At 67.6% G+C, this 57,671-nt stretch carries 49 protein-coding genes, 1 tRNA gene and 1 pseudogene (2 of these 51 cut by a window edge); 30 read left to right on the top strand and 21 right to left on the bottom strand.

What is annotated here, in order from left to right; genetic code table 11:
* Together ACWETB_RS12520 and ACWETB_RS12525 are read left to right on the top strand one after the other, a co-directional pair.
* Positions 1–187, top strand: partial view of a glycosyltransferase family 2 protein gene (locus ACWETB_RS12520; protein WP_348808508.1) — the 3' portion only. It extends 725 nt beyond the left edge of the window; only the last 187 of its 912 coding nucleotides appear in the window; the start codon falls outside the window, past its left edge; its stop codon occupies positions 185–187.
* A gap of 56 nt (positions 188–243) precedes the next feature.
* A complete protein-coding gene (locus ACWETB_RS12525; RefSeq protein ID WP_449745001.1) occupies positions 244–1,314 on the top strand; it encodes a sugar phosphate nucleotidyltransferase in 1,071 nt (356 codons plus the stop codon).
* A 47-nt stretch (positions 1,315–1,361) separates the two neighbouring features.
* On the opposite strand, the gene ACWETB_RS12530 is transcribed toward ACWETB_RS12525, so the two are convergent.
* A complete protein-coding gene (locus ACWETB_RS12530) occupies positions 1,362–2,012 on the bottom strand; it encodes an O-methyltransferase (RefSeq protein WP_452211408.1) in 651 nt (216 codons plus the stop codon).
* 269 nt (positions 2,013–2,281) lie between these two features.
* Here ACWETB_RS12530 and sigE point away from each other — a divergent pair, with 269 nt between their 5' ends.
* The 4 genes from sigE (at position 2,282) to tatB (ending at position 5,908) form a co-directional block, all read left to right on the top strand.
* Positions 2,282–2,971 (top strand): RNA polymerase sigma factor SigE, encoded by a 690-nt coding sequence (gene sigE, locus ACWETB_RS12535; RefSeq protein ID WP_348808506.1) that lies wholly within the window; start codon positions 2,282–2,284, stop codon positions 2,969–2,971.
* 149 nt (positions 2,972–3,120) lie between these two features.
* A complete protein-coding gene (locus tag ACWETB_RS12540) occupies positions 3,121–3,729 on the top strand; it encodes a zf-HC2 domain-containing protein (protein ID WP_449744994.1) in 609 nt (202 codons plus the stop codon).
* A gap of 3 nt (positions 3,730–3,732) precedes the next feature.
* Positions 3,733–5,403, top strand: coding sequence for a trypsin-like peptidase domain-containing protein (locus tag ACWETB_RS12545; RefSeq protein WP_449744995.1), 1,671 nt, complete (start codon positions 3,733–3,735; stop codon positions 5,401–5,403).
* Positions 5,404–5,428: 25 nt separating this feature from the next.
* Positions 5,429–5,908 carry a Sec-independent protein translocase protein TatB gene (gene tatB / locus ACWETB_RS12550; RefSeq protein WP_449744996.1) on the top strand — a complete coding sequence of 160 codons (480 nt, stop codon included), beginning with the start codon at positions 5,429–5,431 and terminating at the stop codon, positions 5,906–5,908.
* 34 nt (positions 5,909–5,942) lie between these two features.
* Here the strand turns inward: tatB and ACWETB_RS12555 are convergent, their stop codons facing one another.
* From ACWETB_RS12555 to ACWETB_RS12570, 4 genes are all read right to left on the bottom strand, one after another.
* Positions 5,943–7,088, bottom strand: coding sequence for an Mrp/NBP35 family ATP-binding protein (locus ACWETB_RS12555; RefSeq protein WP_449744997.1), 1,146 nt, complete (start codon positions 7,086–7,088; stop codon positions 5,943–5,945).
* Positions 7,089–7,151: 63 nt separating this feature from the next.
* Positions 7,152–8,216 (bottom strand): lytic transglycosylase domain-containing protein, encoded by a 1,065-nt coding sequence (locus ACWETB_RS12560; RefSeq protein WP_449745002.1) that lies wholly within the window; start codon positions 8,214–8,216, stop codon positions 7,152–7,154.
* A gap of 332 nt (positions 8,217–8,548) precedes the next feature.
* Entirely contained in the window at positions 8,549–9,154 is a 606-nt protein-coding gene (locus ACWETB_RS12565; protein WP_449744998.1) for a DUF1003 domain-containing protein, read from the bottom strand.
* Positions 9,151–10,446 (bottom strand): magnesium transporter MgtE N-terminal domain-containing protein, encoded by a 1,296-nt coding sequence (locus ACWETB_RS12570; protein ID WP_452211411.1) that lies wholly within the window; start codon positions 10,444–10,446, stop codon positions 9,151–9,153. The genes ACWETB_RS12565 and ACWETB_RS12570 overlap by 4 nt, the downstream gene beginning before the upstream one ends.
* A gap of 110 nt (positions 10,447–10,556) precedes the next feature.
* On the opposite strand from ACWETB_RS12570, the gene ACWETB_RS12575 reads away from it, so the two are divergent.
* The 5 genes from ACWETB_RS12575 (at position 10,557) to ACWETB_RS12595 (ending at position 16,118) form a co-directional block, all read left to right on the top strand.
* Positions 10,557–11,045, top strand: a complete 489-nt coding sequence (locus ACWETB_RS12575; protein ID WP_452211413.1) for a general stress protein — start codon at positions 10,557–10,559, stop codon at positions 11,043–11,045.
* Between the two features lie 383 nt (positions 11,046–11,428).
* A complete protein-coding gene (locus ACWETB_RS12580; protein WP_449744602.1) occupies positions 11,429–12,799 on the top strand; it encodes an extracellular solute-binding protein in 1,371 nt (456 codons plus the stop codon).
* On the top strand, positions 12,796–14,055 hold the full coding sequence (locus ACWETB_RS12585) for a carbohydrate ABC transporter permease (RefSeq protein ID WP_348808499.1): 1,260 nt from the start codon (positions 12,796–12,798) through the stop codon (positions 14,053–14,055). The genes ACWETB_RS12580 and ACWETB_RS12585 overlap by 4 nt, the downstream gene beginning before the upstream one ends.
* A gap of 5 nt (positions 14,056–14,060) precedes the next feature.
* Positions 14,061–14,891 carry a carbohydrate ABC transporter permease gene (locus ACWETB_RS12590; RefSeq protein WP_449744593.1) on the top strand — a complete coding sequence of 277 codons (831 nt, stop codon included), beginning with the start codon at positions 14,061–14,063 and terminating at the stop codon, positions 14,889–14,891.
* Positions 14,892–14,894: 3 nt separating this feature from the next.
* The gene (locus ACWETB_RS12595) at positions 14,895–16,118 is read left to right on the top strand and encodes an ABC transporter ATP-binding protein (protein WP_452211416.1); all 1,224 of its coding nucleotides are present in this window, start codon (positions 14,895–14,897) and stop codon (positions 16,116–16,118) included.
* Between the two features lie 433 nt (positions 16,119–16,551).
* Here the strand turns inward: ACWETB_RS12595 and ACWETB_RS12600 are convergent, their stop codons facing one another.
* Complete coding sequence (locus ACWETB_RS12600) at positions 16,552–17,409, bottom strand: chromosome partitioning protein ParB (protein ID WP_452211418.1); 858 nt, start codon at positions 17,407–17,409, stop codon at positions 16,552–16,554.
* A complete protein-coding gene (locus tag ACWETB_RS12605; protein WP_449744590.1) occupies positions 17,399–18,079 on the bottom strand; it encodes a metallophosphoesterase family protein in 681 nt (226 codons plus the stop codon). Before ACWETB_RS12605 ends, ACWETB_RS12600 begins: the two co-directional genes overlap by 11 nt.
* 371 nt (positions 18,080–18,450) lie before the next feature.
* Here ACWETB_RS12605 and ACWETB_RS12610 point away from each other — a divergent pair, with 371 nt between their 5' ends.
* On the top strand, positions 18,451–20,196 hold the full coding sequence (locus ACWETB_RS12610; RefSeq protein ID WP_449744589.1) for a purine-cytosine permease family protein: 1,746 nt from the start codon (positions 18,451–18,453) through the stop codon (positions 20,194–20,196).
* 89 nt (positions 20,197–20,285) lie between these two features.
* Here the strand turns inward: ACWETB_RS12610 and ACWETB_RS12615 are convergent, their stop codons facing one another.
* Positions 20,286–21,410 carry a substrate-binding domain-containing protein gene (locus ACWETB_RS12615; protein WP_449744588.1) on the bottom strand — a complete coding sequence of 375 codons (1,125 nt, stop codon included), beginning with the start codon at positions 21,408–21,410 and terminating at the stop codon, positions 20,286–20,288.
* A 254-nt stretch (positions 21,411–21,664) separates the two neighbouring features.
* Here ACWETB_RS12615 and ACWETB_RS12620 point away from each other — a divergent pair, with 254 nt between their 5' ends.
* Positions 21,665–22,114 carry a MarR family winged helix-turn-helix transcriptional regulator gene (locus ACWETB_RS12620; RefSeq protein WP_449744587.1) on the top strand — a complete coding sequence of 150 codons (450 nt, stop codon included), beginning with the start codon at positions 21,665–21,667 and terminating at the stop codon, positions 22,112–22,114.
* Positions 22,115–22,151: 37 nt separating this feature from the next.
* On the opposite strand, the gene fmdA is transcribed toward ACWETB_RS12620, so the two are convergent.
* Positions 22,152–23,405 carry a formamidase gene (fmdA, locus tag ACWETB_RS12625; RefSeq protein ID WP_449744586.1) on the bottom strand — a complete coding sequence of 418 codons (1,254 nt, stop codon included), beginning with the start codon at positions 23,403–23,405 and terminating at the stop codon, positions 22,152–22,154.
* 172 nt (positions 23,406–23,577) lie between these two features.
* Here fmdA and ACWETB_RS12630 point away from each other — a divergent pair, with 172 nt between their 5' ends.
* Positions 23,578–23,865 carry an FmdB family zinc ribbon protein gene (locus ACWETB_RS12630; protein WP_449744585.1) on the top strand — a complete coding sequence of 96 codons (288 nt, stop codon included), beginning with the start codon at positions 23,578–23,580 and terminating at the stop codon, positions 23,863–23,865.
* Positions 23,866–23,914: 49 nt separating this feature from the next.
* Positions 23,915–24,496, top strand: coding sequence for a suppressor of fused domain protein (locus ACWETB_RS12635; RefSeq protein ID WP_449744584.1), 582 nt, complete (start codon positions 23,915–23,917; stop codon positions 24,494–24,496).
* A 22-nt stretch (positions 24,497–24,518) separates the two neighbouring features.
* On the opposite strand, the gene ACWETB_RS12640 is transcribed toward ACWETB_RS12635, so the two are convergent.
* Positions 24,519–25,604, bottom strand: coding sequence for a magnesium and cobalt transport protein CorA (locus tag ACWETB_RS12640; protein ID WP_449744601.1), 1,086 nt, complete (start codon positions 25,602–25,604; stop codon positions 24,519–24,521).
* Between the two features lie 113 nt (positions 25,605–25,717).
* On the opposite strand from ACWETB_RS12640, the gene ACWETB_RS12645 reads away from it, so the two are divergent.
* A complete protein-coding gene (locus tag ACWETB_RS12645; RefSeq protein WP_449744583.1) occupies positions 25,718–26,338 on the top strand; it encodes a MarC family protein in 621 nt (206 codons plus the stop codon).
* A gap of 49 nt (positions 26,339–26,387) precedes the next feature.
* A complete protein-coding gene (locus tag ACWETB_RS12650) occupies positions 26,388–27,317 on the top strand; it encodes a glycine betaine ABC transporter substrate-binding protein (RefSeq protein ID WP_449744582.1) in 930 nt (309 codons plus the stop codon).
* Positions 27,318–27,375: 58 nt separating this feature from the next.
* On the opposite strand, the gene ACWETB_RS12655 is transcribed toward ACWETB_RS12650, so the two are convergent.
* From ACWETB_RS12655 to ACWETB_RS12675, 5 genes are all read right to left on the bottom strand, one after another.
* Positions 27,376–28,035 carry a NifU family protein gene (locus tag ACWETB_RS12655; protein ID WP_452211484.1) on the bottom strand — a complete coding sequence of 220 codons (660 nt, stop codon included), beginning with the start codon at positions 28,033–28,035 and terminating at the stop codon, positions 27,376–27,378.
* Between the two features lie 16 nt (positions 28,036–28,051).
* Positions 28,052–30,121, bottom strand: a complete 2,070-nt coding sequence (feoB, locus tag ACWETB_RS12660) for a ferrous iron transporter B (RefSeq protein ID WP_449744581.1) — start codon at positions 30,119–30,121, stop codon at positions 28,052–28,054.
* Positions 30,118–30,375, bottom strand: coding sequence for a FeoA family protein (locus ACWETB_RS12665; protein ID WP_348802501.1), 258 nt, complete (start codon positions 30,373–30,375; stop codon positions 30,118–30,120). The genes feoB and ACWETB_RS12665 overlap by 4 nt, the downstream gene beginning before the upstream one ends.
* A 178-nt stretch (positions 30,376–30,553) precedes the next feature.
* Positions 30,554–31,390: an SDR family NAD(P)-dependent oxidoreductase gene (locus ACWETB_RS12670; protein WP_452211423.1), complete on the bottom strand. Its 837-nt coding sequence runs from the start codon at positions 31,388–31,390 to the stop codon at positions 30,554–30,556.
* Positions 31,391–31,439: 49 nt separating this feature from the next.
* Entirely contained in the window at positions 31,440–32,975 is a 1,536-nt protein-coding gene (locus tag ACWETB_RS12675; protein ID WP_452211425.1) for a flavin-containing monooxygenase, read from the bottom strand.
* Positions 32,976–33,123: 148 nt separating this feature from the next.
* Between ACWETB_RS12675 and ACWETB_RS12680 the strand changes: the two genes are divergently transcribed.
* Entirely contained in the window at positions 33,124–33,711 is a 588-nt protein-coding gene (locus ACWETB_RS12680) for a TetR/AcrR family transcriptional regulator (RefSeq protein ID WP_449744599.1), read from the top strand.
* A gap of 76 nt (positions 33,712–33,787) precedes the next feature.
* Here the strand turns inward: ACWETB_RS12680 and ACWETB_RS12685 are convergent, their stop codons facing one another.
* From ACWETB_RS12685 to ACWETB_RS12700, 4 genes are all read right to left on the bottom strand, one after another.
* Entirely contained in the window at positions 33,788–37,654 is a 3,867-nt protein-coding gene (locus ACWETB_RS12685) for a multifunctional oxoglutarate decarboxylase/oxoglutarate dehydrogenase thiamine pyrophosphate-binding subunit/dihydrolipoyllysine-residue succinyltransferase subunit (RefSeq protein WP_449744578.1), read from the bottom strand.
* A gap of 241 nt (positions 37,655–37,895) precedes the next feature.
* Positions 37,896–41,795: an ABC transporter ATP-binding protein gene (locus ACWETB_RS12690; protein ID WP_452211486.1), complete on the bottom strand. Its 3,900-nt coding sequence runs from the start codon at positions 41,793–41,795 to the stop codon at positions 37,896–37,898.
* On the bottom strand, positions 41,792–42,559 hold the full coding sequence (locus ACWETB_RS12695; RefSeq protein ID WP_452211427.1) for a hypothetical protein: 768 nt from the start codon (positions 42,557–42,559) through the stop codon (positions 41,792–41,794). Before ACWETB_RS12695 ends, ACWETB_RS12690 begins: the two co-directional genes overlap by 4 nt.
* Positions 42,556–43,602: a glutathione S-transferase family protein gene (locus ACWETB_RS12700; RefSeq protein WP_452211429.1), complete on the bottom strand. Its 1,047-nt coding sequence runs from the start codon at positions 43,600–43,602 to the stop codon at positions 42,556–42,558. The genes ACWETB_RS12695 and ACWETB_RS12700 overlap by 4 nt, the downstream gene beginning before the upstream one ends.
* Before the next feature lie 143 nt (positions 43,603–43,745).
* On the opposite strand from ACWETB_RS12700, the gene ACWETB_RS12705 reads away from it, so the two are divergent.
* From ACWETB_RS12705 to ACWETB_RS12720, 4 genes are all read left to right on the top strand, one after another.
* A complete protein-coding gene (locus ACWETB_RS12705) occupies positions 43,746–44,417 on the top strand; it encodes a PadR family transcriptional regulator (RefSeq protein WP_449744597.1) in 672 nt (223 codons plus the stop codon).
* Positions 44,414–45,925 (top strand): MFS transporter, encoded by a 1,512-nt coding sequence (locus ACWETB_RS12710; RefSeq protein WP_452211431.1) that lies wholly within the window; start codon positions 44,414–44,416, stop codon positions 45,923–45,925. The genes ACWETB_RS12705 and ACWETB_RS12710 overlap by 4 nt, the downstream gene beginning before the upstream one ends.
* A 106-nt stretch (positions 45,926–46,031) precedes the next feature.
* Complete coding sequence (locus ACWETB_RS12715) at positions 46,032–47,231, top strand: exonuclease SbcCD subunit D (protein ID WP_452211433.1); 1,200 nt, start codon at positions 46,032–46,034, stop codon at positions 47,229–47,231.
* Positions 47,228–50,224 (top strand): AAA family ATPase, encoded by a 2,997-nt coding sequence (locus tag ACWETB_RS12720; RefSeq protein ID WP_452211435.1) that lies wholly within the window; start codon positions 47,228–47,230, stop codon positions 50,222–50,224. The genes ACWETB_RS12715 and ACWETB_RS12720 overlap by 4 nt, the downstream gene beginning before the upstream one ends.
* An 11-nt stretch (positions 50,225–50,235) precedes the next feature.
* Here ACWETB_RS12720 and ACWETB_RS12725 read toward each other — a convergent pair whose 3' ends face one another.
* Positions 50,236–50,829: a TetR/AcrR family transcriptional regulator gene (locus tag ACWETB_RS12725; RefSeq protein WP_449744572.1), complete on the bottom strand. Its 594-nt coding sequence runs from the start codon at positions 50,827–50,829 to the stop codon at positions 50,236–50,238.
* Positions 50,830–50,968: 139 nt separating this feature from the next.
* On the opposite strand from ACWETB_RS12725, the pseudogene ACWETB_RS12730 reads away from it, so the two are divergent.
* From ACWETB_RS12730 to ACWETB_RS12755, 6 genes and pseudogenes are all read left to right on the top strand, one after another.
* Positions 50,969–51,412: pseudogene (locus tag ACWETB_RS12730) on the top strand (MFS transporter); the annotation flags it as partial.
* Between the two features lie 25 nt (positions 51,413–51,437).
* A complete protein-coding gene (locus tag ACWETB_RS12735; RefSeq protein ID WP_452211437.1) occupies positions 51,438–52,169 on the top strand; it encodes a hypothetical protein in 732 nt (243 codons plus the stop codon).
* A 37-nt stretch (positions 52,170–52,206) separates the two neighbouring features.
* A complete protein-coding gene (locus tag ACWETB_RS12740; protein ID WP_452211439.1) occupies positions 52,207–53,139 on the top strand; it encodes an ABC transporter substrate-binding protein in 933 nt (310 codons plus the stop codon).
* 130 nt (positions 53,140–53,269) lie between these two features.
* Positions 53,270–53,342: transfer RNA gene (locus tag ACWETB_RS12745), tRNA-Arg, on the top strand.
* A 450-nt stretch (positions 53,343–53,792) separates the two neighbouring features.
* Entirely contained in the window at positions 53,793–54,020 is a 228-nt protein-coding gene (locus ACWETB_RS12750) for a hypothetical protein (protein ID WP_452211441.1), read from the top strand.
* On the top strand, positions 54,020–54,679 hold the full coding sequence (locus ACWETB_RS12755; RefSeq protein ID WP_452211443.1) for a class II glutamine amidotransferase: 660 nt from the start codon (positions 54,020–54,022) through the stop codon (positions 54,677–54,679). The genes ACWETB_RS12750 and ACWETB_RS12755 overlap by 1 nt, the downstream gene beginning before the upstream one ends.
* A 119-nt stretch (positions 54,680–54,798) precedes the next feature.
* Here the strand turns inward: ACWETB_RS12755 and ACWETB_RS12760 are convergent, their stop codons facing one another.
* A complete protein-coding gene (locus ACWETB_RS12760) occupies positions 54,799–55,353 on the bottom strand; it encodes a DUF4334 domain-containing protein (RefSeq protein ID WP_452211445.1) in 555 nt (184 codons plus the stop codon).
* A 156-nt stretch (positions 55,354–55,509) separates the two neighbouring features.
* Here ACWETB_RS12760 and argS point away from each other — a divergent pair, with 156 nt between their 5' ends.
* Both argS and lysA read left to right on the top strand, forming a co-directional pair.
* A complete protein-coding gene (argS, locus tag ACWETB_RS12765) occupies positions 55,510–57,162 on the top strand; it encodes an arginine--tRNA ligase (RefSeq protein WP_449744567.1) in 1,653 nt (550 codons plus the stop codon).
* Positions 57,159–57,671 carry the 5' portion of a diaminopimelate decarboxylase gene (gene lysA / locus ACWETB_RS12770; protein ID WP_449744566.1) on the top strand. Its footprint extends 906 nt past the window's final position, so only the first 513 of its 1,419 coding nucleotides appear in the window; it begins with the start codon at positions 57,159–57,161; the stop codon falls past the right edge of the window. Before argS ends, lysA begins: the two co-directional genes overlap by 4 nt.

A 57,671-nucleotide genomic window follows, 5' to 3' on the forward strand; every position in this document is an offset into this window, starting at 1 on the left:
GCACCATCGCAGCGCCTACCGTTTTCAGGCCGACCGCCACCCCGGCGTGTGGCGTGCGCCGCTCCGCTGGGGGCTGCGTGCGGGCCTGGCCGTCCGATCGGCGCTCGCCGTGCGGGCGGCACGCTCCGACTCCACCCGTGTTCAATCCCGTGCCGACCAACCCCCTGCGGAGAGGAAATCCCCATGACGTATTTCGCGGTCAACAACCCGACGCCGGTGCCGGGTGCGGTACCCGATGTCGACATGTCCGACGTCCAGGCGGTCATCCTGGTGGGCGGCAAGGGCACGCGGTTGCGTCCGTTGACGCTCTCGGCGCCCAAACCGATGCTGCCGGTGGCCGGTCTGCCGTTCCTGACACACATGCTCTCCCGCATCCGGGCCGCCGGTATCCGCGACGTCATCCTGGGGACCTCGTTCAAGGCGGCGACCTTCTCCGAGTACTACGGGGACGGATCGAAACTGGACCTGCAGATCCGCTACGTCACCGAGGAGGAACCGCTCGGTACCGGCGGTGGCATCCGTAACGTCCTCGACGAGCTCACCGCGTCGACCATCGTGGTGTTCAACGGTGATGTCCTCGGCGGCACCGACATCCGCCATGTCGTGGCCACCCATCGTGAGGCGCAGGCCGACGTCACCCTGCATCTGGTGCGGGTGTCCGACCCCCGTGCCTTCGGCTCGGTCCCCACCGACGACACCGGGCGGGTCACGGCGTTCCTGGAGAAGACCCAGGACCCGCCGACCGACCAGATCAACGCCGGAACCTACGTGTTCAGCCGCTCGGTGATCGAGGAGATCCCCGCCGGTCGCGAGGTCTCGGTGGAACGCGAGGTGTTTCCGTCGCTGCTGGCCGAGGGCCGCCACATCCACGCCTACGTCGACAACAGCTACTGGCGTGACATGGGCACCCCGGAGGACTTCGTGCGCGGATCGGCCGACCTCGTCCGCGGCATCGCCCCGTCGCCGGCACTCGGCGATCGTCACGGTGAATCGCTGGTGCACGAGGGGGCCGGCATCGCCCCGGGAGCACTCCTGATCGGCGGGAGCGTCGTGGGCCGCGGGGCGGAGATCGGGCCGCGGGCACGTCTGGACGGCGCGGTGATCTTCGACGGTGCGGTCATCGAAGCCGGCGCGGTCGTCGAACGCAGCATCGTCGGGTTCGGCGCACGGATCGGGCCGCGGGCCCTGGTGCGGGACACGGTGATCGGTGACGGCGCCGACGTCGGCGCCCGCTGTGAACTGCTCCGCGGTGCGCGGGTCTGGCCCGGGGTGCAACTGCCCGACGGTGGGGTCCGCTTCTCGACCGACGTCTGAGCGGTCGGTTTCCCGAGATCCCGATGGTCCGGGACCGGGCGTCGTCCTCAGCGGGCCTTGGCTGCGGCCAGCACGCCCGGACCGAGCGGGATCACCACCGGCAGGAGGCGGTCGTCGTCGGCGACCAGCAGGGCGGCCTCGCGGGCGGCGCTGGTCATCGGATCGGTGCGGGCCGGGTCTGCGACCGCCCCGTCGGCGGCGGCGTCGTGGATCACCAGGGCCCCGCCCGGGCGCAGCATCCGGATCGACTCGTTGACGAAACGCGGCAGGTCGAGGCGCGGTCCGTCGATGAAGACCAGGTCGTAGGAGTTGTCGGACAGGCGGGGCAACACCTCACGCGGTGTGCCGTTGATCAGTCGGGTACGTCCGGGTGCTATGTCGCCGCCGGCAAACGATGCGCGTGCCGCACGGTGATGTTCGAGTTCCGGATCGATGGTGGTGAGCACGCCGTCGGCGGCCATCCCGGCCAACAGCCACAGGCCGCTCACCCCGGTCCCGGTGCCGATCTCGGCGACGGCGCGTGCGTCGACGAGACGCGCCAGCATCGCCAGGAGTGCTCCGACCGCCGGACTGACCGGTTCGGTGCCGAGTTCGGCCGCACGAAGACGGGCCGCGGCGAGGGCGTCGTCCTCGACGATGGCCGACTCGGCGTAGTCGATGAGTGCCATCCGCGGGTCGCTCGGCTGTGTACCGGTCATTCTCCCCAGGTTAGACACGCCCCGCCCGACCGACGCCGGGGCACGCCCGAATGTGGGGGACTTACGGGTGGGACCATCCGAAAGTCCGTCCGCTCCGACTTCCTCAGTGAACACTCAGCCGCATCATACGACGACCACACTGCGGTAGGAGAGGCTGAGATCACCGCGCCGGACGCTGCGGGAATAAGGTGGGCGTCGCAACGGTTCGGCATGGTGAATATCACCCACGAGTGCCACTGGTGTTGCGAGAAGGGGACCGGCCACACACGATGACCACATTCCAGGCGACCGACCATGAGGACTCCTCGGCCGCGGCCGTCGACACCGAATCCGCGGGAATAGCCTTGGGCGGGTCCACGGGATCGGATGCCGGTGTGCCCGGTGGAACCGCGGGATTCGATGCCACCGGAAATGACATGTTCATGCCGTCATGGGATGAACTGGTCCGCGAGCACGCCGATCGCGTGTACCGGCTGGCCTACCGGCTGTCGGGAAACCAGCACGACGCCGAGGACCTCACCCAGGAGACCTTCATCCGGGTGTTCCGCTCGTTGTCGAACTATCGCCCCGGCACGTTCGAGGGCTGGTTGCACCGCATCACCACCAACCTGTTCCTGGACATGGTCCGGCGTCGCAGCAAGATCCGCATGGAAGCCCTGCCCGAGGAGTACGACCGGGTACCCGCCGACACGCCCGATCCGCAGCAGGTCTACGCCGATGCATACCTCGACGCGGATCTGCAGGCGGCACTCGATTCGCTGAGCCCCGAGTTCCGGGCCGCGGTGGTCCTGTGTGACATCGAAGGCCTGTCCTATGAGGAGATCGCTGCCACCCTGGGCGTCAAACTGGGGACGGTGCGCAGTCGAATCCACCGCGGCAGACAGACGATTCGTGATCACCTCCTCGCCAACGGTCACGTCGATCGGCGGTCGGTCGCCGTCGGCAATCCGGGTCATTGACCCGTGTCGGGATTGCCGGATCGGGAACCCCGGGCTCTCCTGAATCGTTGGCAAATTCGGTAGGCTGGGTGACCGCCAGGCCCTTCGGGGGCGCGGTACCACGCAGACCTGACAGCAACAGACCTGACGGGAAGGGGTGAAAGAGGGCGATGATGGACGGCCAGCGACGGCAACCCGGCCCGGGTGAACGGCCCGGCGGCGATGGATCCGGAACCGGACAGCCCGACCTTCCCGCGAATCTGCGTCGTCGGCGGTCCTGGGGGCCGTCCGCGTGGGCCCCGGCGTCGTCGTCGTTCGCTCCCGTGCGTCGTCCGGCCGCACCCCGAGAGCGCCGTTTCGCTCCCACTCAGCACCTCGCACCCGAGGCCGTCGCGGCATTCGTCGACGGTGAGCTCGGGATGACCGCCCAGATGCGGGCGACCCACCATTTGGCGATGTGCCACGAATGCGTCGCCGCCGTCGACGCACAGGCCGCCGCCCGCACCCGGTTGCGGTCGTCGGGGACCATGGCGATCCCGTCGGGCCTGCTCGGACAACTGAGCCAGATCCCGACCCGGGAGTTCGACATGAGCGCCGAGGGCGCCCCCGCACTCGACGAGCGCCGCCCCGGCCGGCCGGATGCGGCCCACAATCCCGGGGCGCACAAACCCTCGACCGGACACCGTGCCGGGCCGCCGATGTCACCGTCCGGCGAGGCGGTGTCGGTTCCCGCGCCGCCGATGACCCGTGGTCGAATCCAGCGTTGGCGGAGCCGCTGACACGTGGCCTCTGATCAACACGGTCCGGGTGAGGACACCCGGACGGGCGCCCCTGCCGGTGACCATTCCGACAGTTTCTCCGTCGACGAGGCGCCTGCGTCGCCGAGCAGTCCCGGACATCGGGCCGACTCCGCGAGAGAGGCCTCCGAGCGCTCCGCGGCAGCGGCATCCGGGCCGGCGGCATCCGGGCCCAGTCCGTGGTCGGAGCCGAACTCCGCCGATGCGAGTGGGCCTCGCCCCGCCGCTGCGACGCAGCCGCCGCGCCACGCCCCGGTGTCACCGGCCACTGCCGCGATCTTCGGCCGCCCGAACGGGGTCGCGGGATCGTTCGCGGCCGGCCGGGAGCGCGAACAGCGCCCACAGCCGCAGGTCGCCGCACCCGATCCGGTGCTGGCCGAGGCCTTCGGCCGACCGGACGGCAGCGCCGAGACGCTCCAACGTGACCCACTCGCCTCCTTCGGGGAGCCCGCCGAGCCGGAGTCGCCGCCGGACCCGTGGCGCAATCCCGACAGTCCCGTCGTCCTCGACGGACCTGCGGTTGCCGCAGCCACCTCGCCGGTGCCGACCGTGGCCGGCCCCACACTGGGCCTCCGCGACGTTCTGTTCGGGCGCCGCGTGGCGTGGCATGCACTCGCCACGCTTGCGGTGATCGCCCTGCTCATCGGCGTCGTCGGTGGCCTGATGGGCCGCTTCACCGCCGAGGTCGCCGCACCGCTGAACAGCGACACCGTCGAATTGTCCACCGGCGACGACGGCGGCCAGGCCCCGCGATCGGATGTCGCCGCGGTCGCGCAGTCGGTGGAGAAGTCGGTGGTCGCCATCGACGTGCGACTCAGCGACGGCTCGGCGACCGGTTCGGGCTTCGTGATCGACCGGGAGGGTTACATCCTCACGAACAATCACGTGGTGTCACTGGCCGCGTCGGATCGCAACGCGAAGCTCGAGGTGGTGTTCTTCGACCGCAATCGGGTCCCCGCCCGCATCGCCGGCCGGGATCCCCGCACCGATCTCGCGGTCCTCAAGGTGGACAACGTCGCGAACCTGACCGTCGCGCAGCTCGGGAACTCCGATGACCTGCAGATCGGTGAGGGCGTCGTCGCCTTCGGTTCGCCGCTGGGACTGGATCGCACGGTCACCACCGGCATCGTGAGCGCATTGCACCGCGCGGTGCCGTTGCGTCCGGATGCCGAATCCGACACCGACGCGGTGATCGACGCCATCCAGACCGACGCCGCGATCAACCCGGGCAACTCGGGTGGCCCGTTGGTGAACATGCGCTCCCAGGTGGTCGGGATCAACACCGCGATCCGTTCCGGCAGTGGCGGTTCGGTGGGACTCGGTTTCGCGATCCCCATCGACGACGCCGTCCCGATCGCGCAGGCACTGATCCGCGACGGCAAGGTGAACCACCCGCAGATCGGGGTCAATGCGAGTTCGGTACGCAACGATCGCGTCCTGGGCGCGGAGGTCCGCAACGTCGTCGCCGGCGGTCCCGCCGACCGCGCCGGGGTCCGCGAGAACGACGTCATCGTGTCGTTCAACGGTCGGTCCATCGAGAGCGCCGATGAATTGACGGTCGCGGTGCGAACGGCGAAGATCGGTGAACCGGTGAAGTTCACCTACTGGCGAGACGGGCGCACGTTCGACGGCACCATCACGCCCGGCAGCGACTGACAGCTCGCGGGATCGGAGAAGCGTCATGTTCGACAGCGTGGGTTGGGGAGAGATCTTCATCCTCATCGCGGCTGCGCTGGTGATCCTCGGCCCGGAACGGCTGCCCGGCGCCATCAGCTGGACGATGCAGTCGGTCCGCAAGGCGCGCGACTACGCGACCGGCGCCACCGACAGCCTCAAGAACGAACTCGGCACCGACTTCGACGACCTGCGCAAGCCCCTCGCCGATCTGAACGAACTGCGCGGGATGACACCCCGATCACTGGTCACCAAACACCTCTTGAACGGCGACGAGTCGGTGTTCTCCACATTCGACAGCGTCGGGTCGACCCTGCGTTCGGCGACCGAACCGCCCACCATCAAGCCGGTGTCCAAGGCGATGCCGGCGGGGCCGGAACCCGTCACGCCGACTGCGCCCTCATTGGACAAGGGCACCCCGGTATCGGATTCGGGTCATACGACGGCACGAGGCAATCGCAGCGTCACCGATTGGGACGCAACCTGATTCGTCGGCCGAGAGGATCTTCGGGCGAGGGCGATCAGGCGTGACGGGTGGTGTCGATCCCGAGACTCATCCCGGCCAGGCCCCGACGACGGACCGCCAGCTTGTCGGCGATGGCCCGCAGGGCCGAACCCGACGTCGACTCGGGAGCCGAGAGCACCACCGGGGCGCCGGTGTCGCCGCCTTCACGCAGGGCGGTCTCGAGCGGGATCTGTCCGAGTAGTTGCACTTCTGCGCCCACCATGCGGGTGAGCCGGTCGGCGACCGTTTGCCCGCCGCCGGAGCCGAAGGGCTCGATCCGGGTGCCGTCGGGCAACTCCATCCAGGACATGTTCTCGACGACGCCGAGGATCTTCTGGCGGGTCTGCAGTGCGATCGCACCGGCCCGTTCGGCGACCTCGGCGGCCGCCTGCTGCGGGGTGGTGACCACCAGGATCTCCGCGCCCGGGATGAGTTGCGCGATCGAGATCGCGACGTCGCCGGTGCCCGGCGGCAGATCGAGCAGGAGCACGTCGAGGTCGCCCCAGTAGACGTCGGCGAGGAACTGCTGCAGCGCCCGGTGCAGCATCGGTCCACGCCAGGTGACCGGGGTGTTGTCGTTGGTGAACTGGCCGATCGAGATGAACTTCACGTCGTGGCTGATCGGCGGCATGATCATCTTCTCGACCTGGGTCGGTTTGGCGTCGCTGCCGAGCATCCGGGGCACCGAATGGCCGTAGATGTCCGCGTCGAGCACGCCGACCGACAATCCCCGCTCGGCGAGTGCACACGCCAGGTTCACCGTCACCGACGACTTACCCACCCCGCCCTTGCCGGAGGCGACCGCGTAGACCCGGGTCAGCGAGCCGGGCTGGGCGAACGGGATCACCGGTTCGGCGGAGTCGCCGCGGAGCTTCTTGCGGAGTTCGGACCGTTGTTCGTCGTCCATCACATCGAGATCGACGCGGACCGCGCCGACTCCCGGCACGTCGGCGACGGCGGTCTCGACGCGTCCGCTGATCTCGGTACGCATCGGGCAGCCGGAGGTGGTGAGGTACACCGTGATGTCGACGCTGGCATCGTCGTTGACCGTCACCGACTTGACCATGCCCAGGTCGGTGAGCGGTTTGCCGATCTCCGGATCGCGGACCTTCGACAGGGCCGCACGGATCGCGGATTCGGTGGGGGACACTCCAGTAGTCATCCCAGCCAGCTTAACCAGTGGTGGCGACGACGGGCCCGGAGCCCTGCGGGCGGAGCCCCTGTGTCACCGTGCCGGGGTGGTGCGCGGCGTCGGGGCCTGCGTGGTTCGCGGGGCGGGCTGTCCCGGGATGGTGATCCCGGGCGGCAGGCACAGCATGCCGAGGCACTGCTGGGTCGGCGTGGTGGTATTCGGTGCCGACGGGGACGACGGCCCGCTCGGTGATCCCGGTGACGGCCGTGACGCCGAACTCGAACTCGACGACGAGGACGAGGAGGCGGGCCGACGCATCTCGGGAATGGGGTTGGTCGGCATGACGCCGGTCGCGTATGCCGCAGCCCAGGCCAGGACGTTCTCGGCGTACTCGACCGAGTGGTTGTAGCGCATCACCGCGGCCACCTTGTGGCCGTCGGCCATGATGTCGGTGACGCCGGAACACAGGTAGCGGCCCGCGGAGTAGGTGGCGTCGAAGACGTTGTTCGGATCGGCCTTGCCGTCGCCGTTGGCGTCACTGCCCCAGGCGGCCCAGGTGCTCGGGATGAACTGCATGGGGCCCATCGCACGGTCATGGCTCGCGTCGCCGTCGACCCGGCCGCCGTCGGTGTCGCGGATGACCTGATTGCCGGCGAGCGAACCGTCGAGGACCGGTCCGGCGATCGGGTTGATCGTCGTGCCGTACTGGTCGACCGAACCGTTGCTCGCATGATTGGACTCGATGCGTCCGATGCCGGCGAGGAGGAACCACGGCAGTTTGCAGGCGCCGCTCTCGGATGCCACGCGGTTGGCGGCGAGTTTGTAGGCCTGCAGGACGACGCCGGGGATTCCGAGCGGACCGGACGGGAGGTCGGCGGCGATACGGAACTGCGGGGCCACCGACGGGGCGGCGGTCTGCGCGGCGGGGGGAGCGAAACCCAGCAGGGCCACCGGCTGACCCGCGGCCACCGCGGCGACCTCGACGGGCGCCTCGGGCGCGGCTGCCACCGGGATCGCACCGTCGTGTGCGCTGGAGGTGGCGGCTCCGAGGATCATCGCACCGACCAGCGCGGCGCCGACGCCGACCGAGGCGGTGCGGCGGGTGACGACGGTACGGCCTCGCGGTCCTCGGCGTAGCCGTAGGGGCCGTGGTGTCATCATCGCCGTCCACCCCGGGAGGAGGTCGCAGCGTGGGTCGGCACACCCGGTGGCGTTGCCCGTTGCGGTTTCGGCGCAATCCCCGATCTCGTCGGCAGCCCTGTCACGTCGTTCACTCCGTTGTCACTTCACGCACTATCGCCCCCCGAGGAGCACCAACTCGCGCGGCGGCCGACCACCGATCGAGAAATCGGCGACGAATCATCAACCCGCCCTGCACTGTGGTCCACCATACATTTGGGTCGGGTGTCCCAGTCGGCGAACCCCGGAATCGGGCCTCGAGACGAACATCGGCGACGGTCGATGCCGCGTTACCGCCGGTCGGTCACCGCTCAGCGCCGATGCTCGCGCGCGGGATTCGTCGGTTTCGTCGGTGTCCGCCGGCTCGGATGTGTTGCCGACCGGGCCTCGGTATCGGGATCGGTATGCCGACGCGGACCGTCGGCGGGCGTGTCGAGGTCGCGGGCGGCGAGCCGATCGACGAGGTCATCGAGCAGGTCGTCGAGCTCTTTGCGCAGGTAGTCACGGGTGACGGTGTCGCCGACGGCCAGCCGGACGGCGGCGAGCTCACGCGCGAGGAACTCGGTGTCGGCCTTGGTCTGTGCGGCCCGTGTGCGGTCCTCGTCGAGGGCGATCTTGTCGCGGTTCTCCTGGCGGTTCTGCGCGAGCAGGATCAGCGGCGCCGCGTAGGCGGCCTGGGTGGAGAACGCCAGATTCAGCAGGATGAACGGGTACGGATCCCATCGCAACGACACCGCGAACAGGTTGATGAGGACCCACACGATGACGATGACGGTCTGGATGGCCAGGTATCTGCCGGTGCCGAGGAAGCGTGCGATGCGCTCGCTGTAGACGCCGACGATGTCGGAATCGAGGTTGAAGCGTGGTCGGCGATTCTCGCGGGGCGTGTCGAGGCGCCGTCCCCGCGGTTCACTCATGAGGACACCTCATCGCTGAACTCGTCGTCGGCCGGCTCGGTCTCACGCCAGTCGCGGGGCAGCAGTTCGTCGAGCAGGTCGTCGACGCTGACGGCACCGAGCAGGTGGCCCTGATCGTCGACGACGGGCCCGCAGACCAGGTTGTAGGTCGCGAAGTAGCGGGTGACGGTCTCCAACGAATCCTCGGGTTGCAGGTGGGCCAGATCGGTGTCGAGGATGCCGCCGACGATGTTGGCCGGCGGCTCCCGCAGCAGCGCCTGCACGTGCACACAGCCGAGATATTTGCCGGTGGGGGTGGAGGTGGGCGGGCGGACCACGAAGACGATGCTGGCCGCCGCCGGGTTGATGTCGGGGTCACGGACCCGGGCCAGGGCCTCGGCGACGGTCGTCGCCGCGGTCACGATGATCGGTTCGGAGGTCATCAGGCCGCCGGCGGTGTCCGGGGAGTGCGTCAGCAGACGCCGGACCGGCTCGGATTCCTCTGGGTCCATCCGGGTCAGGAACGCCTCCGCCTCGGCGTCGGACATCTCGCCGAGCAGGTCGGCGGCGTCGTCGGGGTCCATCGCCTCGAGAACGTCGGCGGCCCGCTCGATCTCCAGGTGCGAGAGCAGATCGGTCTGGTCGTCGGGTGGGAGTTCCTGCAGCACATCGGCGAGGCGCTCGTCGTCGAGTGCGGTGGCGATCTCGTCACGCCGCTTCGCGGGCAGTTCGCGCAGGGCGTTGGCGACGTCGGCGGCGCGCATGCCCTCGAACTGCAGCAGCGCCTGCGCGACGCCCTGGCCGGGCAGGTCCAGGGTGCTCTGGGTCAGGCCCTGCACGCTCGACCACTCCACCACGTGGGTCTGCATGCGTCGCAGTCCGCGGCGACCGGCGCGGACTGCGACGCGGGAGACCACCCAGTCGCGGGTGCGGGTGCGTTCGATCCCGAGGTCGACGACGACGACCTCCTGACCACCGAGTTCGGGCAGGTCGGGATCGTCCACACGCACGCGGGTGTCCAGGATCTGTCCGATGGCGAGTGCCTCGCCGGGCCGCAGGTGCAGGCGTCGCAGGCTCACCGTGCCGGTGTTGAGGGTCACCGCATCCGGTTCGATCGCGGTGACGCGCAGCATGGGGACGAAAATTCTTCGCCGCGTGGTCAATTCGACGGCCAGACCCAGAGCGCGGGGCTGCTGGCCGGGTAACCGGACGGAGATGACGGTATCGCGCACACGCCCGATGGACTCACCGTCCGGACCCAGGACGGCCAATCCGACTAACCTGGCCACGAACACCTTGCTCACCGCCGACATGGGAGTAAGGGTAATTGCATCGCACCCCGCGGCGTGGCCACGCCACTCGTGGGTGCGACCACAGCGACAGTGTCGGACGTGAACGCACCTGATGACCGAGGAGTCCGGAGATGACCAATCCCATGCAGCCGTCGCGCCAGACGCCGGGACTGCCCACCCCGCCCAAGGGCTGGCCGATCGGCTCGTACTCCACCTACGCCGAGGCGCAACGGGCCGTGGACTATCTGTCCGACGAGCACTTCACCGTCGAGGACGTCACCATCGTCGGCGTCGACCTGATGCAGGTCGAGCGGGTGATCGGGCGACTCACCTGGGGCAAGGTGATCGGCGGCGGCATCGTGTCGGGGGCCTGGCTGGGTCTGTTCTTCGGTCTGCTGGTGTCGCTGGTGGTCACCGGGAATCCGCTGGTGCCCATCCTGGTCGGCATCGGCGGCGGCATCATCTTCGGCCTGATCTCGGCGACCATTCCCTATGCGGCCACGCGCGGACAACGGGATTTCGCGTCGACCATGCAACTCGTCGCCGGCCGCTACGACGTGCTGTGTGATCCGAAGAGTGCGGAGAAGGCGCGCGACATGCTCGCCAAACTCAACCCCTGACGTTGTGGGTCTCTCGGACGCCGGCGTTCGGTGGGCGGGGCGCCGCGGGGGTGGAGTGCATCCGACACGCCCGGGCGCACACGCCTTCTCGGATCGTCGATGCACGTCGGCGCATGCGGTGACACGGTCAGATCACGATTCTTGATGATCTGGGACGAACGCACCCATTGTGTTGATCGTCACAGGCGTGGCGGGATAGCGTAGCGTCCAGATGACGGTGGTGCTCACCGTCGTGCCCACGACATCGAGGAGGCTGCGTGCGGCGAAGGATTGGCGGCGTGCGACGCAATTCCGCGGACGGTGAGCGTAACCGCAAGTCGTCCTTGGGGATCCGTGGAAAGGCGGTGATCGCGGGCGCCGCCCTCGCGACTGTGCTGCCGATCATGACCGCGTGCGGGTCCGGATACGAAGAGGGCGTGCTCAACCTGTATCCGCCTGCCGATGGTGCGGATTCGATCAAGATCCAGGCCGATCGGTGCTCGCAGGAGTCCGGTGGTCGGTACCGCATCGTCACAACGCCCCTGCCCAAGGGTGCCGACGACCAGCGTCTGCAACTCGCGCGACGCCTGGCGGGCAACGACCACACCCTCGACCTGATGGGCATGGACGTGGTGTGGACGGCCGAGTTCGCCGATGCGGGTTGGCTGGTCCCGGTTCCGTCGGAGTACCTCGGTGAGGTCACCGCGTCGACGCTCGGCGGCCCGTTGGAGACCGCGTTGTGGCGCACGCCCGACGATGATCGCGAACAGCTGTACGCGGTCCCGATCTGGACCAACACCCAGCTGCTCTGGTACCGCAAGGACACGTTGCGGTCCCTCGGCCAGAACGCCCCCGCGACGACGTGGGAGGGCATGATCGCCGACGCCCAGAAGAGTCTCGCCGAACGCGGACCGAGCCAGATCATGGTGCAGGGACGTCAGTACGAGGGCCTGATGGTGTGGTTCAACTCCGTCCTGGCCAGTGCGGGCGGCTCGGTCGTCGATCCCGATGACCCGAACAAGGTCACGCTCAATGACACCCCGGAACACCGCGCGGCGACCGTGCGGGCGTTGCGCATCATGAAGGCCGTCGCCACCGCACCCGGACACGATCCGTCACTGACCAACTCCGACGAGGCGGCCGCCCGACTGGGGATGGAAAGTGGTGACGCGATCTATGAGGTCAACTGGCCGTTCGTGTTCAGCGGCATCCGCGAGAACTCCGCGGCCGGCTCGGTGCCCTTCCTGCCGGACATGACGCGCCACAATGACTTCCTGACCAACCTGGCCGACCCGCCGACCACCGAACAACTCCAGCAGTTGGTGCCGATCAACGACGAGATCCGGCAGAAGTTCGACTTCGCCGCGTATCCCGGTGCCGGAGAGGGCCTTCGGGCCCGCAGCACCCTCGGTGGTCTGAACATCGCGGTGGCCTCCACCTCGCAACAACGCGATCTGGCGTTCCAGGCGGCGATGTGCCTCACCAGTGAGCAGGCGCAGAAGTTCTACTCGATCAACGCCGGGACACCGCCGGTCAACCGCGCGCTCTACGACGACGACGAATTCCGCAAGACCTACCCGATGGGTGATCTGATCAAGAAGCAGCTGGAGGCCGAGAACGCCGCGCTCCGGCCGAAGTCGCCCGATTACCAGGCGATCTCGACCCTGGTGCAGGCGAAACTCTCTCCGGTGGGGGCCTGGGACCCCGAGGTCCTGGTCGATCAGCTCGCCGATGCGGTCACCAAGGCGATCAACGGGGAGGGGCTCATCCCATGACCACCGGCGACGACAACGATTCCGGACGCCGCGGGCGTCACGCCATGCCCGAGGATTCCGTGCCCGAGAACTCACCGACGTCGGGTCCCGAACAACCCGGACTGGACGTGACCGCGCCGCACACCTTCGGCAAGGCGGTGCATTCGGAGGTATGGAAGGCGCCTGCCGGGTCGGGCTCGGGTGCGACCTCGGATGCGGGTGCGGCATCGGATCGCGGTGCGACATCGGATTCCGGTGCGACACAGGCCGGTCCGGCCGACCGACCCGGGCGCTCGGCGGCGGGCGCCGGTGCGCTTCCGGCGGCGGCCGCCGCGACCGCGGTGGCGACGCGGCCCACCGGCCCGGCGCCCGCGGCGGCTCCCGGCGCCAGGAGACTCAGTGAGGGCAAGAAAGCCGAACGGCGACTGGCGTTCTGGCTGGTGCTGCCGTCGATCATCATGATGGCGCTGGTGACCGGATACCCGATCATCTATGCGGTGTGGCTCTCGCTCAACAAGGCGAGCCTGTCGGCGCCGGGGGAGCGGGAGTTCGTCTGGTTCGGCAACTACGCCACGGTGCTCACCGACGGCTACTGGTGGACGGCCTTCGGGGTGACCCTGGGCATCACGGTGGTGTCGGTGATCATCGAGTTCATCCTGGGCATGGCGATCGCCCTGGTGATGCACCGAACCCTGTTCGGCCGCGGCACCATTCGCACGGTGGTCCTGATCCCGTACGGCATCGTGACCGTGGCCGCGGCGTTCTCCTGGTACTACGCGTGGACCCCGGGCACCGGCTATCTGGCGAACCTGCTGCCCGACGGCACCGCGCCGCTGACCGAACAATGGCCGTCGTTGGCGATCATCGTCCTCGCCGAGGTGTGGAAGACCACCCCGTTCATGGCCCTGCTGTTGCTCGCCGGGCTGGCGTTGGTACCCGACGATCTGCTCAAGGCCGCCCAGGTCGACGGTGCCGGCGCGTGGACTCGCCTGTGGCGCATCATCCTTCCGCTGATGAAGCCGGCGATCCTGGTGGCGTTGCTGTTCCGCACCCTGGACGCCTTCCGCATCTTCGACAACATCTACGTCCTCACCCGGGGATCGAACAGCACCTACTCGGTGTCGATGCTCGGTTACGACAACCTGTTCAAGGCGTTCAATCTGGGTGTCGGATCGGCCATCTCGATTCTCATCTTCATCTGCGTGGCGATCATCGCGTTCATCTTCATCAAGGTATTCGGTGCCGCGGCACCGGGTTCCGATACCGAGGGGAGGTAGGTCGCATGGGTACCGGTGCAAAGCCGAAGTTCTGGTGGGCGATCGCCAACATCCTGGTGATCCTCTATGCGATCATCCCGTTGCTGTGGATCGTCAGCCTGTCGTTCAAACCGGCGTCGAGCGTCACCGACGGCAACTTCATCCCGCGCGAATTCACCTGGGACAATTACTCGTCGATCTTCTCGACGAGCGCATTCACCAGTGCGCTGATCAACTCGATCGGTATCGGGCTGATCACCACCGTGATCGCGGTCGTGCTCGGCACGATGGCCGCGTATGCGGTGGCGCGCCTGGACTTTCCGGGTAAGCGGCTGCTGATCGGTGCGGCGCTGCTGATCGCGATGTTCCCGCAGATCTCGCTGGTCACCCCGCTGTTCAACATCGAGCGCCGACTGGGATTGTTCGACACCTGGCCCGGTCTGATCCTGCCGTACATCACCTTCGCGTTGCCGCTGGCGATCTACACCCTCTCGGCTTTTTTCCGGGAGATCCCGTGGGAGTTGGAGAAGGCCGCCAAGATGGACGGTGCCACCCCGTGGCAGGCCTTCCGCAAGGTGATCGCCCCGTTGGCCGCGCCCGGCGTCGTCACCGCGGCCATCCTGGTCTTCATCTTCGCCTGGAACGATCTGCTGCTCGCCCTGTCGCTCACCTCGACCGAGAGGGCCATCACCGCCCCGGTGGCGATCGCGAACTTCACCGGCAGTTCGCAATTCGAGGAACCGACGGGTTCGATCGCAGCGGCGGCCGTCGTGATCACCATTCCGATCATCATCTTCGTGCTCTTCTTCCAACGTCGAATCGTGGCCGGGTTGACCTCCGGTGCCGTGAAGGGATAAGCCATGGCAGAAATCGTCCTGGACAACGTCACAAAGCAGTATCCCGACGGTTCCGTCGCGGTCCACTCGGTGAACATCGACATCGCCGATGGGGAGTTCATCATCCTGGTCGGGCCGTCGGGCTGCGGAAAGTCGACGACGCTCAACATGATCGCCGGGCTGGAGGACATCACCGACGGTGAGCTGCGGATCGGTGGTGAGCGCATGAACGAGCGGGCCCCGAAGGATCGTGACATCGCGATGGTGTTCCAGAGTTACGCGCTCTATCCGCACATGTCGGTGCGCGAGAACATCGCGTTCCCGCTGACCCTGGCCAAGCTGCCCAAGGCGGAGGTGGCGGCGAAGGTCGATGAGGCCGCGAAGATCCTCGACCTCGGGCCATACCTGGATCGCAAGCCGGCGAACCTATCCGGTGGTCAGCGGCAACGTGTGGCGATGGGCCGGGCGATCGTGCGCTCGCCCAAGGCATTCCTGATGGATGAGCCGCTGTCCAATCTCGATGCCAAGCTGCGTGTGCAGATGCGTGCGGAGATCTCGCGGCTGCAGCAGCGACTGGGTACCACCACCGTGTACGTGACCCACGATCAGACCGAGGCGATGACGCTCGGCGACCGGGTGGTGGTGATGCGTTCGGGTTATGTGCAGCAGATCGGTTCTCCGCAGGAGCTGTACAACAATCCGGTCAATGTGTTCGTGGCCGGATTCATCGGGTCGCCGTCGATGAACTTCATTCCCGGCCGGCTCGGTGCCGACGGCATCTCGACCCCGTTGGGAACCATTGCGCTGCACGATCAGAGTGCCGTCACCGCGGCGGCGTCGCAGGCCAAGGGCAACGGCGATGTGCTCGTCGGAATCCGGCCCGAACACCTCGAGGACGCACACCTCCTGGATGCCGATACCCGTTCGCGTGGTGTGACTTTCACCGCCGACATCGACGTGCTCGAGTCGATGGGGTCGGACAACTACGCGTACTTCTCTCTGGGCGGGACCGCCGCATCCAACGACGCGCTCGAGGAGTTGTCGGCGGATTCGGGTGCGGTTCTCGGCGGCGGGCAGTTGATCGCGCGGTTGTCGCCGGAGTCGCAGGTGCGACGCGGAACGAGCGCCGAACTGTACTTCGATCCGGCGCGGGTGTCGGTCTTCGACCAGCAGTCGGGTGCGAGCCTGCGACACGTGACAAGCGCCGGTGCCGGCGGAAGCGGTGGGGGGCTGCTCACCAAGCGGTGAGAACGTCCCCGACATCGCCACGGTGGTGTGCGGGCTGTGTGTGAGCGTCGGTTCTCACGGTGCTCACGGCGACCACGGGACGACCACGGGACGACCAAGGCCGAGTCGCGGAGGAGTTCGGCGTCGACAGCGCTCGGGGTCTCGCTGACAGCGCTCGGGATTTCACTGACAGCGCTCGCGATTTCGCTGACCGCGCTCGGGGTCTCGTTGACAGCGCTCGCGATTTCGCTGACAGCGCTCGGGACCTCGCTGACAGCGCTCGGGGTCTCGTTGACAGCGCTCGGGATTTGACTGACAGCGCCGTCAGTTGAATCCGTGCGCGGCGTCAGCGGTGTCGCGACCGGGTGCGGGCGGACGCGCGTCCGTGCCTTGCGATCACTCGGCCGACGGGGTGAGGACAACTGGTCGTCGTCGGTGCCGGAACTCCACCGCCTCACCGTCGTCGTCGATGCGGCTGGTCGCGGAGTTCGTCGATGATCTCGTCGTCCCAGATGTGCTTGCGTACCAGTCGATATCGTTCACACGCCAGCCACAGGTACAGTTCGGCGTCGCTGTCCAGGTCGGGTCGGACGTCGGCGCGACGGGCCATACGCACGACCGGCAGGAACTCCTCGCCGAACCACCGACGGGCCACGTCGGGTCGGCTGATGAACTCGCCGATCTCCTGGCTGAGGCGAAATCCCCACGCCTCCACCGATTCTGCAAGTTCGGCGTAGTCGAAGGGGTCGGCGAGGCGGATGGCCTCGGCCTGTGCGCCGCTCAGTGGGACGCGGGCCATGAAGAGTCGGCGATGATCCTTGAGGATGAGATCGGTGGGTACATTGATGCCCTCGGGTGAGATCCGGGTGTGGATCTCGGTGACGTAGGCGTCGATCGTGTGCAGGTGCCGGGCGATGGCGATGGACACCCGATGGTGGCCGTCGATCACGAAATGCAGTGAACCGATCCGGTACAGCCGCACCGGCGGCATCGATTCGCCCCGTCGCTGGGCCGCCGCCAGACGCTGCCAGCGTTCGCGGATCCGAGCCGAAGTGGGACGGAAGTACCGGTCGAAGTCCTTGGTGCGATCCACGGTGCCCACGATGGAGGAGACCTCCACCACCTGCAGGCCCAGATATGTCTCGCCCGTGCGGCCGAGTGCGGCGACCACCTCGTCGAAGGGCAGGATGGTGTTGACATCGGCCGGTTGGCGGGTGAACCACTGTGTGAGCCGGGCGAGTTCGGCCGAGCGTCGCATCCGTGCGAAGTCGTTCTCGGCGTCGGCGTCGGGAAACCCGGTGTCACGCGCCATATCTCCTCCTCGCGATCGTGCGATCGCCGGTCGCCGGATCGAAATCGAACCGGCAGTATCCGACGACGTTCATCGAGATGGTGTCGGCACCGACGATGAGGTCTCGCGGTTGCGTACCGTGCGGGTGGATGTGTCCGTGCACCAAGATCTTCGGGCGTAGATGCTCGACGAGTGGGTGGTAGCACGCGAAGCCACGGTGGGGGCGGTCGTCGGCGTCACCGGCGCCTCGGGCCGGTGAATGGGTGAGCAGGATGTCGGGGCGGAGGCGGGGCCGGCGGGCCCGCAACGACAGGCATCGCAGCCGCTGCTGCGTCTCGGTGTACTGGTTGGGGCCGCCGTTGTAGCGCACGCTGCCGCCGAGGCCGCAGATCCGGACCCCGGCCACCGTCACCACGCGTCCGTCGGCGTTGATGGCGCCCACCGGTCCCGGATCGGCGCTGGGCAGGCCGGCGCGGGTCCATCCCGATCGGCTGCGGCGGTATCCACGCAGATCGCGGTCGTGGTTGCCGGGAACGTAGACGCAGGGCGCATCGCACAGGTCGGAGAGGAGTTCGAGGTAGTCGAACGGCAGGTCGCCGGCACCGAGGATGAGGTCTGGGCGCACGTCGATGCCGACGCCGAAGGTCAGGGATTCCACGACCTCGTCCGCCACCGCCAGAATTCGTACCACATGGCCACCGTAGCCAACCGCGCACCGATATTGGGCTGAAGGCGCGTGCCGACGGCCCCCGCTTTCGGGGCGTGGCGGCGACGGGCATCGCATACACGGTGTGAGCCGGAACACAACCGGTCGAAACAGGCGAGAGGCAGTTTTTACCGTCCCTTTACCATGTTGGTTGACACGCTTTCTCGTGCAAGCGATTTGGTGCGATCCAGGGCGTGTAAACGGGTGGTGTCGCACCCGTAACGTTCCATTTGGGCTAGTGCCATATGGAAATAATCATGTTAGCTTTCCGGCAGTGAGCTCACTGTCTGCCTCACAGTCCGTCAGTTCAGGTCGCCGGCGCCCTGACCGTTCTGATCTCTGCAGAAAGCATCGTCATGACATCATCTGAGCAACCGGTCGGCGAGGTTCAGGTTCATCCGACACCGCCCCCGCCCGGGACCGGCCTCTACGGCCGGTTCGTCAACTGGGCCTCCCAGGACACCATCGAGGACTACTCGCTGCGCTATGCGCCCAAATCGTTTCGCAAGTGGTCGCCGATGGCGTGTGCGGTCGCCGCACTCGGCGGCATCGCCTACCTCGCCGACTATTCCATCGGTGCGTCGATTGCGGTCGCCCACGGATCGGCGAGTGCGATTGTCGCAATTCTTGTTGCGGCAGTGACGATTTTCCTGACCGGAATCCCGATCGCCTACTACGCGGCGAAGTACAACATCGATATGGATCTCTTGACCCGGGGAGCCGGATTCGGTTACTTCGGCTCGACGCTGACCAGCCTGATCTACGCCAGCTTCTGCTTCATCTTCTTCGCTCTCGAGGGATCGATCATGGCGCAGGCGATGAAGCGGGCCTTTCACATTCCCCTGCCGTTGGGGTACATCATCGGCTCGCTGATCATCATTCCGCTGGTGCTCTACGGCATGACGGCGCTCGCGAGGTTTCAGGTGTGGACTCAACCGTTGTGGTTGGTGCTGTTCGTTGCTCCCATCATGTTCATCGCCATCGCGGACCCGGAGGGTTTCAACGGCTTCCTCACATGGGCGGGGGACGGTGGCACCTCCCGGGTCACCGCCATCGGGGTGGGAGCCGGTGCCGGCGTGGCGCTCTCGTTGATCGCCCAGATCGGCGAGCAGGTGGACTATCTGCGCTTCATGCCGGAGAAGTCGGAGACCAGTCCGGTGCGTTGGTGGGCGGCTGTTCTCACGGCTGGACCGGGATGGGTGATTCTCGGTGCGGCCAAGCAGATCTGCGGTGTGTTCCTGTGCTTCTATGTCGTCGGCAAGGTCGGTTTCACCGCGGCCACCGAGCCTATTGAACAGTTCCTCGGCGGTTTCGGGTCGGTCATCCACAACGACGCCGTGGCGCTGGCGTTGGCGACGTTGATGGTGCTGCTGTCGCAGGTCAAGATCAATGTCACCAACGCGTACTCCGGATCGTTGTCGTGGTCGAACTTCTTCAGTCGCATCCTGCATGTGCATCCCGGTCGCGTGGTGTACCTGGGCCTGCACATCGCCATCGCCCTGGCATTGATGCTGGGCAACATGTTCGCGATCCTCAACACCATTCTCGGCTTCTACTCGAATGTGGCCATCGCCTGGGTTGGTGCCATCGTGGCCGATCTTGTGATCAACAAGCCGCTGCTGAAACTCAGTCCGTCCTACGTCGAGTTCAAACGGGCGTATCTCTACAGCATCAATCCGGTGGGGTTCGTGTCCATGCTGGTCGGCTCGGTCTTCTCGATCATGGCCTTCTACAACGCCTTTGGTGACTTCATGGCCGCCTGGTCACCGTATCTGGCACTGGCACTGGCGTTTGTGCTGTCACCACTGATCTGCGTCGCGACGAAGGGAAAGTACTATCTCGCGCGACCGAACCCGATTCGCGACGAGATCGAGAAGGAGCCGGCCTGGGCCGGACAAACGCTCCTCGACGTCGTCGACGGCAAGCGCTACGAACTGCCGGACATGGTGCACGACTGCCCATTTCACCACGGTACGGTGTCCTCGTTGACCTGCACGCTCACCAAGGAGTGCCACGACATGTGCAAGAAACCGGAGTACACGGCATCGGTGACCGCCGATGAACTCCGGGTGCAGAGCGCTCCGGTGGCGAGGGCCACCTGAGGCGTGCCCCTGGGTCGGGGGTGCGGGCGGCGTCGGTGGATGGCACATCCTTTCGCAGACGCCGCCCGTGGTCTTCGGGAGATCTGTGGTCAGGCTCCGAGTTCGGCGATCACCTGGAACTCGAGGTCGCGGGCACCGGCAAGGTAGACCGGTTGGCGCGTGTGGCTGCCGCGCATCTCGACCTCTCCGCGGGGCCCGGAGTAGACGACACCGGGCGCCGCACGGCGAATCGCGGAGGTATCCAGACTGTGCGCGGCGCGGGCCAATGAGGACAACAACATCATTCCCTCATAACAGGACTCACCGATGTTGTTCAACGTCGGGGCCTGGGGGCCGTATCGCTGCGAGTAGTGCGCGCCGAAGTTCAGATTCGATTCCGTCACCAGGCTCTCGAAGTATCCACACGCGGTATAGAGGCCGCGAGTGCTCTCCGCGCCCCCGGCGCACAGCACGTCCTCACCGATCATCATCGACAATCGGATCCGGTCGTCGTCGAGACCGGCGGCGGCGAACGCGCGGTTGAACGCGGCCGCGTCCGCGCCGACCATCAACACCAGCACGCCATCGGGGTCGGCGTCGCGGATCATGGTGACCATCGGCCCGAAGTCCCGGCCGCGCAACGGCACGAAGGCCTCACCGACGAACTCCAGGCCGTGGGCGAGGGTGAAAGACCGGGTGGCCGCGGCGGTGCTGCGAGGCCACACGTAGTCGTTGCCGACCACACACCATCGGCGGATCCCGCGATGCTCCCGCAGCCACTGCATCGCCGGAAACAGTTGCTGCTCCGGGGTTTCGCCAACCATGTACACGCCTTCGCTGTGTTCACCGCCCTCATAGAACGTGGTGTACACATACGGCACGCGTCCGGCGGTATGCGGGGTGATCACGTTGCGGGCGTTGGACAGATGCCATCCCACCACACCGTGAATCCCCTGATCGATCAATCGGTCGATGGTGGCCGACAGCTGGGGAAGTGGCGCGCCGGCGTCGACGGTGTGCAGCCGAACGGGGCGATCGAGGATGCCGTGGCTCGCGTTGATGTCGGAGAGCGCGAGTTCCGCACTCGCCTCACACGACGGGCCGAACATGCCGGCAGGTCCGCTCAGCGGGACGACGAGCGCGATGTCGACCCATGCGTCGCTGTGACGGGCGGTGCCGTCGGTGTGGGGGAGGGCATCGTTGCCGAGGTGGGGTGAGGAAGAAGAGCTGACCACGGTTGCCTCAGGGGTAGCACTGCCGAATTGCCTGCAACGGTACGACATTTTCAGCCGGGTGGCGATACGTCCGACGCGGTGATGCCGGACCGGCGGCCCGCGTTCGATGGTCGGGCGCCGATGTCGCGGCATGCGAGAGCGCCGTCAATGAGCGCGGGCGGGTGCTGTCGGGAAGAGGTGGCCGTCGTCAGTGCTGAGGTGAAACCTCGCCGCGGACGTCGCAGCGCTGCACTTGCCCGTATGATTGGGCCATCATGGATCAGTCCGTAACAGCGCGTGCCGCCGCCATCGAGGAGCTCTCACGACTTCTCAATGCCGCGTCGGCCCAAATGGATTCAGCGGTCGCGGGCGAGTTGGACGGGCTGACGTCCACGCAATGGCATGTTCTGGGTGCGCTCGAAGGTGGTGCTGGGCAACCCATGTCGGCGCTCGGTGCCATCACATTGCTGCCCGGGCCGAGTCTGACCCGGCTGATCGACGCGATGATCGACGACAACCTGGTGCACCGGAGGGTCGACGAGACCGATCGTCGTCGGGTACTCGTGTTCGCGACTCGGCGCGGTACCGCGCTCTACACACGTTCGCGGACGCGGATCGCCCGTTCGGACGCCATCGCCGAATTGCTGGCCGATCCGGCCGGACCGCCGGCGCGGGTCATCGAGCTGATGAGGCTACTGGCGCCCGTCGCCGACGTGGCGCACTGAGGGCGCCGCATCGGCGACGGGGTGAAGCCTGGCGGAGTCAGAAACTGGCGTGCGGTGCTCCCATGCCCGGATCGATGGTCACCGGGCCCTCCTTGGAGGGGGCCACCGGAAAATCGAAGATCGCGGTCGGAATATACACCGTCGCACAAGAATTGGGTATGTCGACGACGCCGGACAGCCGCCCCTCGATGGGTGCCGACCCGAGTAAGAGGTACGCCTGCTCCGGACTGTAGCCGAAGGTCGTGAGGTAGTCGATGGCGTGCAGACAGGCGCGCTGATAGGACAGGTCCGAGTCGAGATAACGCTGTTCGCCGTCGAGGGTCACCGACGTCCCGGAGAAGGCGATCCACTCCGAGTACTGCGGATCGGTGTTGCCGGGCATGAAGATGGCGTTCTCGGTGACGCCATAGGTCGCCATACCGCCCTTGATGAGGTCGACGTGCAGATCCATGAATCCGCCCATCTCGATGGCGCCGCAGAAGGTGATCTCGCCGTCACCCTGGGAGAAGTGCAGATCGCCGAACGACAGGTGGGCGCCGTCGACGAACACCGGGTAGAAGACCCGGGTGCCCTTGGTGAGGTTCTTGATGTCCTGATTGCCGCCGTTCTCCCGTGGCGGAGCCGTCCGCGCGGCTTCGGCTGCGACACGGTCGAATTCGGCGCCGGACAACGAGCCGAGGATGGCGCCGTCCGGCTCGGGCGGTAGCGCCAGCGGTGGCACCCGGTCGGGATCGGTGGCGATCAGCGCCGCCTCACGGGCGTTCCAGGTGGCCAGCAGCCCGGGACTCGGTGCGGTACCCATCAACCCGGGATGCACGATGCCGGTGTACTTCACGTGCGGAACATGCCTGCTGGTCGCGGATTGGCCGGCGAAATCCCAGATGGCCTTGTAGGCGTCCGGAAACTTCTCGGTGAGGAATCCGCCACCGTTGGCGGTGGCGAAGATCCCGGTGTAACCCCATCCCTGACCGGCAAGAGGGCCGGAATCCTCCTGGGGAATCGGGCCGACGTCGAGGATGTCGACGATGAGCAGGTCGCCCGGCTCGGCGCCCTCGATCGCGAACGGGCCGGACAGGGTGTGCACATTGTTGAGCGGCGCGCGCAGGATATCCTCGGCGGAATCGTCGTTGTGGATGGCGCCGTCGAACCATTCGCGGCAGTGCGCCCGGAAGGTGTCGCCGGGTTTGACGGTCACCGCGGCCGGAATGTCGGGATGCCACCGATTGTGACCGACGATCCGTTGATCGGTGAATGACTTCGACGAGTCCAGCGGGTAGAGCAACTCGGGCATGACGGTCTCCTCGCGGTGTGCACGGTCGATGCTGACGAATCATTCCGTATGGAACTATTCGATCGCTACGATATCCCGGATCGGCAGTCGCCGCGTTAATTGCGGATGACGTTGCGGGCGAACCCAGGATCTGTCGAGCAGGATGCCGTCACTCTGCGCTAGTTTCATCTCCATGCCGACCTACGTCTTTCGCTGCGCCGGCCATTGTGCCGATGTCGAACAGGTTCACACGATGGCGTCGGTGCCCGATGCGGTCGACTGCGCGCACTGTGGTGGCGTGGCGTCGCGGATCATCGGGTCACCCGCGCTCGGTGTGGGGAACACCGCCGCGATGCGTCTGCAGGACACCACTCGGGCCTCGGCCGACCGGCCGGCCGTCGTGTCTGCGGTCCCACGGCGCGGTCGGGGCACGACCCCGATCAGCACCAATCCGATGCATCGGCGGCTTCCCCGTCCCTGACGCGGGACGCGGCGCCGGGGTGCGTCGCAACCGACTACGGTGGAGCGTTGTGAGTCCCTCCGTCACTGACAGTGTTCGCCGTCATCTCGTCGACGTGTTGGGGGTGACGCCCCAGCGGGCATCGGTCACTTTTCTGGGTGTGGAACCGATCGACGTGGAACGGTTTGTCCTCGATGACGGCGTCGTCTACGCCACGGTGGGTTGCGCACGCCATCCGATGTCGGATCCGGGTGACCTCCACCCCGATCCGCTGCGCGGGCCGCGAGCAGAGTTGATCGTCCGGATGCGTGCGGGGACGCCGATGCCCGGTCTGCACCGCCGGCTGGCGACGGTGGCGGCCGCACCCGCGGTGGAGGGATTGATCCTGGCGCCGGATGCCCTGCTCGATCTCGGCGAATCGCTGTGGGATGGTGCGGCATTCACCGCCTTGGTGACCGAGGTCGACGTTCTCGGGGATCTCGAACTGGCGGCGCCGATGGATCCGGTGACGTTCCTGCGGGCGATTCCCATCACCGCCAATGAAGCGGCGTGGGTGCGTCTCAAGGGTGTCGATGCGTTGCGCGAGGCGTGGACGGAGGCCGGGATCGACATCACCGATCCGCGGCGGTCGGCGGCGACGCTCGGATCGTGAGCGGGGAGAGAGTCCGGGTGTGTCACAACCAGTGATGTCGCCGGAAGACGGCCCATAGTCCGGTACAGGCGATGATCAGGCCGACCACCACGGTCATGAAGCCGGCGTGGTCGGATAGTCCGGGCATGTACTCGAAGTTCATGCCGTAGAGGCCCGCGACCATGGTCGGGACGGCGCCGATCGCGACCCATGCCGAGATCTTGCGCATGTCGCCGTTCTGCTGGATGCTCACCTTCGTCGCGGCCGCGTCGAGCAGGGAGCTGAGCAGTTCGTCGTATTCGATGACCCGCTCGATGACGGTGGAGAGGTGATCGGCGACATCGCGCAGGTGGCGACGAACTTCCTTGGGCACCAACGGATTGCTACCGGCGGTCAGCCGTGACATCGGCCCGGACAGTGGGGTCACCGCGCGGCGGAGTTCGAGGACCTCGCGCTTGAGCAGATACACGGTGTCGATGTTGAGCCAGTTCTTCTGCGCACCGAAGACGACGCTTTCGATGGCGACGATGTCGACGTCCATCTTCTCGGTCACCGCGAGGTAGCTGTCGATGACGAGGTCGCTGATCGCGTGCATCACCGCGGTCGGTCCGAGTTGCAGGCGTTCGGGACGGTCCTCGAGGCGGCGGCGCAGCCCGGACAGATGCGTGTGATCCCCGTGGCGGACGGTGATGACGAAGTCGGGTCCGACGAACACCATGATCTCGCCGGTCTCGACGACCTCGCTGGCCTTCTCGATGGTCTCGTGTTCGACGTACTTCACGGTGCGCAGCACCAGGAACTGCATATCGTCGTAGATCTCGAGTTTCGGTCGCTGATGGGCGTGCACCGCGTCCTCGACGACGAGTTCGTGCAGTCCGAACACGTCGGCGACGCCGGCCATCTGATCGTCGTCCGGTGCGTGCAGACCGAGCCAGACGAATCCCTCGCCGGTGGTGCGGACCTGGGTGAAAGCCTCGGAGTACGTGATGTGTCCGGGTTGCCGGATTCCGTCGATGTAGACGGCACAGTCGACCACCGCGCGGGCGACGGGCACGGGAATCCGCGGGAGGGGACGGCGATCCCGGCGGCCCGGCACGATCCCGCGATTCCCGGGGCGCAGGTAGGGCATCGACGGCATCTCTGGGATGCTACGCCCCCGCGGCGAAGGGCCGAGGTTCTCGGTGCGTGCCGGCGCGGGTGGCGTCCTGGGACCCCGACGGGAATCGGCCGTAGGATCGGCGGATGTCCTTTGACGTGACGGTGTACACGACGACGCTGATCACGCTGTTGGTGATCATGGACCCGCCCGGCCAGATCCCGCTGTTCCTGTCGCTGGTGGGGCATCGTTCACCGGAGTATCGGCGCCGGGCGGCGTGGCAGGCGCCGCTGGTGAGTTTGTTGGTGATCAGTATCTTCGCGATCGGCGGCAAGGCGATCCTCACGTATCTGCACATCGGCATCCCGGCATTGCAGGGTGCCGGTGGTCTGCTGCTGCTGTTGGTGGCGTTGCAACTGCTGACCGGGCTGGGCAATGCGGGAACCCCGACCGCCTCCGACGACGTCAATGTCGCGTTGGTGCCCTTGGGGACCCCACTGCTGGCCGGTCCCGGTGCCATCGCGGCGGTGATCGTCGGGGTGAGCGGGGTCTCCGGGGACGTCGGCGGCTACCTGGCGATCGCCGCGGCGATCATCAGTGTCCACATCGTCGTTGCGATCGTGTTGCGCTACTCCACGGTGCTCATCCGGGTGCTCGGCGTCGGCGGCATCACCCTGCTCGCGAAGATCGCCGGCCTGCTGCTGGCGGCCATCGCGGTGCAGCTGATCGCCGATTCGATCGCCGGGTTCATCGCCGCCGGCGGCTGAGCTGGTGGGGCGGCCTGATCGCGATTCGTGGAGCGCTACGGTGATCATCGTGCGATGTCGAGTGGTCCTTGCCGCGGTGGTCGCCGCGGTCGTCGGAATCGGGGTGCTGAGCGGATGCGGCGGCCAGTCCGATGCGCCGCGCGCGTTCGTCATGGGGTCGGCCGACACCCCGGAGATGACGGTGATGGCGCAGGTGTATGCGACGGTGCTGCGCGGTGCCGGTGCGGCGGTGTCGCCGAACATCGACACCGGTGATGACGCGGCCCTGATGGCACAGATGCAGCAGGCCGACGTCGATCTGTTCCCGGCGTTCACCTCGGCGCTGCTGTCGCAACTCGCGCCGGCGCTGGAGTCACCCACCCCCGCGCCCACGAGCGGCGCACCCGCCACCGGCGACGACGTCGATCCGCTTTATAAGGATCTGAGTCGTTCTCTGCCGCAAGGGGTTTCGGTCGGAGACCCGACTCCGGTGGCGGCGACCCCACAGTTGTTCGTGGCCACCTCGCTGGCGGCGAGCGCCGGTGCCGACGACCTGTCGCAGTGCGCTCGGCTGCCCGCGGACCTTCCCGTCGTCGTCACCGCGGAACCCGACTCGGCGACCCTGGCGGCTTTCACCGACGCCGGCTGCCGACCGGGTCCGGTCGAGGTGGTCGCCGATGCGACCGCGGCTCTCGCCCGCGCCGGCACCGGCACCGCAGTCGCGTTGCTCACCCCGCTGCAGGTGGCCGGCGACACCGCGTCGGGACCGGCGGGGGATGTCACGGCGCTGGCGGCGACCGACACCGCGCCGGGACCGCGTGCCGAGGTCCTGGTACCCATCTACCGCACCGCCTCGCTGACCGAGGATCAGGTCAAAGCGATCAACCGGGTGGCCGGCGAGATCACCACCGCCGACCTCGCGACGATGGCCGATGACGTCCGCGGCGGTGCGTCACCGGCGGTGGTTGCCGGTGACTGGGTCAACGAGCACGGCGTGTGACGTGCGAGGGACCCGGACAGCCCGGGTGACACCGAACGACCCGGGTGACACCGAACGATCAGCGCCGAAAGCCCGGCAGCCGACCCAGGAACGTCGCCCCGCGCGGGCGGTCGTCGCACGAGGCCGCCTCACCGATGGTGCGCAGATCGACGTATCCGGGTAGCCGGCGAAGACGCGCGGCGAGGTTGCCACGCAGGGTGACCTCGGCCGCCGCGCAACCGTGACACCGGCCGGTCAGTGCGACGGTGACGACGCCCTGCGACACCCCGATCAACTCGACGTGACCACCGTGGGAGGCGGTGTAGATCCCGAACTCGCCGTCGAGTACCTCGCGGACCCCGGCCTCGAGTTCGCGGTCGGCGCCGCTGCGGACCAACGCCGCGGGGTCGAGGGCGTCGTCGGACCCGGCGGCGTCGGACCCGGGCACCCGGCGCTCGGCATCGGCCGTCGGCCAGCCACCCGGACGGGACAGCACGTCGAAGAGCGCCGCGCGGATGGCGGGTCCGGCCGACGCGGTGTCGGTGCCGGCTCCCACCGTGGTCTCGATCCGGCCCGGACGCACCCGCACCGATCGCAGGATTCCGCGATCGAGGAGTGCGTGGAGTTCGGCGGGCAGTTCGGACCCCTCGGGACTGTCGTCGACGCGCACCAGGCCCGGACCGACCCGCCAACGGATCACGTCGGGTGCGGCGGGATCGATCGGGGCGGGCAACAGCATGATCGACACGACGACCTCACCCGCCGATCGCGGCGGCGATCTGGTATCCGATGAAGCCGGTGACCCAGGCGAGGGCGAACATGTAGCCCCAGGCGATCAGCGGCCACCGCCACGAATTGGTCTCGCGGCGAATGGTTCCCACCGTCGACATGCATTGCAACGCGTACACATAGAACAGCAGCAGTGCGACCACCGTCGGCGCGCCGAACAGTTTCTCACCCTCGTGCGGACCGCTGGTGTAGGTCATCTGGGCCAGGGCCGCACTCGGATCGTCGGGATCCTCGGCCGCACCGATCTGTCCCAGTGTCGAGACCGCGACCTCACGGGCGGAGAACGATCCCAGGATGCCGATGTTGATGCGCCAGTCGAAACCGAGGGGAGCGAACACCGGCTCGACGAACTTGCCGACCGAGGCGGCGTAACTGTTCTCCATCACATACGAGCGGGATTCGGCATCACCGATGGCGTCGGCCTCGTCCTGCGTGGAGCCCTGCGCGATGGCGGTGGCCACCGCGTCGGTGCGGATCTGCTCGGCCTCCTCGGCGTGCGCGGGCAGTGACAGCAGCACCCACAACACGATGGAGGTGGCGAGGATGATCTTGCCGACCTTCTGCAGGAACATCCGGGTGGAATCCCACATCATCAGCAGGACCGACTTCACGGTCGGAACGCGGTAGGGCGGCATCTCCATGTAGAAGGGCATCAGGCCGCTGCGCAGTTTTCGGGTGCGCTTGAAGACCGCCGCCGCCGCCATCGCGGACAGCCCGCCGAGCAGGTACAGACCGAACATGACCAGACCCTGGGTGTGCACCGGGCCGAACCGCGAATCCGACGGGATGAGCAATCCGGTGAGCAGCACGAAGACCGGCAGCCGGGCCGAGCAGGTCACCAGCGGCGCCGACATCGCGACGGCGATGCGGTCCTTGGACGACGGCAGGGTGCGCGTCGCCATGATGCCGGGGACCGCGCAGGCGAACGACGAGAGCATCGCGACGAACGCTCGTCCCTCCAGACCGGCGCGGCTCATCACCCGATCGGTGAGGAATGCCGCGCGCGACATGTATCCGACGTTCTCCATGATCGCGATCAGCAGGAACATCAGCACGATCTGCGGGACGAAGACCAGGACGCCGCCGACACCGCCGATCAGTGCCGTCGAGAGGAAATCGGCGAGGATCGGTTGTGTCACGTAGTCGGTGACCAACGTGCCCAGCCACCCGAAGAACGTCTCGATCCAATCCTGGAAGGGGGCCGCGACGGTGAACACGACCTGGAAGAACGCGAACATCACGGCCAGGAACACCAGGGTGCCGAACACCGGATGCAGCAACACCCGGTCGATGCGGTTGGTGCTGCCGGGTTCCCGCGGGGGGCGATAATCGGCGAGGGTCAGGGCCGAATCGATCCAGTCGGCCAGCAGCGGGCCCGCGTCGGTCGGCGGCGCAACCGCCGGGCGGCTCCAGGAGTCCGGGTCACCGAGCATCTTCCGCACCGGCTCGAGGGTGGACTTCCGGGTGCCCACCACGGCGCGGACGGGAACCCCGAGGGCCTCGGACAGGCCGACCGGGTCGACGTGTCCGCCGCGGCGCTCCATCTCGTCGGTCATCGTCAGGATGATCGCGACCGGGATGTCGAGGTTGAGTGCCTCGGCGACCAGCGCCAGCGACCGGTGCAGGACGGTGGAATCGACGACGACCAGGGCGGCGTCGGGGCGGCGTGCACCGTCGAGCTCGCCGGCGAAGAGGTCGGCGACCACCTTCTCATCGGGTGAGATCGGATCGAGACTGTAGGCGCCGGGCAGGTCTTCCAGATCGATGACCGTGGTGGTCTTGGCGGTCGTCGCGGCGCCGGGGCCGTCGGGGTGGATCTTGTTGGCGGGCAACGGAACCTTGAGCGATCCGACGGATCGGCTCACCGTCACGCCCGGATAGTTGGCGGTCTTGAGCCGCAGGCCGGTGAGGCCGTTGAAGACCGAGGTCTTGCCGGCGTTGGGGCTCCCGATGAGCGCGATGCTCTCCAGCGGCTTGCCGTCGGCATCGACGCCGCCCCCGCTGCGGCCCGTGCCCGGGTCATGGCAATCGCTCATCGGTCCGTCTCGCATTCGATGTAGTCGGCCTCACGAGCGCGCAGGCACATCTGGTAATCCATCACCCGGTACACGCACGGATCACCGAGCGGGGCGCGTCGGATCTTGGCGACGGTGGCACCGGGGACGAATCCGAGGCTGACCATCCGCTTGCGTACGGCGGGGGGACACGAGTCGCTGTAACCGGTCACCGTGGCGAAGTCGTGCAAGGACAACGACGTGAGTGCGATCCTCGGTCGGGCTGGCGTGGACATGAACTGCCTTCCTCTGCAAAGGGGGGCGGCATGTAATTGGCCGGCATGCCACACCCATGACACCATGTTAGGTACGGCTGGCCTTGTCCGTGAGGGTCATTGGTCATGACTTCAGCATCGAAGAAGGGCCCTTCGCAACGCGAAGGGCCCTTTTCGCCGGACTCTCGTCCCGGAATCGTTACTTCGGCGCCGCCTTGGACAGTGCGGCGGCGGTCACCTTGGCGGTGATCCACTGATACTTCGACGCGACGATGCGAACCCAGATGTCGAGGAGTTTCGCGTCGGTGCCGACGAGGATGCGCGCCTTGTTCTTCTGCACGCCTTTGATGATGGTGTCGGCGGCATCCTCCGACGTGGTGCGGGCAAGGTAGCGATCGAAGAAGGCGGCATTGCTCTGCGCGTCGTGGTCACCGGATGCGGTGGCGTTGCGCGCGATGGCCGTCTTGATGCCGCCGGGATGCACACACGACACCTTGACCGGGTGCTTGGCGACGATCATCTCCTGATTCAGCGATTCGGTGAACCCGCGTACGGCGAACTTGGCGGCGTTGTAGGCGGCCTGCCCGGGCTCGGAGAGCAGCCCGAACAACGACGACGTGTTGACGATGTGGCCGTCGCCGGAGGCGATGATGTGCGGCAGGAATGCCTTGGTGCCGTTGACAACTCCCCAGAAGTCGACGTCGACGACGCGCTCGATGTCCTTGAACTCGGTGCGTTCGATCTCGCCGTGGTGGGCGATACCGGCGTTGTTGAAGATGACGTTGACCGTGCCGTAGTGGGCCACCACGGTCTCGGCGTACTCGAGGACCGATTCGCGTTCGGCGACGTTGAGGATCTGGGTGTGCACCTGCGCCCCGGTCTCGCGGACGAGTCGTTCGGTTTCGGCGAGGCCGTCGGGGTTGAGATCGGAGATGGCCAGTTTGGCGCCCATGCGACCGAGTTTGACGGCCAGGTCGCGGCCCATGCCTGATCCGGCTCCGGTGATGACGATGACCTTGTCGCGGAAGTCCTTCATGGTGTCTGCTTTCTGTGCTGAGGGGGCGGTGTGGACTGGGTGCTCGACGTCAGGCGTCGGCACCGGCTGTGACGGGCGTGGGGTCGACGGTGGTCGCCGCGGCGTCGGCGGCGGTCGTGACGTCGTAGGCGGTGACGTCGAATGTCCTTGTCTCCCGCCGGAAATCGAAGGTGAAGCCCGGCCACAGGGTGGTGATGTTGCCGTTGGCGTCCTTGTACCACGAGGCGCAGCCGCCGTTGACCCAGACGCTGTTGCGCAGCTTGTGCTGGATGCCGGCGTTATAGCGACGCTGGGCGGCCTCGGTCACATCGATTCGTACGGCGTCACGGCGCCGGGTGGTGGCGATGTAGTCGGCGAGGTAGTTGAGCTGTGATTCGATCATGTAGACCATCGAGGTGTGTCCGAGGCCGGTGGACGGCCCGATCATCAGCATCATGTTGGGGAATCCGTGGACGAAGGACCCCTTGTATCCCTGCATGCCGATCTCGTCCCACACCTGTGCCAGGCTGCGTCCGTCGGCGCCGATGATGCTGCCGAAGACAGGGGAGTCGGTGACGTGGAAGCCGGTGGCCACCACCAGGATGTCGATGTCACGGGTGGTGCCGTCGGCGGTCACCACACCGGTGGGGGTGATCCGCTCGATGGGATCGGTGACGAGGTCGACGTTGTCGCGGTCGAGTGCCGGATACCAGGCGTTGGAGCGCAGGATGCGCTTGCAGCCGATCTGGAACTTCGGGGTGGCCTTGGCGCGGAGCTCCGGGTCGCGGATACCGCGGAAGATGTTCGCGCGGGCCAGGATCTCCACCGGCTTGAGCGCGGCGGGGGAGTAGGTCATGCCGAAGGCGACGAACTCGTTGAAGGCGTAGATGCCGGCCCGGCTCGCGGACTGTACCGCGGGCAGGTGCTTGAAGGCCCAGTGTTCGACCGGGGTGTAAGGCCGTTCGGTGCGCGGCACGATCCACGGTGCGGTGCGCTGGTAGACGTCGAGCCGGCCGGCCACCTTTGCCAGCTCCGGCACGATCTGGATGGCCGACGCGCCGGTACCGATCACCGCGACCCGCTTGCCGGTGAAGTCGACGTCGGAATCCCAACGCGCCGAATGCATCACGGTGCCGGCGAAGGATTCGATGCCCTCGATGTCGGGGAGATTCGGTTCACACAGTGGGCCGACGGCGCCGATGAGGTGCCGGGCCCGGTAGGTGTTCTCGACTCCGTCGGCGATGGTCGAGATGAGCCAGTGCGCGCTGTCCTCATCCCACGCGGCCCGGGTGACCTCGGTGCCGAAGCGGGCCCGCTCCCGGACGCCGTGGTCATCGGCGACGGTGTTGATGTAGCGATGGATCTCGGGCTGATGCGAGTACGAGCGCGACCAGTCGGGGTTCGGCGCGAAGGAGTAGGAGTACAGGTTCGACGCGACGTCGCACGCGGCGCCCGGGTAGGTGTTGTCGCGCCAGGTGCCGCCAAAGTCGGCACCGCGATCGAGGATCACGTAATCGTCGACGCCCGCGCGGCTGAGGGTGATGGCGGCCCCGAGTCCGGAGAAGCCGGCTCCGACGATCGCGATCTCTACATCATGCGTTGTCATGGTGAACCACCATAGAGGCTTATTGAATACCCGTCAATAGTTATTGAACATGAGTCAGTAGGCTACGATGGCGGGTATGGCCTCGTCGAACCCTGTCCGATCCGGCACTGTCCGATCCGGTGCCCCGGCCGGAGCACGCCGCACCCGGATGAGCCCGCAGGAGCGCCGCGATCAGCTGATCTCCCTCGGCCTGCAGATGGTCTCCGAGCGACCCCTCGAACAGGTGACGATCGACGCGATCGCCGCTGCGGCCGGGGTGTCGCGGGCACTGCTGTTCCACTACTTCGAATCCAAGCAGGACTTCCATGTGGCCATCGCACGGGCGCAATCGCAGGAGATGCTCGACTGCACCCGCCCCGATGAGTCGCTCGGTGATCCACTGAGCGTGCTGGCCGGGTCGATGTCGGCGTTCGTCGAGTACGTGAGCACCAACCGCGCCGCGTACATGGCCTTCATCCGCGGTTCGGCCAGCGCCGACCCGGCGATGCGGGAGGTATTCGATCACACCCGATCGGCGATGGCCGACCGGGTGCTCGAGCACGCGCCGGCCCTCGGCGTGGCGCTCACCCCGCTCGTCGAGATGACGGTGCACGGGTGGATCGCGTTCGTCGAGCAGACCACGATCTCGTGGCTGACCGACCCGGTCATCGGCCGCGAGGAACTGCTGGCGGTGATCACCGCGTCACTTCCCGCGCTCGTGGCCGCCTCCGGCACCGTCGTCGATCTCCCCGGCTGAGCCCGCCCACAACGAGACCGGCCGCGACACCCCCAGGGGGACGTCGCGGCCGGAACCGTGAGATGCGGTGTTCGTGTCAGCCGAAGGCCTCGTCGAGGATCTCCTGCTGTTCCACGGCGTGGACCTTGCTCGATCCGGACGACGGCGCCGACATCGGGCGACGCGACACCCGACGCAGCCCCTTCAGCAGGTCCGGGAGTAGTTCGGGCAGCCACAATCCGAGGAACGGCCACGGGCCCTGGTTGGCGGGCTCCTCCTGGACCCAGAAGAACTCATCGGCGTTCGGGTAGCGCTCGAGGGTCTGTTGCAGGCGGCGATGCGGCACCGGGTAGAGCTGTTCGATGCGCACCACGGCGACGTCCTCGCGGTTCTCCTTGTCGCGGCGGGCGGCCAGCTCGTAGTAGAGCTTGCCGCTCACCAGCAACACCCGCTTGACCTTGTTGCGCTCGGCCTCGTCGGACTTGAAGTGCGGGTCGTCGATCACCGAACGGAACTTGTCCTCGGTGAAGTCCGACAGCGGCGACACCGCGGCCTTGTTGCGCAGCATCGACTTCGGGGTGAAGACGATCAGCGGGCGGCTGATGCCGTCGAGGACGTGGCGACGCAGCAGATGGAAGTAGCTGGCCGGCGTCGACGGCAGCGCCACCGTCATCGATCCTTCGGCACACAGCTGCAGGAACCGCTCGATACGACCCGAGGTGTGGTCGGGACCCTGACCCTCGTGGCCGTGGGGGAGCAGCAGGACCACGTCGGAACGCTGCCCCCACTTCGCCTCGCCGGAGCTGATGAACTCGTCGATCACCGACTGGGCGCCGTTGACGAAGTCGCCGAACTGCGCTTCCCACAGCACCAGCGCGTCGGGGTTGCCCACGGAGTAGCCGTATTCGAAGCCGACCACCGCGAACTCGCTCAGCGGAGAGTCGTACACCAGGAACCGGCCCAGCGAATCGGCGTCACCGTCGATCGGCTGCAGGTGGTTGAGCGGGGTGTACTCCGAGCCGTTGTCCCGGTCGATGAGCACCGAATGCCGCTGGGTGAAGGTGCCGCGTCGGGAGTCCTGACCGGACAGGCGCACGGTACGTCCCTCGACCACCAGCGACCCGAAGGCCAGCAACTCGGCGAAGGCCCAGTCGACGCCACCCTCGGTGGACATCTCGTGACGGCGCTTGAGCACCGGCTTCACCCGCGGATGCGGGGTGAAGCCCTCGGGGGTGTTGAAGAACGCGTTGCCGATGTCGGCGAGCACGTCCTTGTCGACCGCGGTCACCAGCTTCTGCGGCAGCGGCTGATCGGCCTCGACGGACTCGCTGGGCTCCGGGGTGAACTTCTCGAGTTCCTTGACCTCGTTGAAGACCCGTTCGAGCTGCCCCTGGTAGTCGCGTAGAGCGTCCTCGGCCTCCTTGGTGGAGATGTCCCCGCGGCCGATGAGGGCTTCGGTGTAGGACTTGCGGACACCGCGCTTGGTGTCGATCACGTCGTACATCGCCGGCTGGGTCATCGACGGGTCGTCGCCCTCGTTGTGACCGCGGCGGCGGAAGCAGACGAGGTCGATGACGACGTCCTTGCGGAAGGCCTCGCGGTAGTCGACGGCCAGCTTGGCCGCCCACACACATGCCTCCGGGTCGTCGCCGTTGACGTGGAAGATCGGCGCGCCGATCATCTTCGCGACGTCGGTGCAGTACTCGGTCGAACGGGAATGCTCCGGTGCGGTGGTGAAGCCGACCTGGTTGTTGACCACGATGTGCACGGTGCCGCCGGTGCGGTAGCCGGGCAACATGGCCAGGTTCAGGGTCTCGGGCACCACGCCCTGCCCGGCAAAGGCGGCGTCGCCGTGCAGCATCAGCGGGAGGATGGAGAACTGCTGCTCCTCATCGAGGAGGTCCTGCTTGGCGCGGACGAGGCCTTCGAGGACCGGGTCGACGGCCTCGAGGTGGCTCGGGTTGGCGGTCAGCGAGACGTTGATCTCGTTGTCGCCGAACATCTGGTAGTACTTGCCCTCGGCGCCGAGGTGGTACTTCACGTCGCCGGAACCGTGCGCCTGCGATGGATTCAGGTTGCCCTCGAACTCGGTGAAGATCTTCGAGTACGGCTTGCCGACGATGTTGGCGAGCACGTTGAGGCGCCCGCGGTGCGGCATGCCGATGACGACCTCGCCGAGGCCGTGTTCGGCGCTCTGGTCGATGACGCCGTCCATCATCGGGATCACCGACTCGGCGCCCTCGAGCGAGAAGCGCTTCTGACCGACGTACTTGGTCTGCAGGAAGGTCTCGAAGGCCTCGGCGGCGTTGAGCTTGCTCAGGATGTACTTCTGCTCGGCGACCGGCGGCTTGACGTGCTTGATCTCGACACGTTCCTGCACCCACTTCTGCTGCTCGGGTTCGAGGATGTGGGTGTACTCCACGCCGACGTGACGGCAGTAGGCGTCGCGCAGGATCGACAGCACATCGCGCAGCTTCATCTTGTCCTGGCCGTGGAAGCCGCCGACGTTGAAGCTGCGGTCGAGATCCCACAGGGTCAGCCCGTAGGTCAGGATGTCGAGGTCGGGATGGCTGGCGCGCGCATCGCTGTCCATCATCAGCGGATCGATGTCGGCCATCAGGTGACCGCGGTTGCGGTAGGCGGCGATCAGCTCGAGGACACGGGTGTTCTTGTCGACGAGTCCGGCGGGGATGTCGCGACGCCAGCGGACCGGCTCGTACGGAATATGGAACGCGGTGAAGATCTCGTCGTAGAACGCGTCGTCGAGCAGCAGCTCATGCACCTTGCGCAGGAAGTCGCCGGACTCGGCGCCCTGAATGATGCGGTGATCATAGGTCGAGGTCAGCGTCATCAGCTTGCCGACGCCGAGCTCGGCGATCTGCTCGTCGCTGGCGCCCTGGAATTCGGCCGGGTACTCCATCGCGCCGGCACCGATGATGGCGCCCTGGCCCTTCATCAGGCGCGGCACCGAATGCACGGTACCGATGGTGCCGGGGTTGGTGAGCGACATGGTCACCCCGGCGAAGTCCTCCGCGCCGAGCTTGCCGTCGCGAGCACGTCGCACGATGTCCTGGTACGCGCTGTAGAACTCCGCGAAGCCCATCGTCTCGCACTTCTTGATGGCGGCGACGACGAGTGTGCGGTTGCCGTCCTTGCCGACGAGGTCGATCGCGAGCCCGAGGTTCGTGTGGGCGGGGGTGACGACGTTGGGCTTGCCGTCGACCTCGGCGAAGTGTCGGTTCATGTTCGGGAACGACTTGATCGCCTGGACGAGGGCGTAGCCGAGAATGTGGGTGAAGCTGATCTTGCCGCCGCGGGTCCGGGCGAGGTGATTGTTGACGACGATACGGTTGTCGATCATCAGCTTCGCGGGGACGGCGCGCACGCTGGTGGCAGTCGGGATCTGCAGCGACGCCGACATGTTCTTGGCGATGGCGGCGGCCGGACCGCGCAACACCTTGGTCTCGTCCTCGGATGTCGACGCGGCGGACGCCGGGGACTTGGCGGTCGGCTTGTTCTGGGAACGCGCGGAACCGTCGCGGCTGGCGACGCTCTGACCGGAGGCGGCCTTGGTGGCGGTGGACTCACGGGCGGGGGTCTTGCGCGGCGGGGTCGCGCGCGGGGCCGGCCCCTGATCCAGGGTGACCGGTTGCTTCTTGGTGGCGCTCGCCGGCGTCGCGCTCGCGGCCGCCTTGGCCGATGCGGTGGACGAGGTGGATGCCGACGACGCGGTGGGCTTACTCGGCGCAGCGGGGCGAGCAGCGGCCGGCGCGCTCGAGCCCTTGGCCGCAGGTGCCGACTCGGCGCCGTTGGTGCTGCTGCCGTTTCCGGACGGGGTGTAGTTCTTCAGAAGGTCGTGCCAACTCGGATCCACCGAGTTCGGGTCCTTCTGATACTGCCGGTACATTTCCTCGACCAGCCATGTGTTCTGCCCGAAGTCGGATTCGGATATCGAACTGCTCACAGCGGATTCTCGCCTCAATTCCCTCTGGTGTCGGGTCGCCGTCTCACCACGTGCGTCTCTCGTGGAGCCACGTCGTGAACCACCTGCAGATGGTACGCGCTTGCGCTCTTCGGCGACGAAGGCAGCCCGCGCCCGATCACCCCGGCGAGGTGCGGTGGCCACCACCGCCGCCGGAGCCGTCACCCTCCGGCGCCGTTGACGGGTCCCGTGCGCTTCGACAGCCGCGCGTACCTGCGACAACTCAGCGCATGAGTTGCCTTGCAGGCGACGTACCGTCCACGTCGGGATCGACACCGGCATCCCAGAACGTGCGATACCTCCCGCCCAACGCGAGGAGTTGCTCGTGTGTTCCCGCCTCGACGATCCGGCCCGCGTCGACCACGGCGATCCGGTCCGCGCGCGCCGCAGTCGCGAGCCGGTGGGCCACGATCACCGATGTTCGTCGATGGGTGAGGGCATCGCCGGCGGCGAGCACCGTCGCCTCGGTGGCCTGGTCGAGGGTTGCCGTCGCCTCGTCGAGCAGCAGCAGGTCGGGGGAGACGAGCTCGGCGCGCGCGAGGGCGATCAGTTGGCGCTGGCCCGACGACAGGCCCTGACCGCGTTCACCGATGGGGTGATTCATGCCGCCGGACAGGCCCGCGATCATCTCGGCGGCGCCGACGGCCCGCGCGGCGGTGGTGATGTCGGAGCGGTCCGCGTCGGGCCGGCCGTAGGCGATGTTGTCGGCGACGGTGCCGGTGAACAGGTGGGGTTCCTGGGGGACGATCCCGATATGGCTGCGATAGCCGCGCACGGTGAAATCCCGGATGTCGGTGCCGTCCATCCGCACGGCACCGGATGTCGGGTCGTAGAAGCGGGCGAGCAGTTTGACGATGGTCGACTTGCCCGCCCCGGTGCGGCCCACCAGCGCCAGCGACGTCCCGGGCGGGATGTGCAGATCGACATCGCCCAGTGCCTCGGTGGGTGCCTGCGCGTACCGGAAGCCGACGGCGTCGAGGCGTGCATCGCCGTCGAATCCGGCCGGCCCGGGATCGTGGGCGTCGGGGCGCTCGGCGACGGTCGTCGGCGTGCGCAGCAGATCGGCGATGCGTCGCAGGCCCACCGCGGCCTGCTGATAGCCGTCGAACACCTGCGACAGTTGCTGCACCGGACCGAACAGCAACGAGAGATAGAGGATGAAGGCGATCAGCGTGCCGGCCGACAGCGTGCCGCCGGAGATCTGGTGGGCCCCGACCGCGATCGCCGCGGCGGTGGCGAGGTCGCTGATCAGGGTGATGAACGGGAAGTACACCGAGATGGCGCGCTGTGAGGTCATCCGAGCCGAAAACCATTGCGCGGCAAGCCCGGCGAAGCGCCGCGCGGCGACGTCGGTGTTCCGGTACGAGCGGGTGGTCTTGATGCCGGCGATGTTCTCCTGGAAGTCGGCGTTGACCGCGCTGACGAGTTCGCGCGACCGCGTGTAGGCGCGGGCGGCGATCCGGCGGAAGATGACCGTCGCCACGATCAGGACCGGGATGGCGGGCAGGATCAGCGCGCCGAGCTGCAGATCGGTCAGCAGGAGCGCCGCGCTGACCCCGAGCAGGGTCAGGACCGCGACGATGGCCGTGGACAGGCCCGTCTGCAGGAAGGTCGAGAGCGCATCGACGTCGGTGGTCATCCGCGTCATGATGCGGCCGGACAGTTCCCGTTCGTAGTAGTCGAGGCCGAGGCGCTGCAGATGTGCGTAGCTGCGCACCCGCAGACCGAAGAGCACCCGCTCGCCCGCGCGGGTCGAGTACAGGGTCATCGCGGCCGAGGCGACCCATCCCACCGCGACCGTCGCCACACCGATCCCGGTGGCGACGAGCAGGGTCCGTTCATCGGTGCGGGTGGCGGCATCGATCACCGCGCGGGCCAGCGACGGGAAGATCAGCCCGGTGAGCGTGTCCACGGCGATCGCGGCGATCGCGATGGCCATCAGCCAGCGCACCGGCCTGACGATCTGCCACAGGGAGAATTCCCGATTCTCGGCGCGCGTCGCGGCGACGTCGACGTGCGGGTCCTCGTCGGCCGGTGGGAGTGCCGCGACGGCGTCGAGCAAGGCGGGAGTGGCCGGCATCGAACCCAGTGCCCCGGCGATGCCACCGCCGCGTCCGCCCCGGCCACCGACGCCGCCGGGCGGGCCGGCCGGATCGGGCGTCCCGGGCCGGAGTCGTTCCCGTACGACGGGCGCGTCCGTGGGCCACAGTCGTGCGTCGAGGGTGTCGTCGTTGGTGGGTTGTGGCGCAATACGTTGTGGTGCAACGTGTTTCGATGTCCCCGGAGCGGGGTGTGCGGGTGACGCCACCGGCGACATGAGCGCCCGGAACATCTCGCTGCGGGCGTCGAGTTCGGCCACGGTGCCGACATCGACGATGCGACCGCCGTCGAGCACGGCTACCCGATCGGCGAGCATCAGGGTGGACCGGCGGTGCGCGAGGACCAGCATGGTCGGGCTCTGCGTGCGCAGCCGGTGCAGAATACCCGCCTCGGTGGACGCGTCGACCGCCGACGTGGCGTCGTCGAGGACGAGGATCCGGGGACGTGCGTAGAGGGCGCGGGCCAGCGCCACGCGTTGACGCTGGCCGCCGGACAGCGTCAGTCCCCGCTCGCCGACGACGGTGTCGAAGCCGTCCGGGAGGGCCTCGATGAACTCGAGGGCGTCGGCGGCGCGTGCGGCCTCGACGAGGCGTGGGTCGGGGTGCGCACCCACCGGGTGACGTTCGCCGAGTGTGATGTTGGTGGCGATGGTGTCGGAGTAGAGGAAAGGTTCGTCGAAGACCACGGCCACCCCCGCATGCAGCGAATCGCTCGACAGGTCGCCGATCGGGGTGCGGACCTGCCCGCCGGGCCCCGACAGCGCATCGATCGATCCGCGGTCGGGGCGCACATGGCGGCTCACCAGGTCGGCGAGGGTGGACTTGCCCGAGCCTGGTGGCCCCACGACGGCGACGCATTCACCGGGGCCGATCCGCAGGTCGATGCCGTCGAGCACCCGCTCCCCGTCATAGGAGAAATCGACTCCACGCAACTCCAGGCCCAGCGGGCCGTCGGGGAGCGTCTCGGTGTTGGCCTCGTCCGGGTCGGTGGGCGCGTCGATCACGTCGTAGACCCGCTCCACCGCCGCACGGGCCAGCTGCCCGCTGACCACCAGGTTGGTCAGCAGCCGCGCCAATGCGGTCATCGACGCGACATAGGTGGCGAATGCGAGGAAGGTGCCCGGGGTGATGTCGCCGTCCAAGGTCAGATATCCGCCGACGGCGATGACCGCGACCATGCCGAGCTGCGGGATGGCCGCCATCGTAGGGGTGAAGTGCGCGTTGATCTTTCCCGCCCGCAACCGCTTGCCGTAGAGGTCACGGCCGAGGGTGACGAGTTCGTCGACGGCGCGGGTTTCCTGGCCGAATCCCTTGACGACGCGCACGCCGGTGACGGTCTCCTCGACGTGCTGGGCGACGTCGGCGGCGGCCTGCTGCGCCGACCAGGTCGCGGCGAAGAGCCGGCGCCGGGTGGTGACGACGACGATCGCGACGAGCGGGACGATGGCCAACGCGATCAGCGTGAGCAGTGGCGAGAGGTAGAACATGATGACCAGCGCCAGGACCACCTGGACGGCGGCACCCACCGACAACGGCACCATCGCCAGCAGGCCCTGCACGATCTGCAGATCCGAGATCGACCGGGAGACCACCTGACCGGTGCGGATGTGGGCCTGGGTGGCACCGTCGAGGTGTAATAGGGTGTCCAGCAGGCGTAGTCGCAGGGTGTTCTGGACGGTGATCGAGAGACGGCCGGCGGTCAGCCGTCGGCCCATCTGGCAGAGGTAGCGCACCACGGCCAGCGCCAGCAGCAACCCGACGATGAGCGGCACCGTGAGCGACTCCAGGCCACGCCCGGAGCCGGCGCCGGTCGCCAGATCCAGGGCCGCCTTGGACAGCAGCGGCACGACGAGATCGACGGCGACGGCGATGAAGGTCACCGACAACGTGATGGCCACGAGTCGACGATGCTCGAGGCACTCGGCGGTCAGGCGGCGCAGCCAGCCGGCATGGGCGCGCGGCGATCCGGTGGCGGGTCCGGGATCGTGCGAGGGGGCGGTCTCGGTGGTGGTGCCGAGCGTCACTTCTCGCCGGCCGGAAGCCACGGGTTGATGATCACGGCACCGTCGACGGTGGTGGAGTCGATGGTCCAGTGCGCCGGCGGCGGACCGAACGCCTCGCGTGAACTCGCGATCACCCGCTTGCCGAGGGCACGGTTGCCCGCGCCGCCGATGACGGCGCCGATCCCGGCGGGCAGCATGCGACCGACGATGAGCGGCGCGCGTTTGAGTGCGTACTTCTTGGCCACCCGGTTGACCAGCGTCTTGTTGAGTTTGGCGAATGCGCCGTTGGGTGCCGACGCGCGACCGAGGCGCCGCAGCGCGCCGCCCTGGGTGCCGACCACCCGGCCGAGCCGGGCGAGACCTTCCTCGCCGAGGGCGACGGTGAGCACCAACGTCTTTCGCCGTTCGGTCTCGTGGATGCCGATCCCGTGGACCTCGGCGATCGCGAGCGCGAGCAGGGCCGAGGCTTCGAGGAACCACGCCGTCTCACCGGTCACCGCCCCGAGCGCTGTCACGGTGCCGACGCCGGGAATCGCGGCGGTGGCGCCCACCGCGCTGCCCGAGGAGGTCACCGCGTTGAGGTAGCGCTTCTCCAGCCGCGTGATGATCTGCGCGGGGGAGTCATTCGGGTACTTCTCCCGCAGACCGAGGACATACTTCGCCACCGCGGGGGCCTGCAGTCGCTGTGCCTTGTCGATCAGGTTGCCGGTGACTTGGGCGGTACGTCCGGCCGCCGGTCGCGTGGGTTTCGGTGCGGCAGCCTCGGGCCGCTTCTTGCCGATCATGCGACGGGCACCCAGTGCTCGGCGGGAACCACCTCGGCCGGGCGCGGTGGTGGTGGCGGGGTGCCGTCGCCGAAGGGGCGTCCGCCGAGTTCCTCGCGGTGATGTGGGGTCAGCCAGTTGCGCAGGTCGGGTCCCGCCGGCACGATGCCGGTCGGGTTGATGTCGCGGTGCACGAGGTAATAGTGCTGCTTGATCTGGGTGAAGTCGGTGGTGTCACCGAATCCGGGGGTTTGGAACAGGTCCCGCGCGTAGGCCCACAGCACCGGCATCTCCGCGAGTTTGGTGCGGTTGCATTTGAAGTGGCCGTGATAGACCGCATCGAAGCGGGCGAGTGTGGTGAACAGCCGCACGTCGGCCTCGGTGATGGTGTCGCCGACGAGGTACCGCTGTGTGGACAACCGCTCGGAGAGTTCGTCGAGTTTGGTGAACAACCGGTCGTAGGCCTTGTCGTAGGACTCCTGGCTGCCGGCGAAGCCGCAGCGGTAGACGCCGTTGTTGACCTCGGTGTAGACGCCCTTGTTGACCGTGTCGATCTCGTCGCGGAGGTGCTCGGGATAGAGCTGCGGGGCGCCGTCACGATGGAAGTCGGTCCATTCCAGCTCGAAGTCGATGGTGATCTGCGGGAAGTCGTTGGTGACGACCTCGCCGGTCGGGATGTCGACGACCGCGGGGACGGTGATGCCCTTCGGGTAGCCGGGGAAACGCTTCTCGTAGGCGTCTTTCAGACGGGGGATGCCCAACACCGGGTCGATGCCGCCGGGATCGAGGTCGAAGGTCCACGAGTCGGCGTCGTGGGTGGGCCCGCACAGGCCGAGTGAGATCGCGTCCTCGAGGCCGAGGAGCCGTCGCACGATCAGCGTGCGGTTGGCCCACGGGCAGGCGCGGGCGGCGACGAGCCGGTAGCGCCCGGGTTCGACGGGGTAGCCGTCGCGTCCGTCGCGGGTGATGCGGGTTTCGATGTACTTGGTGTCGCGGACGAATTCCTGACCGCCGGTGACATACGTTCCCTGCTTGCTGCTTACCGAGGTGGTGTCGGTGTTCATGGCACCACAGTAGTGAACCGTTCGGGGTCTTGGTTCTGATCACTCCGGAATGTATATTCCAACTGGAATAATTGGTTCGGGTGAAGGGTCGGTTCGTGACGGGACGTCAGCAGGGCAGCGCAACGCCACCGACGCTGTCGTCCATGGCGGTCCTTGCTCTCGGTCTGCTGGCCGAGAAGCCGATGCACCCGTACGAGATGGTGCAGACCACGATCTGTCGTCGCGAGGACCGGCTGGTGAAGTTCCGTCCCGGGACCCTCTACCACGCGGTCGACCGGCTGGCCGCCGACGAGCTGATCGCTGTGCACGAGGTGCGACGGGAGGGCAACCGGCCGGAGCGGACGGTGTATGCGATCACCGATGCCGGACGGGCCGCACTCGAGGCCAACCTGGAAGAGATCCTGGGGCGTCATCCCGACGAGTACCCCGAGCTCTACCTGGCGCTCGCCGAGGCGCACGGACTCCCGCGACGCCGCGTCATCGAGCTGTTGACCACCCGGCTGGAGGCGATGCGCGCCGATCTCCTCGACATCACCACGGCGACCGATGAGGCCCACGCCAAGGGCACCCCCGAGATGTTCTTCCTCGATGCGGGCTGCCGCATCGCCACGATGCGAGCCCAGATCGATTGGCTCGCAGAGCTTCTCGACCGGCTGCGGGACGGCCGGGTCGATTGGCTCGACGACCCCGGATTCACCTATCCGGCTGCGGCGCCGAGTGCGCCGTCCACCGCAGCAAAGTCCACCGCAGCAAAGTCCACCGCAGCAAAGTCCACCGCAGCGAAGTCCACCACAGAGAAAGAGTCCACCCGATGAGTACACCCACGACCCCGACGGCGGTGACCACCCGACCGTGGCTCGCCTTGATGGCGTTGTGCGTCGGCTTCTTCATGATCCTCGTGGACATGACGATCGTCGCCGTCGCGCAACCGCAGATCCAGGTCGCCCTCGACACCGACGTCAACGGGATCGTCTGGGTCACCAGCGCCTACCTGCTCACTTATGCCGTGCCACTGCTGGTCACCGGACGTCTCGGCGACAAGTTCGGCCCCAAACTCGTCTATCAGGCGGGTCTGGTGGTCTTCACCATCGCGAGTGTCTGGTGTGGTTTCGCCGGTTCGATCGGTGAGCTGATCGCGGCGCGGGCCTTGCAGGGTATCGGCGCCGCGCTCATCACCCCGCAGACGATGGCCCTGATCACCCGGATCTTCCCGCCGGAGAAGCGCGGCGCGGCGATGGGCGTCTGGGGCACCGTCGCCGGTGTGGCCACGTTGGTCGGACCGCTGCTCGGTGGCATCCTGACCGACAGTCTCGGGTGGGAGTGGATCTTCTTCGTCAATCTGCCGGTCGGTATCGCGGGCCTGATCCTCGCTGCCACGCTGGTTCCGTCGGTGGAGACCCACGATCACAGCTTCGACTGGATCGGCGTGGTGCTCTCCGGAGTCGGCTTGTCCGCCTTGGTCTTCGGTATCCAGGACGGCGAGAAGTACGAGTGGGCGGGGTGGATCTGGGCGTTGATCGTCGGCGGACTGGTCATGCTCGCACTCTTCATCTACTGGCAGTCGCGCATCAAGACCGAACCGCTGGTGCCGCTGTCGCTGTTCACCGACCGCAACTTCTCGCTGTCCAACATCGGCATCGCCTCGATGGGTTTCGCGATCTCCGGGTTGATGATCCCGATGATGTTCTTCCTGCAGCTCGTCGGGGGGATGTCGCCGACACGGGCGGCGGTGATGATGGTGCCGATGGCCGTGCTCACCGGAATCCTGGCGCCCATCGTCGGGCGGATTCTGGATCGGGTGCATCCCAGCGTCATCATCTCCTCGGCGCTGCTGTTGCAGGCCGTCGCCGTCGGTTGGGCGGGCATGATCGCCCGCCCGGCCACCCCGGTGTGGGAGTTGGTGATCCCGCTGGCGCTGATGGGTATCGCCTCGGCCGGAATCTGGGCGCCGCTGGCCGCCACCGCGACCCGTAACCTCCCGTGGCAGCAGGCCGGTGCCGGTGCCGGGGTGTACAACACCACCCGGATGATCGGTTCGGTCATCGGATCGGCCGCCGTCGGCGCGATCATGCAGACCCGGTTGGCAGCGGAACTGCCCGGCGTGGACACCAGCGAGCATTCCAATGCGGTCTCCCAGCTCCCGGCGATGATCCGTGAGCCGTTCGCCACCGCGATGGGGCAATCGCTCTACCTGCCCGCCGGGGTGTTGCTGATCGGTGTGATCGCGACCCTGTTCCTCAAGCGTCCCGGCCATCAGGCCGTCGGCGCGACGCAGCGGGCGGCCGTCGCCAAGGGCGAGGTGGAGAGCGCCGGCGCGGCCTGAATCCGCAGGTGAAGCGCGGAATCGGCGGGGCGCGGAGGCGCGGCGGTGACGCCACGCACCCGCGCCCTCCCCGTTTCTGTCGGTCGGCGATCGTACGGTGTTGGACATGCGAATCCTCCACACCTCCGACTGGCATCTCGGCCGTACCTTCCACGGCGTCGAGTTGCTCGCCGACCAGCGCCGCGCGCTGGCCGATCTCGCCGCCGTCGTGGCCGACGAGTCAGTGGACGTGGTGGTGGTCGCCGGTGACGTGTACGACCGGTCGGTGCCCTCGGCAGACGCGGTGGCCGTCTATGACGAAGGGCTGGGGCTGATCTCGGCGGCCGGCGCGCAGATCGTGGTGACCTCGGGCAACCACGATTCGCCCACCCGCCTCGGCGCGGGGTCGTCGTTCGCCGCCGCCGGCGGGTTGCACCTGCGGACCACCATCGCCGCGATCACCGACCCGGTGATCATCGGCGACGCGCACGGCCCGGTGGCCTTCTACGGCATCCCGTACCTCGAACCCGACACCGCGCGAACCGAACTCGGTGTCGGCGACGTCCGCTCCCATCAGCAGGTACTCGACGCGGCGATGGGCCGCATCCGCGCAGACGTCGCCGATCGGGATGGGGTGCGCTCGGTGGTCGCCGCACACGCCTTCGTCGTCGGTGGCGCCGCGACCGGGTCGGAACGGTCGATCAGCGTCGGTGGGGTGGAAACGGTTGCCGTGCAGACCTTCTCCGGGGTCGACTACGTCGCACTCGGACACCTGCATTCGCCGCAGACGTTGACTCCGGGGGTCCGCTACAGCGGCTCGCCGTTGGCGTACTCGTTCGGTGAACGCACCCACCGCAAGTCGGTGTGGATCGTCGACCTCGACGCCGATGGCCTCACCGAGGTGCGTGCCCACGAGCTCCCGATCGTCCGCGGATTGAGTTCGGTGCGTGGCACTCTCGACGACCTGCTGGCCGACGGGTCGTTGGCCGACTCGGAGGGTCATTACGTGGAGGCCACCCTGACCGACGCACTGCGCCCGGTCGACGCCATGCGCCGGCTGCGGGAGCGTTTCCCCTACGCGGTGCACGTGAGCTGGGACCGGCCACACAGTGGCGGCGGCGTCGATTACCGGTCGCGGGTGCACGGACGCTCCGATGCCGACATCGTCACCTCCTTCGTCACCGACGTGCGGGATGCGCCGAGCGCGGGTGAACGCAGGATCATCGAGCGTGCGCTCAGAGCCGTTGTCGGCGAACCGGAATCGGAGATCGCCGGCGACGGTGAGTGGGCATTGTTCGCGCTACCCGAGGTGGCGGAGTCGGCATGAGAATCCATCACCTGCGGATGCGGGCGTTCGGTCCGTTCGCCGACGAGACGGTCATCGACGTCGACGCACTCGCGGCCGACGGGCTGTTCCTGCTGCACGGCCAGACCGGTGCCGGTAAGTCCACCATTCTCGACGCGGTGGCCTTCGCGCTCTTCGGTAGGGTGCCGGGGGCGCGCAACGATGCCAAGCGGCTGCACTCCGATCACGCCGCGCCCGATGTGGTCCCGGAGGTCGAACTCGAGGCGACCATCGGTGGGCGGCGCCTGCGGATCATCCGCTCACCGGAGTTCCATCGACCGAAGAAGACCGGCGAGGGCACCCGCAAGATCAACGCCCGGGCGTCGCTGGTCTGGGTGGATGGCTCCGGTCCCGCCTTGACCCGCATCCCCGACATCGGTGATGCGGTGATCGGGGTGCTGGGTATGAGTGCCGAGCAGTTCTTCCAGGTGGTGCTGCTGCCGCAGGGTGATTTCGCCCGGTTCCTGCGCGCCAACCCGGATGAACGGGAGACGTTGCTGGAGCGCGTCTTCGACACGGCGCGCTTCGGTGACCTCGAGGAGTGGCTGCGTGAGCGGGCGCGGGAGAGCGAGGCCGATCTCGGCGAGCGCACCGCGGCGCTGGACCGGCTGGCCGGGCAGATCGTCGCGGTCGGCGGCGGTGACGCCCCGGCCGAACCCGATGACGAGTGGGCGCAGGCATGCCTTGAGGCTGCCGCGCAGGACGATTCGCGGTCCGCCACGGTGCTGACCGCGGCGCAGGCGGCCGCCGATCAGGCGCGTGCGGCGTACGACGCCGGTGTCCGCATCGCCGACCTGCGGCGCCGCGGCGGCGAGGCGCGGTCCCAACTCGGGCAACTGGACCGGGGTGAGGCCGAATTCTCCGCTGCCAACACCGCATTGGCCGCCGCGCGCCGCGCCGCGCCGCTGGGTCCGATCGCCGATGATCTCGATCGTGCGATCACCCGACGGCGCCAGGCTGATCGGGGAGTCGACCGCGCCGCCGGCCGCTTCGTCGAACTGGACGAGGCCGCCGCGTGGTGTGCCGGGCGTGAGGCGAACTCGATCGACCCCGACGCCCTCGAAGAAGCCACCGGCCGGTGGACCGCGGAATCGGGACGCTGGCAACCGCTGGCGCGCCGAATCGGGGAGCGGCCTGGCCTGATCGCCGACATCGACGCCGTGGACACGCGGATCACACAGTGCGGCAAGCGAATGGGAGAACTGTCGGAGCTGTTGGAGCACGCCCCGGAGCGGCGTCGTCGGGCCGCGAACTCGCTGACCGCCGCCACCGCGGTGCGGGTGCAGGTGCCCGGCTTGCGTACCGAGCACGAACGCCTGACGAAACTGGTCGTGGCGTGGGAGGAACGCGAGAAGCAGCGCGCGTCCGCCCGGACGGCCGAGCGGACACTCCTCGACGCGCGGGAGAAACAGGTGAGCGCGGCCGAGCACCTCGTCGACCTGCGTCGGCGTCGGCTCGACGGGATGGCGGCCGAACTCGCTGCCCAACTTGTCGACGGACAACCCTGCACGGTGTGTGGATCCGCCGATCATCCCGAACCGACGGTGGCCATCGACGGCACGTCGGTCTCGGACGCCGATGAGGCGGACGCACGTGCCGCCGAACAGGATGCGGCCACGCATCGGGACGCCGCGCAGGTGCGTCATGCGGCGATCGCGCAACGGCTCGCCGTCCTCGACGACACCCTCGGTGAGATGTCGCGGGGTCAGATCGACGACGACCTCGCCCGCAGCGTCGCCGCACTCGCCGATGCCGATCGTTCCCTCGCGCGCATTCCCGAGTTGGAGCATGCCCTCGATGCGATCGAGGCCGAGACCGACGCGTGGCGGCGGGAACTGGGGGAGTGCGAGTCGACCCGCTCAGCCGACCGGCAGAAGGCGACGTCGCTGCGTGAGACCCTGACGGCGTTGGACGCCGAGGTTCTCGAGGCCACGGGTGGGCGCGGTGGGATCACCGAACGATTGGCCGAACTGGATGAGCTGATCCGCCGGGCCACCTCGCTGCGCGATGCGCGACGCGTCGGCATCGACGCCGCGGGCCGCCACGACGACATCGCCCAACGACTGGGGGAGCGCTGCGTCGCAGCAGGATTCGAGGACGCCGCGGCCATGCGTGCCGCACTCGCGACCGACGATCAGATCACCCAGTGGGAGATGCTTCTGACACGCGCGGCCGCACTGCGGGCCGCCGCGGAGGCCACCCTCGCCGAACCCGATGTCGCCGCCGCGCTCACCGCCGATTCGGTCGACGTCGACGCCCTCAGCGCGGATCTGCGGGTGGCGGAGGAGGTCCGGGAAGCCGCCGCGCGGGAACATGCCGTCGCCACCCGACGCCACACGATTCTGAAAGAGTATGTGGCACAGTTCTGGTCGGCCGCCGATGGTCTCGCGCCGTTGCGTGAACGCCACGAGGAGTTGCGCGGCCTGGCCGAACTCGTCGCCGGTCGCGGACAGAACTCGCGCCGGATGGCGTTGCGCTCGTATGTGCTGGCCGCCCGGCTGGAAGAGGTGCTTGTCGCGGCCTCGGCGCGGCTACGTCAGATGTCCTCGGGGCGTTACGAGTTCGCTCACAGTGATGCGGCCGGGCCGCGTGGACGCCGCGGCGGTCTGGGTATCGAGGTGCGCGACGAGTACACCGGCGCAGTCCGGGCGACGACGACGCTGTCCGGCGGTGAGACCTTCTTCGCCTCCCTTGCGCTGGCCCTCGGTCTCGCCGACGTGGTCTCTGCCGAGGCCGGCGGTCGCGTACTGGACACCCTGTTCATTGACGAGGGATTCGGCACCCTCGATCCCGAGGCCCTCGACCTTGTCATGGGCGTGCTCGACGAGTTGCGTTCGGGCGGACGCGTCGTCGGGGTGGTGTCCCACGTCGAGGAACTGCGGGCCCGTATCCCGGTCCAGCTGCACGTGATCCGCGGGGAGAACGGGTCGCGTGTGCGAATGGAGGGTATGGCGGTGCCTGCGGTGGGTGGGTGACCGGCCGGTCGTCAGTCCGACGTCGTGTGGTGACCACCAACCGGTAGGCCGGCCAACAGCCACTCCAGGAAGATCTCGTAAGACGGTGCCGGGGAGCCGAATTCGAGGTCACGTTCCAGCGCGCCGAGCCAGCCCACGATGCCGACGGCAAAGATGTAGGCGCTGTGCTGCGCCGACTCGGGTTCGGCGCCGGCCGCCCGGAACCCGGCGATGATGGCCTCCCTCAGATCATTCATGACCTCGGGCCGATGGTCGTGGGGGCCCGCGGTGCGGGAGGCGAAACCGGGTACGGCCAGGAACTCGTCGTGCATTGCCACGGCGATACCGCGCAGCCACGGTTCCCACGTGTCGGCGGTGGGGGAGTCGGTGGGTAGCACCCGTTCGATCACGGTGCGGCTGATCAGCGCGATCAACTCGTCGGTTCCGCCGACCCACCGATAGAGCGCGGAGTGGCTCACGCCCAGTGCCTGAGCCAGGGTTCGCAGCGACATGGTGCGGATGTCGTGGCGCATCGCCTCGGCCACGATCATCTCCTGGCTGAGCTGAGGCGGCCGTCCCCGGGGGCCCGGGCCGGCCGACGATGGGGTGCGAGGTGCGGTTCTCACTCACCCAGGCTAGGCCATGGTGCGTGATCCCCCGACCGCTCGGTGCGGGCCCCGGCACCTCGGCCCACATTTAGTGACCGGTGGTCACTAAATGTGTTAGCGTCGCCTCATGTGCCCTGCCGCCTGCTCGCCCGCCGAGATGTCGCGCTACCGCCGCGGCTACTGGTCCGTGGCGTTCACCTTCTGTGTGGTGATCGCGTTCTCCACCGCGCCGAGTCCCCTCTACCGGACCTACGGCGAGCGCGACGGACTCTCCCCGCTGGCGATCACCCTGATCTACGCGGTGTATGCGGTGGGGGTGATCACGGCCCTCTACCTCGTCGGACATCTGTCGGATACGTTGGGGCGCAGGTGGTTTCTGCTGTCATCGGTCCTCCTGGCGATTCTCGGCGTGGTGTTCATGGTGTTTCCGCAGGCTCCGGGCCTCTATTGCGCACGAGTGCTCAGCGGACTGGCGGTGGGGTTGACCGCTGCGGCCGGAACGGCCTACATCACCGAATTGCATGCCGCACATCGCCCCGCGCATCTCCGGCACCGCGCGCAACTCCTGGCCGCCACCGCGAACGTGATCGGACTCGGCGCCGGTGCGTTCGTCGCCCGCGACGGTGATGACGTCACCGCTCGTGGCGCCCTACGCGGTGTTCCTCGTGCTGTTGTCCGCGGCGGCACTGATGGTCGCGGTGGCGCCGGAAACCACTCGGCGCAGCCCGTTCCGGCTCCGGGACTACCGGCTGCGCATGCTTGCGGCTCCACGCCGGGGTCGCCGGCGCTTCGTCGGTGCACTGGTGGGGGTCGTCCTGGCCTTCAGCTCGCTGGGGATGTTCGTCGGACTGTCCGGTACCGTCCTGTCGCAGACCCTGCATCGCCCATCGCCCCTGCTCGCCGGCTTCGCGCTGCTGGTGGTCTTCGGAAGCGGCGCGATCACGATGATCGCCACCACCTCGTGGTCCACCCGACAAACGACGTTCACCGGTGCGGCTCTGGTCCCTGCCGGGCTGATCGTCGTGCTCGTCGACGTACTGGCGCCGCAAGCCGGACCGGTGGTGTTCTTCGTCGGGGCGGCAGTGGTCGGCGCCGGTGGGTGTCTGCTGTTTCGTGCGTCGTTCTCGGCGGTGTTGTCGGTGGCCGAGCCGGATCGGTTGGGCGAGACACTGGCGGTCTTCTACCTCACGGGCTATGCGGGACTGTCGGTTCCGGTCATCGGACTCGGACTTGCGCTGCAGCACTGCACCATTGCGGACACACTCCTGGTATTCAGTGTCGCGATCACCGTCGGTCTGATCGCCACTGCCGGCGTGATCGCCGGTCCCCTCGTCGAAAGGACGGCAGATGCCCTATAGCAAAAGTTCTGTCGTGCAGCTGGTTACAGGTCGCAGGATGCTCCGATGGCGAGCCGCGATCGTCGTCGCGGTGTTCGCTGCGCTGATCGGGGCCTGCGCCGCGCCGTCGCAATCGGCAGACTCGAGTAAGGCGCGCCCACGCGTGGTGAGCTCCGCATACGGGCCCGTCACGATCACCGGATCGATCCATCGAGTGGTCGCGCTGTCGGCCGACTGGCTCGGCACCATGCTCGCCGTCGGTGCCCCCGTGGTGGGCTACCGGACCGACGGACCTGCGTCGACGATGGCCGCGGCGCCGTGGCTGCAGAACACGTTGCCGGACTCGGCGGTCCGGCTCACCGGTGAACTGGACATCGCCCGGATCGCCGCACTGCGACCCGATCTCATCGTCGCCCCGACCTGGTTGGTGACCCGTGCGATCAATGACCGCCTTGCCGAACTCGCCCCCATCGTGGTCGGAGACGATTCGGGTGTCGGCACCCGATCGGGTTCGTGGGAACGGGATCTCGCCACCGCCGGTACGGCGCTCGGGCGCGACGTCGGTCCAGTGCGTGACTCGCTCGACAACCAGATCCGTGCCACGGCCGCCGCGCACCCGGACGCGGCGGGCAAGTCATTCGCCATCGGCGTGGCGGGCGGCGGAGGTCAACTCGCCGTGACCAGCAGCCCGGATGCCTCGACGGCCAAATTCCTTGGGGCACTAGGACTTCATCTCGTCGACATACCCGGTGCCACCGGCCTGCGGACGGTACTCTCGGCCGAGAATGCCCGAGTCCTTGACTCCGCCTACCTGCTGATCATGGGGTCGACGACCGCGACGTCGGCAACGGTGCGCGCCTTCACCGCCGGTCGCCCGCCGACATCGCCCACCCTCGAAGCGGATCTCCCGCTGCTCAACGCCTTCAACATCCCGGACGCGTCGTCGATCCCGGTTCTCCTGCGCCACCTCGACGACGTGCTGCCGACCTGAACGTCGTCGATGCGGCCCCACGCCGGCCGAAGGCAGTCCGGCGGCAACCACACCACCGGACCCGCGACACGACGACCAGCCGGATTGGGTTCACGGTTCGGCATGGGTTACTCTGATCACCGCCCGATGAGCCCCCGTAGCTCAGGGGATAGAGCGTCTGCCTCCGGAGCAGAAGGCCGTAGGTTCGAATCCTACCGGGGGCACAGTGACATTTTTGCCGCCCTCCGGGCGGTGTGCGCCCACTGTGTGGATTGAAAGAGATTTACGCGGGCGCACACTGACATCCTTGCCGCCCTCCGGGCGGTGTGCGCCCACTGTGTGGATTGAAAGAGATTTACGCGGGCGCACACTGTCCGAACAGAGGTCTTAGGACCGAACAGAGCTCCTAGGATTTTCCCCGTCCGAAAGTGCTTCTAGGAACGAAAATCTGCACAAGATCTTCACTTGGACTTACGATGACGAAGGTGCGCCGGCCAGGACTTTGGTGACATCGCGCAGAGAATCTTCCTGACTGCGCGTGCGGCGCCGGCCCGCGGCTGCGATTCATCACGCAACTGTCGGGGATGGCTCGGTGAATTGGCGCCCCGGCTGGGTCTCGTCCAGGGGCTCACGGCCGCGCGCCGAACCCTTGATTCAGGACTAGCGTTGCATTCATGTGCCGTTGGCTCGCCTACTGTGGTTCCCCCATCCACCTCGAGGATCTGCTCACGCGACCTTCGCACTCGCTGGTTGACCAGAGCTTCGAGGCCCGGCAGCTGTACCTGCTGCCAGGGTCGCCGACGGCCACCATGTTCCGCAACCACGCGTGGCCCACCAACGGCGACGGGTTCGGCTTCGGCTGGTACGGCGACCGTAGTTTTCCGGGCCGTTTCGCGACCTGATGCCGGCTTGGAGTGATCACAACCTGCAGCGGCTGTCCGAACAGATCTCGTCCCCGATGTTCCTGGCCCACGTCCGTGCCGCTCTCGGCGGGACCATCGACCGCGTCAACTGCCATCCGTTCCAGCACGGGCGCTGGCTCTTTCAGTACAACGGAGAGATCGGGCAGTTCTCCACGCTCAAACGAGATCTGACCTTCGACGTCGCGCCCGAGCTCTACCCGCTCATCGAGGGCAACGCCGACACCGAACTGTGCTTCTATCTGGCGCTGACGTACGGGCTCGACACCGATCCGAAGGGTGCGCTCGCGAAGCTGGTGGGTCGGGTCGAGCAGGCCCGCGCCGATCACGATGTCGACGTGCCGTTCAACGCGACCATCTGTGCCTCCAACGGTACGGAGATCTATGCCGTGCGCTATTCGAGCAACCGCCAATCCCGCACGCTGTACCACTCGCAGGGTCAGATGAGACTGTCCGCGGGCGACGGCAACGGCCCTATCGAACTGCCCGCCGACGGACGGATCATCGTGTCGGAGCCACTGGAACTCGAGTATCGCGACACCCATTGGGTCGAGATCCCCGAGTGGTCGATCGTGACCGTCCGGGCCGGTGAGGACGTGGTGATCGAGGACTTCCGGCCGAGCGTCATGCCGCACGACTGACGCATCGCGTGCGCCCCTGAGATCGATTCCGGGACAACGTTTGTCGATGTCGATCGCTACCAGATCAACCGCGACCAGATCAACCGCGGCCAGGCCAATGGCGGCCAGGCCAACCGCGACTAGGCCAACCGTAAGTGCTCGTCGCGTTGCAGCACGAAGAAGTACGGCGTCGGCGACCCCTTGAGGTCCATCGCTCCGATCACCGCGTCGTCGGAGATCCGGCGGAAGACGTCGTTGATGGGCAACTGGTCGTACTGCATCGTCGCGGTGTCGACGCCGCGATACCGCGTGGTGCGCAGTCGCGCTCGCGATCTCCCGGTCTGCCACAGTCGTCGGGTCGCCGCGATCGGCGTGACGAACGAAGCCTTCTTCACCCCCGGTGCCATCCGGGCGAGATCGGTGCCACCGAACGCCAGGATCGGGTTCATCGCCCAGAGTGCGGAGCCGTCGCGCGTAGGAAACAACAGTGGATGCACCGTCTCGGCGTCGACGAACTGCTTACCCCACCACCCGCTGGCGGCGAGCAGGCCGTCCATCGGGTGGTCGGTGGGCAGTTCGGCGCCATGCCAGGTGCCGATCATCGCATCGGTCTCGACGGGTTCGGCAGCATCGAAGATCGCCAATGCGTCGTCGGTGGTGGTCGGAACGGAGGTGAGGACGTCGCTCGCACGCATGTGCGCAACCCTACTCTGCGATGAGACGAAAACCGCATAACGTTCCATCCTGTGCTGTGACGCGCGCATCACTTCGATGACCGGCGCCGACCGCCGGGCGGGGCGAAGCCGTCCCCGATGCCGCGCGGAATGGGGCGGCCAATAGGATGGTGACCTGTGACTCCCGCCGATCTTGCTGCGTTGCTCAGCTCTGTCACCCGCGCCGTCGTGGCCGACCATGGCCTCGACGTATCCGTCGTGCCCGACTCCGTCGTGGTGGAGCGACCACGCCATGCCGATCACGGTGACTACTCGACCAACGTCGCACTTCGGCTCGGCAAGAAACTCGGCGTCGCTCCGCGGGAGCTCGCCGGTTGGCTGGCCGACGCCTTCGCCGCCACCGACGGAATCGACAAGGCCGAGGTCGCGGGCCCGGGCTTCGTCAACATCTGGCTGGGTGCGGCCGCGCAGAACACCGTCGTGGCCGCCGTGCTCGAGCAGGGCGGCGGCTACGGTCGGGGCGAGGAGATCGCCGACAAGGTGATCAACCTCGAATTCGTCTCCGCCAACCCGACCGGGCCCATCCATCTCGGCGGCACGCGCTGGGCCGCCGTCGGTGACGCGCTCGGCCGGGTGCTGGCCGCGCGTGGCGCCCAGGTCACCCGGGAGTACTACTTCAACGACCATGGCGCTCAGATCGATCGTTTCGCGCGATCACTGGAGGCCGCGGCCCTCGGCGAACCCACCCCGGAGGACGGCTACGCGGGCGAGTACATCGTCGATATCGCCCGGCAGGTCGTCGCCAAGGTCCCCGGCGTGCTCGAGCAGCCGGCCGATGAGCGGGTCGAGACCTTCCGCGCCGAGGGCGTGGCGCTGATGTTCGACCACATCAAGACGAGCCTGCACGACTTCGGTACCGACTTCGACGTGTTCACCCACGAGAACAAGATGTTCGAGACGGGCCTCGTCGACGAGTGCATCGCCGAACTCAAGGCCAACGGCAACCTGTACGAGGCCGACGGTGCGTGGTGGCTGCACACCGAGAAGTACGGCGACGACAAGGACCGCGTCGTCATCAAGAGCGACGGCGAGGCCGCCTACATCGCCGGCGACATCGCCTACTACCGCGACAAGCGCAACCGCGGCTTCAACCTGTGCATCTACATGCTCGGCGCCGACCACCACGGCTACATCAAGCGGCTCAAGGCCGCCGCGGCGTCGCTCGGCGACGACCCGGACACCGTCGAGGTCCTCATCGGGCAGATGGTCAACCTCGTCCGCGACGGCAAGCCGGTCCGGATGAGCAAGCGCGCCGGCACGGTGATCACCCTCGACGACCTCGTCGACGCCGTCGGCGTGGACGCCGCGCGCTACGCGCTGATCCGGTCGTCGATCGACGTCAACATCGACATCGACCTCGATCTGCTGGCCAAACAGTCCAACGACAACCCGGTGTACTACGTGCAGTACGCCCACGCGCGGCTCTCGGCGCTGTCGCGCAACGCCGCGGAGCTGGGATTGGCCCCCGATCTCGATCACCTCGACCTGCTCGACACCGCGGAGGAGGGGGACCTGATCCGGACGCTCGGCGACTTCGACGAGGTCGTGGCCACCGCCGCGACGCTGCGGGAACCGCACCGTATCTGCCGCTACCTCGAGGCGCTCGCCGGTACCTATCACCGCTTCTACGCGCACTGCCGGGTGCTGCCCCAGGGTGACGAGGAGGCCGGTGACATCCACCGCGCCCGGCTGGCGCTGTGTGCGGCGAGCCGCCAGGTCCTCGCCAACGGGCTCGAGCTCGTCGGAGTCAACGCACCGGAGCGCATGTGAACGCCCATCCCGCCGGCCCCCGGCACGCCGAACTGCTCGCTGCGCCGCATCTGGCGCAGAAACCCAACGATCCGACCGCGCTCGCCGAGATCCCCGCACAGGTGTGGCCGCGCAACGCCGCTCGCGACGAAACCGGGGAACTGGCCATCGCCGGTGTCGGGGTCACCGAACTCGCCGAGACCTTCGGCACCCCGCTGTTCGTCATCGACGAGTCCGACTTCCGGTCCCGCTGCGCCGACATGATCGACGCCTTCGGCCCGTACGGCCGGGTGCACTACGCGTCAAAGGCGTTCCTGTGCACCGAGATCGCGCGGTGGGTCGATCAGCAGGGACTGTCCATCGACGTTTGCTCCGGCGGCGAGCTGGCCATCGCGCTGCGCGCGGGGTTCCCGGCCGAACGAATCGCCTTCCACGGCAACAACAAGAGCTCGACCGAACTCACGGACGCCCTCGAGGCCGGTGTCGGACACATCGTCGTCGACTCGATGACCGAGATCGAACGACTCGAC

The sequence above is a fragment of the Gordonia sp. NPDC003950 genome, assembly GCF_053605205.1.

What these genes read in the sequence shown, in the direction of transcription:
- ACWETB_RS12680 (WP_449744599.1), top strand. Translation starts at nt 33,124, where the DNA reads ATGAGCCCGCAGGAGCGCCGCGATCAGCTGATCTCCCTCGGCCTGCAG.
- ACWETB_RS12525 (WP_449745001.1), top strand. Translation starts at nt 244, where the DNA reads ATGTCCGACGTCCAGGCGGTCATCCTGGTGGGCGGCAAGGGCACGCGG.
- ACWETB_RS12620 (WP_449744587.1), top strand. Translation starts at nt 21,665, where the DNA reads ATGGATCAGTCCGTAACAGCGCGTGCCGCCGCCATCGAGGAGCTCTCA.
- ACWETB_RS12530 (WP_452211408.1), bottom strand. Translation starts at nt 2,012, where the DNA reads ATGACCGGTACACAGCCGAGCGACCCGCGGATGGCACTCATCGACTAC.
- ACWETB_RS12700 (WP_452211429.1), bottom strand. Translation starts at nt 43,602, where the DNA reads ATGAACACCGACACCACCTCGGTAAGCAGCAAGCAGGGAACGTATGTC.
- ACWETB_RS12720 (WP_452211435.1), top strand. Translation starts at nt 47,228, where the DNA reads ATGAGAATCCATCACCTGCGGATGCGGGCGTTCGGTCCGTTCGCCGAC.
- feoB (WP_449744581.1), bottom strand. Translation starts at nt 30,121, where the DNA reads ATGAGCGATTGCCATGACCCGGGCACGGGCCGCAGCGGGGGCGGCGTC.
- ACWETB_RS12580 (WP_449744602.1), top strand. Translation starts at nt 11,429, where the DNA reads ATGACCGCGTGCGGGTCCGGATACGAAGAGGGCGTGCTCAACCTGTAT.
- ACWETB_RS12555 (WP_449744997.1), bottom strand. Translation starts at nt 7,088, where the DNA reads ATGACTACTGGAGTGTCCCCCACCGAATCCGCGATCCGTGCGGCCCTG.
- ACWETB_RS12675 (WP_452211425.1), bottom strand. Translation starts at nt 32,975, where the DNA reads ATGACAACGCATGATGTAGAGATCGCGATCGTCGGAGCCGGCTTCTCC.
- fmdA (WP_449744586.1), bottom strand. Translation starts at nt 23,405, where the DNA reads ATGCCCGAGTTGCTCTACCCGCTGGACTCGTCGAAGTCATTCACCGAT.
- ACWETB_RS12565 (WP_449744998.1), bottom strand. Translation starts at nt 9,154, where the DNA reads ATGAGTGAACCGCGGGGACGGCGCCTCGACACGCCCCGCGAGAATCGC.
- sigE (WP_348808506.1), top strand. Translation starts at nt 2,282, where the DNA reads ATGACCACATTCCAGGCGACCGACCATGAGGACTCCTCGGCCGCGGCC.
- ACWETB_RS12750 (WP_452211441.1), top strand. Translation starts at nt 53,793, where the DNA reads ATGTGCCGTTGGCTCGCCTACTGTGGTTCCCCCATCCACCTCGAGGAT.
- ACWETB_RS12760 (WP_452211445.1), bottom strand. Translation starts at nt 55,353, where the DNA reads ATGCGTGCGAGCGACGTCCTCACCTCCGTTCCGACCACCACCGACGAC.
- ACWETB_RS12645 (WP_449744583.1), top strand. Translation starts at nt 25,718, where the DNA reads ATGTCCTTTGACGTGACGGTGTACACGACGACGCTGATCACGCTGTTG.
- ACWETB_RS12710 (WP_452211431.1), top strand. Translation starts at nt 44,414, where the DNA reads ATGAGTACACCCACGACCCCGACGGCGGTGACCACCCGACCGTGGCTC.
- ACWETB_RS12740 (WP_452211439.1), top strand. Translation starts at nt 52,207, where the DNA reads ATGCTCCGATGGCGAGCCGCGATCGTCGTCGCGGTGTTCGCTGCGCTG.
- ACWETB_RS12540 (WP_449744994.1), top strand. Translation starts at nt 3,121, where the DNA reads ATGATGGACGGCCAGCGACGGCAACCCGGCCCGGGTGAACGGCCCGGC.
- ACWETB_RS12610 (WP_449744589.1), top strand. Translation starts at nt 18,451, where the DNA reads ATGACATCATCTGAGCAACCGGTCGGCGAGGTTCAGGTTCATCCGACA.
- ACWETB_RS12640 (WP_449744601.1), bottom strand. Translation starts at nt 25,604, where the DNA reads ATGCCCTACCTGCGCCCCGGGAATCGCGGGATCGTGCCGGGCCGCCGG.
- ACWETB_RS12575 (WP_452211413.1), top strand. Translation starts at nt 10,557, where the DNA reads ATGACCAATCCCATGCAGCCGTCGCGCCAGACGCCGGGACTGCCCACC.
- ACWETB_RS12715 (WP_452211433.1), top strand. Translation starts at nt 46,032, where the DNA reads ATGCGAATCCTCCACACCTCCGACTGGCATCTCGGCCGTACCTTCCAC.
- ACWETB_RS12755 (WP_452211443.1), top strand. Translation starts at nt 54,020, where the DNA reads ATGCCGGCTTGGAGTGATCACAACCTGCAGCGGCTGTCCGAACAGATC.
- ACWETB_RS12735 (WP_452211437.1), top strand. Translation starts at nt 51,438, where the DNA reads ATGACGTCACCGCTCGTGGCGCCCTACGCGGTGTTCCTCGTGCTGTTG.
- ACWETB_RS12670 (WP_452211423.1), bottom strand. Translation starts at nt 31,390, where the DNA reads ATGAAGGACTTCCGCGACAAGGTCATCGTCATCACCGGAGCCGGATCA.
- ACWETB_RS12560 (WP_449745002.1), bottom strand. Translation starts at nt 8,216, where the DNA reads ATGACACCACGGCCCCTACGGCTACGCCGAGGACCGCGAGGCCGTACC.
- ACWETB_RS12655 (WP_452211484.1), bottom strand. Translation starts at nt 28,035, where the DNA reads ATGCTGTTGCCCGCCCCGATCGATCCCGCCGCACCCGACGTGATCCGT.
- ACWETB_RS12705 (WP_449744597.1), top strand. Translation starts at nt 43,746, where the DNA reads ATGGCGGTCCTTGCTCTCGGTCTGCTGGCCGAGAAGCCGATGCACCCG.
- ACWETB_RS12695 (WP_452211427.1), bottom strand. Translation starts at nt 42,559, where the DNA reads ATGATCGGCAAGAAGCGGCCCGAGGCTGCCGCACCGAAACCCACGCGA.
- ACWETB_RS12600 (WP_452211418.1), bottom strand. Translation starts at nt 17,409, where the DNA reads ATGGCGCGTGACACCGGGTTTCCCGACGCCGACGCCGAGAACGACTTC.
- ACWETB_RS12630 (WP_449744585.1), top strand. Translation starts at nt 23,578, where the DNA reads ATGCCGACCTACGTCTTTCGCTGCGCCGGCCATTGTGCCGATGTCGAA.
- ACWETB_RS12570 (WP_452211411.1), bottom strand. Translation starts at nt 10,446, where the DNA reads ATGTCGGCGGTGAGCAAGGTGTTCGTGGCCAGGTTAGTCGGATTGGCC.
- ACWETB_RS12665 (WP_348802501.1), bottom strand. Translation starts at nt 30,375, where the DNA reads ATGTCCACGCCAGCCCGACCGAGGATCGCACTCACGTCGTTGTCCTTG.
- ACWETB_RS12595 (WP_452211416.1), top strand. Translation starts at nt 14,895, where the DNA reads ATGGCAGAAATCGTCCTGGACAACGTCACAAAGCAGTATCCCGACGGT.
- tatB (WP_449744996.1), top strand. Translation starts at nt 5,429, where the DNA reads ATGTTCGACAGCGTGGGTTGGGGAGAGATCTTCATCCTCATCGCGGCT.
- ACWETB_RS12585 (WP_348808499.1), top strand. Translation starts at nt 12,796, where the DNA reads ATGACCACCGGCGACGACAACGATTCCGGACGCCGCGGGCGTCACGCC.
- ACWETB_RS12590 (WP_449744593.1), top strand. Translation starts at nt 14,061, where the DNA reads ATGGGTACCGGTGCAAAGCCGAAGTTCTGGTGGGCGATCGCCAACATC.